This is a genomic window from Priestia sp. 40, assembly GCF_049368575.1.
GTDB lineage: Bacteria > Bacillota > Bacilli > Bacillales > Bacillaceae_H > Priestia > Priestia zanthoxyli.
In genome coordinates this window covers 57,425-115,095 of the sequence record NZ_JBMPZA010000012.1, presented here as the reverse complement: position 1 = coordinate 115,095, position 57,671 = coordinate 57,425, and the positions used below count along the sequence as shown (strand labels likewise).

The following is a 57,671-nucleotide window of genomic DNA, read 5'->3' as shown; positions in this document are numbered from 1 at the left end:
TAATGTTGAAGAGCCTGATATTGACCAAGCATTAAGTAAAGTTGAATCCCTAAGAAATGATATTCAATATAAATAAATCATAAAAAAAGAAGGTTACTGTAACCTTCTTTTTTTATGCTCAAAGCTGTGATGTATGAAGGAAACATGGAAAAGACATCGTAATATGATAAAAATGCAATAGGTGAAAATATTTATCGAAAGTCTGGGAGTGGGAGTATGTCAGCAATTAATGGGAAGCAATACGTAGAGAGAATTAACCAATTAAAAGCAAATGTATGGGTTGATGGCAAGCTCGTAACAGGCGATATATCAGAACATCCGGCTTTTAAAGGAGCCATTAACAGTCAAGCTAAGCTTTATGATCTTCAGCATGATAAAAAAATCAAAGATATCATGACATACCAATCTCCGGCTTCTAAGGAATTTGTCGGTACATCTTATTTACAGCCTAAAACAAAAGAGGAGTTAAAAAAGAGGCGAGAGATGACTCAGCAGTGGGCTCGCTTAACTCACGGTATGATGGGGAGAAGTCCAGATTATATGAATACCGTATTGATGGCTTTTGCATCCTCTGCAGAACTCCTGAGAGGAGCAGAAAATTGCTTTCCTGAAAACATCATTTCTTATTATGAATATGTGAGAGAGCACGACTTATCGCTCACTCATACATTCATCGATCCTCAAGTCAATCGAATCCAATTTTATTACGAGCAAAACGATGAACCGATAGCAGCAAGAATAGTTGATAAAAACAATGAGGGAATCGTTATCCAAGGCGCGAAACTGCTTGCTACACAGGGCGGAATGACAGATGAGCTGCTCGTACTGTCTTCAGCGGGCATTCAAGGAAAAGAAAAAGGGTTTGCTTTTTCAATTCCAAGTAATACAAAAGGAATTAAATTTATTTGTAGAGAATCATTTGCAGGAAAAGAGTCGACGTTTGATTATCCATTAAGTTCTAGATTCGAAGAAATGGATACAATTGTTGTCTTTGACCATGTATTAGTACCGTGGAACCGCGTGTTCTTCTATGAAAATGTAGACGTATCAAATACATTCCTTGCTTCTAGTTCCTTCTCAGCTTTTGCTCTGCATCAAGTAACTTCAAGGAGAATTGTCAAAACAGAATTTGTATTAGGAATTGTACAATCTCTGATTGAAACCATTAACATTACAGACTATCCGCATGTACGAGAAAAAGCAACAGAGCTTATTATTGCGTTAGAAACGATGAAAGCTCTCGTGATGAAAGCAGAAGAAGAAGCGGAGATTGATACATGGGGATACATGCGTCCGAATGAAACTACACTTCGTATTGCCGCAAATATATTTTCAAAAACATATCCTACCTTTACAGAAATTATCCAGCTTTTAGGTGCAAGCGGACTAATGGCAATACCAACAGAAAATACGTGCCGCTCATTGGTTAAGGAAGATATTACGCGTTATTTGCAAGCTAAATCGAGAGGAGCAGAAGATCGAATTAAGCTTTTTCGACTAGCGTGGGATTTAACGATGAGTCCGTTTGGCACAAGAGAAACGCTGTATGAACGTTTTTTCTTTGGTGAGCCTGTACAGTTAACTAGTTATCTGTACTTATCTTACGATAAAGAGGGCTATGTACAGCGAGTAACCGATTTTTTGAAAAGTTAATGGAGCAAAATGATCTCCGCTGGGTATGATAGTTTAGTTACAAAAACAGCGGAGATGCTTATTGAATAAATTTGAAAAATCTGCAATAATTTTCAGAGAATCATTTCTGTGAAAATACTAAGGAATACTATAAAGATAGGATGTTACAATGAAGCAATTAATCTATTTTGGTTTAGAACAAGCAAAATCCTGTGTTTTTCCTGTTATTATTTTTCTTACATTGGCTCTGACAAAAATAATTGAAGTACCGTTTATTTCTAGATATGACCTTATTTTATTAGTCTGTCTAGGAACTCAAGTTTTAATGGTGATGTTTAAACGCGAAACGCTTGATGAAGTAAAAGTCATTGCAGTATTTCATTTAATTGGACTAGCGTTAGAACTCTACAAAGTTCATATGGGCTCATGGAGCTATCCGGAAAAAGCTTTCACTAAAGTTTGGGGAGTTCCGCTGTACAGCGGATTTATGTATGCTAGTGTAGCCAGCTACATGTGCCAAGTGTGGAGAAGGCTTGAATTAAAGCTTGCGAATTGGCCTTCTACGTGGATTGTCAGTATACTAAGTATAACCATTTACCTTAACTTTTTCACGCATCATTTCATTTACGACTTCCGCTGGTTTTTAAAACTTTTTACTTTACTTATTTTTTATCGAACTTTTGTGTATTTTACGGTTAACAAACGTACATATCGCATGCCTTTAGTATTGTCTTTTGTACTGATTGGCTTTTTCATTTGGATCGCTGAAAATATCGCAACATTTTTCGGAGCATGGCAGTATCCAGATCAACAGCAGCAGTGGACAATGGTTCATATAAGTAAAATTAGCTCTTGGCTTCTTCTTGTGATTGTTAGTTTCTTGATTGTTGCTTTACTAAAGCATTTAAAAGAAAATCAAAGCCAATTTAAACAAAGGAAGAAATCCAAAGAAACAAACGAAATATATGAAAGATAGAAACATAACTATGTACACGCTTTTAATATAAGGTACAGAAGCTTTGGAGGCTTATATGCAAGAATATATTTTTTATTTTCCCTATTTTAAATCAGCGGGGAAGACCGTAGCAGTTACAAATGAAAATGGAGAAAATGTCGGACAGCTTAAGAGAGTGCATAAAAATATGTGGACTAAAAGTATTGATTTTTTAACTCGTGATGGACTTCCAGTTTTAGATTCTATTTCTTGGTTTCCTATCTTTTCCTGCGGCTTAAAGGTACATTTACAAGTTCAATGGGAAGGAAGAACGGTGTTTATTGATCACATAAAAAAACACCGGTGGGTGATAAAAGAAAGTGGAAAAACAGTGGGGTATCTATTAGGGAAAGGAATAATCAAAAACGAAGGAGCACAAGAAATTAGATGGGGAAATAACGTCTACATGTTAAACAGTCATGAAGCCGTAGAGGAAGCGTGTATTTTTAATGGAAAAAGAGAAAAAGTCGCAGAATTTAAATCAGATCTTTTTCATTTTAAAGAAGGCAAACACTCAATAAGAGTAACAGAAGAACTGCCCGCACCCATTTTTATCGCTTCTTACTATATAACTAATTTTATTATGCCATACATATAATCAGGCGCAGAATGATTCTGCGCCTGATTTTTATATCATAATTTTACAAATATCATTTGTGAATTCAACTGGATCACTAATAGATAAGCCTTCAATTAAAAGAGCTTGGTTATATAATAAATTTGTATAAAGGTCTAATTTCCCTTTATCATTCTCAAATGCATCTTTTAAAGAAGCGAATACATCATGATTTACGTTAATTTCTAACACTTTTTCTGCTTTTACATTCTGATTATCAGGCATAGCACTTAAAATTTTCTCCATTTCAATCGTTACTTCACCATCAGCTGATAAGCAAACGGGGTGTGTTTTTAAACGTTTAGACGCGCGCACATCTCCTACTTTTCCCGCCAAAGCTTTTTTCATATAGTCAAATAGCTCTTTATTCTCTTTTTCCTCAGACTCATTGAGCTGTTCTTCTTCTGCTTCAATCCCTAAGTCACTACTTGAAACAGACTTAAATTTTTTTTCTTTGTACGTCATTAACATTTTAATCGCAAATTCATCGATATCTTCTGTAAAATACAGAATTTCGTACCCTTTATCTGCAACTAATTCTGCTTGAGGAAGCTTTTCAATGCGGTTGTACGATTCGCCTGATGCATAATAGATATACTTTTGATCCTCAGGCATGCGTGATACATACTCGTCTAGTGTTACGAGCTTTTTCTCTGTAGAAGAATAGAATAAAAGCAGGTCTTTTAATACATCTTTGTTGCTGCCAAAGTCACTGTAAACGCCGTATTTTAGCTGGCGGCCAAATGATTCATAAAACTTCTCGTACTTTTCACGTTCGTTTTTAAGCAAACTTTTTAATTCATTTTTGATTTTCTTGCCGATGTTTTTGGCAATCAGCTGAAGCTGGCGATCTTGCTGTAAGATTTCACGCGAAATATTAAGAGATAAATCTTCAGAATCTACCATACCTTTCACGAAGCTAAAGTAGTCTGGAAGAAGATCTGCGCATTTATTCATAATTAATACGCCGTTTGAATACAGTTCAAGTCCTTTTTCAAATTCTTTTGAGTAGTAATCAAACGGACTATTTTCTGGAATAAATAAAATAGCATTGTAGCGAATCGCTCCATCCACATTAATGTGAAGGTGAGTGAGCGGTTTATCAAACCCGTAGCGCTTTTCTGAATAAAATTGCTCATAGTCTTCTGAAGTCAATTCATTTTTATTTTTCTTCCAGATCGGTACCATACTGTTGATAACTTGCTCTTCTGTATAATCTTCTAGCTCGTTATCAGAACCTTCTTTAGGACGTTTTTCCGTTATGTCCATTTTAATCGGGTAGCGGATAAAGTCTGAATATTTTTTAATGATCTCTTTTAAACGATACTCTTCTAGATACTCATCATATGTTTCATCTTCTGTATTTTCTTTGATTTTTAAAATGATTTGAGTTCCAACCGTTTCTTTTTCGCAAGGTTCGATTGAATAACCATCAGCACCAGTAGATTCCCATTTATAGGCTTCATTGCTGCCTAACGCTTTACTAATCACCGTTACGACATCTGCCACCATAAACGCTGCGTAAAACCCAACGCCGAATTGGCCAATAATCGTGTGTCCGTCCTTTGTTTCATTTTCATTTTTAAACGCAAGGGAACCGCTTCGCGCAATTGTGCCCAAGCTACTTTCAAGCTCTTCTTGCGTCATGCCAATCCCAGTATCCGTAATGGTTAAGGTACGGTTAGTTTTATCTGGTGTTACTTTTATGTAATAGCTTTCTTTGTTAAAACGCAAGGAGTCGTCTGTTAAGGCTTTGTAATAAATTTTATCGATTGCATCGCTTGAATTTGATAGAAGTTCTCTCAAAAATACTTCTTTTTGAGAATAGATGGAATTAATCATCATCTCTAATAATCGCTTTGATTCGGCTTTGAATTCTTTTTTTGACATAAGAAGTTCTCCTTTCCAAATAGGGCTTATAAAATAATTAGCACTTGAGTGGATAGAGTGCTAATCACTCTTTTTATTTAACATGTATTAGGATATTTGTCAATATATTAGGAGATTCACTAAAGAGATTAAAAATTAGACTGAAAAAAGCAAACTTTTAAAAAAAGGTTGAACGTTCTGAAAGAGTTTGCTAGAATATACTTAATTTCAAAGACTATATGTGACTGGCGAAACGCGGATAACCGTGAGGAAGCATATAGTGACGTAGCCGTTCGCCTGGGCAGAGGTAAGGGATTAATACATATCTCTTACCTCTTTCTGTTTAGGGGGAGAGGATATAGAAGTTATCAGACATGTAGGCTAAAAAACCAGACTTTTAAAAAAATTAAAAATGAAGTTCCTTTATCCAAAGGTAAAAACATGTAAAACTACGATGATAATCAGAGGAGAGTACAAAATGAGCACATTAACATTAGAAAAAGTACAAACAATCAAAACATTAAACAACATTGCACAAAAAGGTCTAAATGTTTTTAATCAAGAAGGTTATCAAATTGACAACGACAGCGAAAATCCAGATGCGATTGTCGTGCGTAGCTTTAACATGCACAGCATGGCATTTGACCAAAATTTAAAAGCTATTGCACGAGCTGGAGCAGGGGTTAATAATATACCGGTGGACGCTTGCACGGAGCAAGGTATCGTTGTATTTAATACGCCAGGAGCTAATGCAAACGCAGTAAAAGAAATGGTTTTAACTACAATTATGGCTTCTTCTCGTAACTTATTTGCTGGAGTTGAATGGACAAAAGGATTAGACGGCCAAGGTGATCAAATTCCTAAGTTAGTTGAAGCAGGTAAAAAACAGTTTGTTGGAAAAGAAATCAAAGGTAAAACATTAGGCGTTATTGGTTTAGGTGCAATTGGTGCTCTTGTAGCAAACGACGCGCTTGATTTAGATATGGACGTAATTGGTTTTGATCCATTCATTTCTGTTAATACAGCTTGGAATTTGTCTCGCAACGTACAGCGTGCAATGTCTCTAGAAGAACTATTTGCAGCATCTGACTATATTACGGTTCACGTTCCATTAACGGACGACACAAAAGGTGTTTTCAATAAAGAAACGTTTAGCATCATGAAACCTGATGTTCATATTTTGAACTTCTCACGCGGTGAGCTTGTAAACGAAGAAGATATGAAAGCTGCTCTTGAAAGTGGAAAAGTTGGTCGATATATTACAGATTTCCCAAATCAAAATGTCTTGAACATGAAAAATGTTGTGCCAATTCCTCATTTAGGGGCATCAACTCAAGAATCAGAAGAAAACTGTGCGGTAATGGCAGCACGTCAAGTGAAAAATTTCTTAGAAACAGGAAACGTTAAAAATTCAGTGAACTTCCCGAATGCATCTCTACCTTACACTGGGAAAAAACGCGTAGCTGCTTTCCATCACAACGTGCCGAATATGGTAGGACAGCTTACGCAAGTATTCTCAAACTACAATTTAAACATCGCAGATATGGTGAACAGAAGCCGCGGTGAATATGCGTATACAATGATCGATATTGACAATCAAGTAAGTGACGAGATTGTGCCTGAGCTAGAAGAAAAAATTGGTCAAATTGAAGGAATTATTACAAGTCGTATTATCTAATTTGGTTACCATCATATTTTAGTGTTTCAGCCCTAACTTTTCTAAGTTAGGGCTGTTTTTACATGGTATTTATCCTCATATCATTTCCTTCAGTCCCATAGCATATAGAAATATCTTTAAAGAGGTGAACGTTTTGTCAGAAGAAATGATAGGAATTTTGATAGGGTCGCTCATCGCGCTGGCAGGAACATTCATTACGTCTGTCGTAGCTATAGCGATGTCGAAAGAGCAATACAAGCAAGAGCTTCGCAAAGCATTTATCCAAAAGAAAGTTGATGCCTATACCCATGTGTGTCAAGTTATTCTAGCTATAAAAAATGATTTACTGACAATAACCGTTTCTTCAGCCGGCTTAAACTGGACGGCTCAATCTATTAACAAACTAGCAGATGTGTGTATTACGGAAGGACTATGGATCGATGAAGAAGACAGCAAAAAGCTGGAGGTTCTGCAAAAGCAGCTTTCAAAGTTTGTATTGGATGAAATAGAACTGTCTAGACATGATATCCTCACAACTTGTTATGATATCGTTGAATATTGCGAAAAAAAGATTAAAATTCTCCATTTTATGACCGTAAAAGAATAGATGATTACTATGTTAAGAATAAGTGATTGTGGGAATATTAAATAAACATTGGACGATAAAGTAACGAAACAATCCTTTATACACCAGGTATAGACAAGAGTATTAGGAAGAAAAGAAAAAAGTGAAATTTCATTTTGGAAAAGTGATAGAAAAAGGTAGGCACAAGAGGGTGTCTATCTTTTTTTCGTTTATATATACACTTGTCCAAGCGTTTATCGAAAAACTTCATAAAATATAGTACAAAAAAGGGGGTGATTGTATGTCAAGTTATGAGTTCGAACAAACAGTATATTAAAGCGGTTAATATACCTAATCCTTTATATCAATCGTTAAAAGGAGACTATTTTGTTGGACAAACTGAGCCTATTCGTTTTGGTGGAAACAGAAACGCTTGGGGCGGATTAGTGAACCCTTCCGGCTCCGGAGTAGATTTATTTGTGAATGCTTTTACTATCACTAACTATTCAAACGAACCTTTTACTGCTGAAATTTGGTTTAATTCTATCCCCCCTGGAAAAGGAACAACTTCAGATAATGTGAGTCCAGCAAATACTACAATACGTTCAAAGCCAAAAGGGAAAATTAAATTTGCAGAAATGGTAAAAGGCGTTCCTGCTAAAGGGGTAAACGTATTTAACCGTGTTGTTCCGCCGAAAAGTACATTAGTAAGTGATGAAGACGGCAAATTTATCTTTCCAAACAACGGTTCATACGTTATTTTCTTAGTTTCTCCAGGAAATAAAGAAATCGAAGCTGAAATTGCCTATGGATGGTTTGAAAAAAAGCGTAAGAAGGACTGTTAACTGAATAGCTTTTAACGATGGTACAAAAAAGAACTTTGCAGCAGCATGCAAAGTTCTTTTTTATAGTTTGCATTTTTTCTTTCGATTATGGATAGAACCAAAGAGAAGTAAACACGCTTAACATCTCACGTTAATATCTAACTTCAAATTATCTTAAGCCTCAATTCATACTGGCTTCATATAAATTAATCATACTGAATGTATGAATAATTTATATGAGGTGGAGCAATGTTAAACAAGTTTTTTAAACTATTTACACAAAAAAACGAGATATCTAAAGATCAAGAAATAGAATTACACGAAGAGAACGATTTTGATGAAGTTTGTGATGAGTATTTTATTATAGATGAGTATTAAAAAAACTATAAAGCGCTGCAAAACTTAAAGGATTGATTAAGTATATCCGTGTATCGAGTAAAGGTATACTTTTATGGACCATTAATGTGTATAAATTGCTTTTTAAATGAAACATTGTGTAAAAAATGGGCATCCTAAAAGCAAAAGGAGGGGATAGAATGGACAAAGAAACAAAAGATGAAACAAGTGAAGGGCTGAATCAGCTTTTTGAAATTATTAATGCAAAAGGCGACGAGGGCGAACTTAGAGAAATTGTAAGTAGAAGCAATGAAAAGAACAATTATAAAAATCATGAGGATCAATCATAAAAAAAGAAAATAAAAAACCTCTTCATGGAAATCATGAAGAGGTCAAATGAAACAGTATTGCGACCATTCCATCGTGCAGAGTTTTAAAGTGTTTTAAACCCTTGATACAACTGATTTTATGGAACTGATGGGATTCGAACCCACGACCCCTTGTCTGCCAGACAAGTATTCTCCCACTGAACTACAGTCCCGATTATGTAGAGTCTTTATCGTTTATTGACTCTACTATATTTTAATACGTATATGGCACGTTCGCAATAGTTATTTTCAGTGTTTTCTAATTTCTTTATATGAATATTAACTTCTAAAAAAATCATTTACTTCTTGTTCGTACGTATAAAAGAAGCTTGGAATCTGACTTGATTCTAATCCTTTTTCAGCGTATTTACTGATGGACTCGTAGTACCATTTCTGCTTTTCAAATCCTCTTTTAAAGCTATTCCAAATCGTATCTCCGTGCTGATCATAGCTTTCTTTTAAAGACCGTAAATTATCTAATTTATCTGCTACAATTAAGGCTTTCACTTCAAGAGAAGCTGTTTTAGCGGTTTGAATTGTATGCTGTTTACGTTCTTCCCAGCTTTTTGATTTGTCTTCTGTGTGTGCTTCAACAATCTCCGCTACCTCTAAACCAAATTTTTGTCCAATTTCTTCAAGTGTTACATTTGTATCTTCTACAGCATCATGCAGATAAGCTGCTGCAATTACTTCTTTACTAAAACCCGCTTTTTCTAAAATATCACCTACGTTAATAGGATGAACAATATAAGGTTTATCAGACAATTTGCGCATTTGACCGCCATGAGCGTCTTCAGCATATTTACGTGCTTCCTTTATTATAGACATCATATTCCTCCACTTTTTATACAATATTTTTATATTTAGTATAAACGACTATGGCTCTTATAACTTTATTAAATTAAATAAATTCCTTTATTTTAATAAGATAACCCTCAAAAAAGGTCCTAGTAGCTCAAATCACTCCTTATCAGGCAGCTTACTACAAAGCCTAAAATCTATCTATTAGGCCTGTATCAGTTGCCATTTTCTTTTTTATTCATAGTTTGTAGGAAGGAGTGATAGCAGTGCAAAACCGTAATAATCAAAATATTAAGGTCATTGATGTTTCTCATCACAACGGAACAATTGATTGGACAAAAGTGGCGTCAGATGGGGTAAAAGGCGCGTATATTAAATTAACAGAAGGCACAACCTTCTTAGATAAAAAATCATATGATAATTATATAGGAGCAAAAAACGCAGGCTTACGTGTGGGATTTTACCACTTTGCTCATGCTGATAATGATCCTATTGCAGAAGTTAATTTCTTTTTAAATAAATTGGGCAGCATGAAAGTTGATTTGCCTCATTGCTTAGATTTGGAAGAAAATAAAGGGAAAACAAAAGCGCAGGTCACAGCCTTTGCTGTTAGATGGATGGAGTATATTGAAAGGAAAACAAGCATCACGCCTATTCTTTATACGGGATATAGTTTTATTACATCCAATTTTACAAGCGCTGTAGCAAAATATCCGCTATGGGTAGCTCGTTACAGTGGGAGTAACCGTTCTAAGGGATTTATTAATCCAGGGAATACAGCAATCTGGGATAGATGGGCTATGTTCCAATATACAGATCAAGGAAAAGTAAAAGGAATTAACGGCAATGTTGATATCAATGAAATGGATCTGGACTTCTTTAATAGTATTAATACAGGCATTACGGTGGTGGATAATAATAATCCCTCAGCACAATTGCAGCAAGGTGATAGCGGACTAGCCGTAAAAGAACTGCAGCAAAACTTAATTAAATTAGGGTTTGATCTTTCTCAAAAAGGAAGCGATGGTCAATACGGAAATGAAACCGTTGCAGCTGTTAAAGCTTTTCAAGAGAAGTATGGATTAGCGTCAACTGGAAAAGCTGATGAAAAAACCTTAACTAAAATGATGGAATTGCTTAAAGGTGTAAGCAATCCTATAGAAGAAGCATTACCTAAGGTTACTTCACTGGGAGATAAATATTCTTTCCAAGTAAAAGCGAAGAAGGATATTGGGGTTTACAAGTATGCCAATGTAACAAAAAATTTTAGAACTATAAAAAAAGATACGGTATTTAGCGTATATGGCTATACGTATGCAGCATGGGCTGTTCCGGGTGGATTTGTGCAAATGAAAGACGTGGAACCTATTCACGTTACAATTAAAACAGGTGGATTAAGTAAAGACATGGAAACGGAGTTCCGTGCTTTCTTAAAGAATGAAGGAATTGACAGTGAATTAAATGTACATGCAATAGGTAATCCGTCAGCCGAACTCACAGTAGCTGGACTTGATTTCGTAAAAGTTAAGCAGTTTTTAGATAAAAAAGGTTGGTACTACAAGCAATAAAACCCTGCTCCGAAGAGCGGGGTTTTGGTTTGGGATTTTATAAAATAAGAATAGCAAACATCAATTAAGTAATTAAAATATGTTCTAAATAACAAAGTAGGTGGTAACAAAAAAGGTTCTATGTATAGTTTACCTCTAACAGTCATATTTTTAGTCAACAGTTCATGGAGGGTGAATGAATATGAAAAATACGCAGATTCGAATTGAAACACTGTCCTATCACTACGAAAACATTATGGTGAACGATGAAGTAGAGCGTGCGATAAAAAGTATTGAAGTGACGTATCGAGCATATAAACATAACCACGTTTTAAACGGACATGTAGTACTTTCAGGAGAAGAGATTTATGACCTTCAGCAGCTGACTCACGCAGTGGCTGGAAAAATAAAAGCAGAATTAGAAACTGCATAAAAAACCGCCTTTCTTTAAATCTCAAACCAAGATTAAAGAAAGGCGGTTTTTTATATTAATTAAACTGCAAAAAGAATAAATTAAAGTATGTTCTAAATAAAATATATAAATAAAAAACATAGCTTCTAAGAGAATTCCCTAAACCATACACATTATCTTTGTATTGTGAACCTCGTCTTTTTTACTACTGCTCGTCTTTTACTATGTGTAAGCAACACGCCGCATAACGTAATAATGCTCCCTACAATAGCTGCTACACTTGGGATATCTTTTAAAAGCAGCCACGCTAAGAAAAAGGACAGCGCAGGAGTTAAGTAAAGAGAAATGGCAGCTTCAGCAGAACCTACACGTGATGTCAGATAAGCGAGTATTATGTACGGAATAACGGTTGGAAATAACCCTAAATATATAACGCTTATCGCTGATCTGAACGAGATATTTAAAAAATCTGTTCCTAGTCCTGGCAAGAAAATCAGCATAGAAATTGTAGCTCCCCAAATACTGTACGTCACAAAAGAAAGAAAACCATACTTCTTTAATAAATCTTTTTGACATACGATATAAATGCTTTCTGCAAGGGCAGCTAGTAGAATCAGTAAAATTCCATTAGCTGAGTGTACAAAATTCTCTTTGCTAAAGGTTAAAAGTGCAACACCTGCAAAGCTTACTGCAGATCCAATCCATTTTCTTTTTCCGAACGTTTCATGAAAAAAGAAAATAGCTAAAAACGCGGAAAAAATAGGAGTCGTCGAGATCAGTAAACTCGCAATACCCGCACTTACCGTTTTTTCTCCAATGTTTAATGCTGTGTGATAGACGGTAAAACCTAAAAAACCGAGCGCTAAAAGAAGTGGAATATCTTTTATATCAGGCAAGCGCATGCGTGTGGCTATTGCAATAACTAATAGCACTACAGAAGCAATACTTAACCGAACAACTGCGAGATGCTGAGGAGAAAACGATTCCAGCCCTATTTGAATAACTGGAAATGCTGAAGCCCACAAGCTAATCATCAGTAAATGTAAAAACACAAGACTAAACGTTAATTTCATACCTATTCATCTCCATTGTTTGTTTTAAACCCAACCAGTATCTATTGTTGTTCCCATGTTAATAAACATTTGATAAAATGTCTTCAACCAGTTTAAAGGCAATTAACCCAACCACTTTTAAAATAGGAGTAAACGTATGACTCAAGAGGACAGTTCAAGTTATCCAAAATACAAGCAAATTATTGATTTTATGAAAGGGAAAATCGCTCGTGGCGAATGGCCGATCGGAAGTAAAATTCCTAGTCAGAGAAAGCTTGCGGCTATGTTTGAGGTTAACCGAAGTACGGTCATCACAGCATTAGATGAATTAACAGCGGACGGTTTAATTGAAGGTAAGATGGGAACGGGAACAATTGTTATAAATAATACGTGGACACTTTTAGCTACGAACCCGCCGGATTGGAACGTTCATGTGAAATCAGGTATGCATCGTCCTAGTCAAGCAATGGTACAAGATATTAATGAATCCGAATTTAACTCAAATCTTATTCAATTAAGCAAAGGAGAGCTTTCACCTGATATATTTCCTAAAAACAAAATGAAATACGCCGTAGAAAAAGTAGCAAAAAACATGGAGGTTCTGGGATACGAAGAACCAAAGGGGTATTTTCCTTTACGAAAAGAGTTAAGTGCGTATATGAAAACAATGGGGATTGAATCTTCTCCAGATTCTATTTTAATTGTTTCCGGCGCTCTTCAAGCTCTTCAGCTTATTTCAATTGGACTGCTGCAAAGGAACTCGTCGGTTTTGCTAGAAAAACCTTCTTATCTATACTCCTTACATGTATTCCAATCAGCCGGAATGAAACTTAAAGGTCTCCCTATGGATGAGGAAGGAATAAAAGTAGCAGCTTTAAAACAAGCCGATCCTCAAGAAGGGCAAGCTATTTTATATACAAATCCATGTTTCCATAACCCAACAGGAACATTAATGTCTCACAATCGGCGTTATGATTTATTAAAAGAGTGCGAGGGACATCAGCTTCCTGTTATTGAAGATGATTTATACCGCGAATTATGGCTAGACGAACGGCCTCCTTTGCCATTGAAGGCTTTAGATAAAAATGGACACGTATTATATGTTAGCAGTCTTTCTAAAACATTAAGCCCGGGATTACGTATCGGATGGATAGTCGGCCCAGAACCAGTCATTGAGCGTTTGGCGGATATTAAAATGCAAACAGATTATGGTTCTAGCTCATTATCTCAAAGAGTGGCAGCCGAATGGTTTAAAAATGGCTTATATCAACAGCATATGGAGACCGTACGAACCGAATTGCGAACAAGAAGAAAAGTGATGCTTAATGCTTTAGAAACATACGCAGGAGATTTAGCAACATGGACGAATCCTGAAGGAGGCTTTTTTATATGGGTGCATATTCAACCTTCTATTTCAATGAAATCTTTATACTCTCGTGCTTTAAAAAGAAGGATATTGCTTAATTCTGGAAGTATCTATGCACAAGAAACCGGCAGTTATCTTCGGCTTTCTTACGCCTATGCCTCTTTACCAGATATCGATAGAAGCATTAAAATTCTTGCTGAACTTATTCGAGAATTGCAGGTGTAGTAAAAAGGAACAGCGGATTAACCACTGTTCCTTTTTACTTGTATCAAATTCCTTTTAAATTGTCCCAGTCTGTCTTCTTCCTATAAGAAACTTCAAGTAATAACTGACTCTATATTACCATCTATAAACATGCGTTATTTTTTATGGCAAAAATAAGTTAAGAAGATTTTTAATTTACTTTCTGTACGTTTTACATGTAAATCATGAATGGTTTTAACTACGTAATCATTATCAAACATTTCCAACACCTCAATCATTGTTAAGTTTCCTGTTTGTTATAGTTTATGAAATAATCAAACGCATATCATCGGCCATCAGCTGTAAGTTTACGGTTCATTTTTTACAACTAAAGGCTGAAACGTACGCTTATAATTGAACGCACGAATAACAGAATATGTACAAAAAAGAAAAGTGTGCTTGTTTTGTTTTAAAAAAGGCTATATCTCTAAAAAAAGAAAATTGTCACACACGTTTGTGAATATGTATCTACTAAGTAAGGATACTTTTTTAGTTGGCAGGATTGAAGGTGAAAAAGATGGATAAATTATTTAAAGACCTTGATGTGTACAGAACGCAAGAAGAAATGAAGCAGTATTTTGAACACACGCAGCAAATGATTCATCAAAACAAAGAGTATATAAAATTAGCTCGACTCAAAAAAGGGCGTTTCAAAAAGTTTTTTGAAGAGTTTTATCCGCTTTATTGTTTCAGCCAATCTTCTTATTGTCCGAGAAATTCAAAATTGAAGCTTATTATTGGAAGTCAAGGATACGACGGATTAATTCTTCAGCCGGATGGTACTGAAAAACGAATTGAAATTACTTCTTACAAAGATGGGAAACTGGAATTTGAAGATGCACAGAGGGTCAATTCAGGAAATTTTGCTCTACCCCGTATCCAGACGGAAGGTTCTGTGGAAGAGTATATAGAAAAAGTGCTAGAAAACATCCAAAAAAAGAGCAAAAAAGATTACAGTGGAGCATCCATTCTATTTGTTGTACACACGTTTCATTATTTTGAAGCCTATGGAAAAAGTTCAGCTGCCTTTATTCGTACCTTAAAAAAAGAAATGAAGAATACTGATTTTCGAGCGGATGAAATTTATTTATTAGAATTAAATCAGCCAGAAAGTGAAAGTGTTAAGCAAAACATTCATTTCATTAAATAAGAAGACGCGCTGTAGATGTTGAGGCGTGTCTTCTTTTCTGATAATAGAACTTAATGCAGGTGGATAATTTTGAAAATTACAACAATTAAGTGCTATAATTCAAGTATGAATATGCATTCAGAGGAGGAAAACCAATGGATTTAGCTTATAGAGAGAAAGCGTACGAATATGCCAAAAGATTCGAATCTAGCTATGACGATTATGATGAACGCTATAAGGTGCACAATAATCCGACAGTGTGGCGATTTATGCCGCTGTCTGATTTTCAAGATTTACTAGAAACCAATGCGCTTTTTTTCGCAAAACCTGATGCATTTTCGGACCCACTTGAAGGATGCTCTTCGATGTGGAACATAGAAGAGTTAAGAAAAACAGGCGAACGTCATAACCGTACCTCTAGAACCTATATAAGAAAAATCCATGAATTTTCTGCTGTTTCATCCTGGCATATCAATGACTACGAAGCCGCTGGAATGTGGGATCTATATTTAAAGGGGAATGATGGCGTAGCTATTAAAACCACCTATGAAAATTTATTGTGCAGTATTAAAGATTTGCGCTATAAAATCTTCTCTGGCAAAGTGCAGTACATAGACTTCCAAAAAGAAATGATCAGTCACTCTGTATATGACACGTTATTTTACAAGCGCAAATCCTATCAGCATGAAAATGAATTGAGGCTTGTTATTGTAGCAAGTCGTATACACGCTTGGAAGCTGCAAAAGCTATTTGAAATTCAAGGTATTTCCGCAAATCAATGGCAAAAACGAATGGATATCCTTGAAAAAAGATCGTATGAGTTTTCTCACGAGCATGGCAACCTCCTTACATGTAATTTACATCAGCTTATCAATGAAATTTATGTATCACCAAGAAGCGCTCAAAGCTGTGTAGATGAGGTAAAAGCGCTTACTAAGAAACACGGTCTCGCTTATAAAAAGGTTATTCAGTCTGACTTGTATAAGGACTATATTTACTAAATGCTAGCGAAGTACACAAAGGCTTAATCAAAAAATGATTAAGCTTTTTGTGTTACACGTTTTATATTTCCATACATTTCCTCATATAAAATAAAACAAACCTCCAAAGCCTATATATACATATTAGATGAATCAGGAGTACAGTATGGTTAAAAGAATGCTGTTTATTTTAGTATGCGGGCTTTGTTTATGTTTGTTTTTTCAATGGGACGTAAAAAAAGGCTATAAGGCTTATGTTCGCGCACATCCGCTTATCGAAACGCCTGTTTACCAAGGCGAGATAGCGCTGTATGCACAAGGAAGTAGTTTATATCCTGCTTTATTTGAGGACATTAAAAAAGCAAAAAAGTACGTGTACATCCAATTTTTTATTATTCGAGCGGACAACATTAGCATGAAGCTATTTAAGCTATTGAAAGAGAAAGCAGCTGAAGGGGTAAAGGTTAAACTTTCTGTAGATCGTTTTGGAGGAAACGATCTCTCCCGAACACTCATAGATGATCTTAAGAAAAATGGAGTTGAGTTTACTTTTAGCCGAAAAGCAAGCAGGCAGCACTTTTTTTATAGCATTAATCATCGAAATCACCGAAAGTTTGTCGTAGTAGATGGTCAAGAAGCTTACCTAGGAGGTTTTAATATAGGAGAAGAATACTTAGGGAAGCATAAAAAATTGGGCTATTGGCGTGATTACCACTTGCGAATCAAAGGAGAAGGTATTTTTGAAATTGAAAAGCAATTTTTGAAAGATTGGGAAGAAGACACGGGACAACATATATCTCCTCAGCGAGTGCCTATCGCTCGCTCTAACGGAGCAAACTATCAGCTACTGTTTTCAACTGGAGAAGAACTTGAGCAAAAGATGATTGATCTAATCAACCGTGCCAAAGTAAAGCTTACCATTGCTACCCCTTATTTTATTCCAAGTGAACATTTAATGAATGCACTTATTTCAGCAAAAGAAAAAGGCGTTTTAATTGATATTATACTTCCAGACAATACCGATGCGTGGTTCACTAAACCGCCTAGTTACCCTAAAACAGAGAAACTATTAAACCAAGGTATTCGAATTTTCTTATATAAAAAGGGATTTTTTCACGGAAAAGTAATGGTCATCGATCATACGATTGCCAATATTAGCACAGCCAACTGGGATCCCAGAAGTTTTTATTTAAATGATGAAGCAAGCTGTATTATTTACGATCGCGAGATGATTGCACACATAGAACGAGAAATTAATGAAGATAAAACAAACAGTCGCAGATTAACCAAAACAGTAATAGATGAAATCCCTAAATGGGAACGTTCTCTTAAAAAAACACCGGAATGGATTTATTATTATTTTTGAAAAAATACCCAAATCAAGTTTTAATTATTTTTCCCCGGGTACACATTCTATGTAAGGCCAATACAAGAAAGGAGAGACTGTACAAATGCATTGTTCTACAGCGACTTCAAGAAACGTATTGAGCACCTTAGAAGGAAGATTTGCTTTAATTACAAAAGGCACATTGGTAAACAATCGTTATACTAAGTGCTAGGCTGTCTAATTCAGACAGAATACTCGACTATTCAAACATAACATTCAGTATAAAAAAGAAGATGCGTTCTAAGCGCATCTTCTTTTTTGTTGACTCTATTTTCCCTCTCTTTTGTACTTCGTCTTATTTTTACGCATAAAGTAATAAAAAGGAGGGGGTTATGCTGTTTGATTATGAACAGGAGTTAACGATTCACCGAAAAGATGCTACTCAAAAGACTGCAGCGACTAATGCTGAGACTTATAAAAACATAGACTGGGAACAAGTTAAATTAGAACAAAATCTTGCGGATTACCAAGCTCTTGTACGCGTACCTTTTCCTCTGATTTTCAAAAAAAATCAGCTGTATCCTGTATGGGATTTAAGAAAGTACGCTTTTTTATTTGAACAATCTACACCTGCTACTGTCCACCCTAAACTGTGGGAACAAGGAAAATTAAATGTACAAGCCGGCTTATATCAGGTAACTGAAAGTATCTTTCAAGTAAGAGGCTTTGATATGGCTAATATTACATTTGTTAAAGGTAAAACGGGATGGGTTGTTATTGATTGCTTGACGTCAAAAGAAACAGCGGAAGAAGGACTTAAACTAGTAAATGAGCACTGCGGGAAGCGTCCTGTTAGAGCCGTTATCTTCTCTCATTCGCATATAGATCATTACGGTGGAGTTCTAGGGATATTACCTGACTCAATACAAAATAAAACTAGTAAAGTTTATGCTCCTGCTGGATTTATGGATGCGGTTATCGATGAAAACGTCACGGCGGCAACAGCAATGACACGAAGAAGTCAATATATGTACGGTATTCGACTGCGACGCGATGAAAAAGGCTTAATTGACAACGGCATCGGAAAAGAAATTTCATTTGGAACGATCACGCTTATTACAGGAATAGAAGAAATTCTTCCTTCCGAATATCATTCTTATGTAAGTAAGAAAATTGACGGCGTCTCATTTCAGTTTCAGCTTACGCCAGGGACGGAAGCGCCTGCTGAAATGAACATCTATATTCCTAGTGAAAAGTCTCTGTGTATTGCAGAAAACTGCACGGCTACTCAGCACAACCTCTATACGCTCAGAGGAGCAAAAGTAAGAGACGCAGCAGCATGGGCAAGGTACTTGCAGCAAGCAATCAATTTATTTGGCCAAGAACTAACAACTGTATTTGGGGTACATAATTGGCCAAGGTTCGGAAACGAGTCGTGTATTACCTATATCGAAAATCAACGAGATGTTTATCAATATATTCATGACCAAACATTAAGGCTGATGAATCAAGGTTATACCATCGACCACGTCGGCCGAATGATGAAGCTTCCGGAAACTCTATCTCACGAGTGGTATACAAACGGCTTTTATGGAACGGTTAACCATAACGCAAAAGCGGTTTATCAGCGCTATATGGGCTGGTATAACAGCAATCCTGTAGATTTAAATAAACTGTTTCCTGAAGAGTCAGCTAAGAAATATGTAGAGTATATGGGCGGAGCGGACAACATTGTCAAAAAAGCACAGCGCTGTTTTCAGCAAGGCGACTATCAATGGGTAGCTGAAGTGACCAAACAAGTAATTTACGCTAATCCTCACCATGTGAAGGCAAAACTTTTATGCGCAGACGCGCTTGAACAATTAGGGTATATAGCTGAATCTGGTCCTTGGCGAAATGAATATTTAACAGGAGCCAAAGAACTTCGTTTAGGTAATATACCGCTGCCAGTCAACATTATTACAAAAGAAGTATGGGACACACTTCCTTTGAAAAATATTTTAGAACTATTTAGCATTCGCGTAGATGGATTAAAGGCAGGCGCATGTAACTATCGTATATTGTTTGTGATACCCGATCGCAATGAAGTAGCTCTCACAGAACTTAAGCATGGAATCTTTAGATACCTCGGAGATACGCGAAAGAAAGCTGAGGTGACGGTAACGATGTGGCAAGATACCTTATATCGGCTAACAACTACAAATGATCACTCTTATAGCTCGGTCATATTTGTTCAAGGAGATAAATCAAAATGGGATTTCTTTTTGTCTTGTCAGGATTCTATCGATCCAAACTTTAATATTGTGACACCTGTTTCTAAAAAATAGAGTACCTGATTACAGCTCAGAAAGCACATCGTTGACTTTTTGTTCAAAGCAGCTGTCGCATGTGAAAATTTCTTTTTCTTGAAAAGATGTTAGCCTTTCTCCGCAGATGGAACAACATTCTATATAGTGATTGCTTCGCTCTTGTTCTTTTCTTTCATTTAACATAGTATTTTCCTCCTTTTCAGTATAAATAGTTTGTCTTATTTCTTTAAGTATATACTAATATCAGCCTATGCAGGGAATATAAGGCTTGCTAATGCGGATTATGTATAATATAAGAACCGTTGTAAAGCAGCAGAAATTGGCACAGGAATTGCATGTTAAATCGTTGAGAAAATTCAATGATTAATATGGGGTGAACAGAATGTCCATTACAAAAACAGCTAGTGAATTAAAAAAAGAACAGCAGCAAGAACAGGAGTCACTTAATTTGTTTTTATCTACTCAAACCGTTATTCAAGAAGCGCTTCAAAAACTAGGGTATGGTGAAGAAATGTATCATTTGCTGAAAGAACCGCTGCGCATGATGACGGTTCGTATTCCAGTTAAAATGGATAATGGAGCGGTAAAAGTATTTACTGGCTACCGCTCTCAGCATAATGATGCTGTCGGGCCTACTAAAGGAGGCGTGCGCTTTCATCCTGAAGTAAATGAAGAAGAAGTGAAAGCATTATCCATTTGGATGAGTTTAAAATGCGGGATTGTCGACCTTCCGTACGGCGGCGGTAAAGGCGGAATCGTATGTGACCCAAGAAACATGTCGTTTGGTGAACTAGAGCGACTGAGCCGCGGCTATGTAAGAGCCATCAGTCAAATAGTTGGGCCTACTAAAGATATTCCTGCACCGGATGTCTATACAAACTCTCAAATTATGGCGTGGATGATGGATGAATATAGTCGACTCCGCGAGTTCGATTCTCCTGGTTTTATTACTGGAAAACCTATCGTGCTTGGAGGATCTCAAGGACGTGAAACTGCAACGGCTAAAGGCGTAACCATTTGTATTGAAGAAGCCGTTAAAAAGAAAAACCTTAACTTGCAAGAAGCGCGAATTATCGTTCAAGGCTTCGGAAACGCCGGCAGTTTTCTTGCTAAGTTCATGCATGATGCAGGTGCAAAAGTAATTGGCATTTCAGACGCGTATGGAGCTCTTTATGATCCGCTTGGTCTTGATATTGATTACCTCCTTGATCGACGCGACAGTTTTGGTACCGTAACGAATTTATTTACAAATGTGATAACAAACGAAGAACTATTAGAAAAAGAATGTGATATTTTAGTACCCGCAGCCATTTCGAATCAAATTACGGTTCGTAACGCTCATCACATTAAAGCCTCTATTGTAGTCGAAGCGGCGAACGGACCGACTACGCTTGAAGCCACGCGCATTTTAGATGAAAAAGGCGTGCTTTTAGTGCCAGATATTTTAGCAAGTGCTGGAGGCGTAACGGTTTCATACTTCGAATGGGTGCAAAATAATCAAGGCTACTACTGGTCTGAAGAGGAAGTAGCTTACAAATTACGCAAGGTAATGGTGGATTCATTTGAAACGATCTATCAAATCGCTCAAGAAAATGACGTAGACATGAGACTCGCTGCTTACATGGCAGGAATCAAAAAATCAGCTGAAGCTTCTCGTTTCCGCGGCTGGGTATAAGATAAAAAAACGATTTGGATTACATGTTCCAAATCGTTTTTTATTTGCCGGAACTGCCAAATAATTAAAAGAAAAACTGCTAAAAAAACAAACACGCTTAAAAAATTGGCATATTCATCGTTACCTAACCTAATTGATAATCAAAACATTTGACAGTGAGAATGATTTTCAATTATTCTATATTCAAGACAAATACATAACTATAATAAATTGAATGTGAAAAAGGAGACGAAAAGCATGAGCGTATTAGATATTATTAAAGCCAGAAGAACGATTGGAGCTATGCAAGACAAAGATGTATCAGAAGATGCTATCAATCTTATGTTAGAAGCAGGCACTTGGGCTCCTAACCATAAAAAGACAGAGCCTTGGAAATTCCGAGTGTTTACAGGGGATTCACGCGTTCGTTTAGGAGACGAAATGGAACGTATTATGAAGCAAAAAACTGCTCACTTAAGTGAAGAAGAAGCGTTGAAAAAAACAACAAAAGCTAAAAAAGGCCCGCTTCGTGCTCCTGTCATTATTGCTGTAGCGGTAAGTCCTTCAGGAAAAGTGCCTGAAATTGAAGAAATCTCTGCCGTAGCGGCAAGCATACAAAATATGCTATTAGTAGCGGAAGAACAAGGTTTGGCTACAATTTGGAGAACGGGTGATATTGTCTATCAGTCAGAACTGAATGACTTTTTATCTCTAGAAGAAGACGATAAGCTCTTAGGCTTAATTTACGTCGGACACCCTAATAAAGAAGCTTCATCAAAACGTATTCCATATCAAGATAAAACGATTTGGTATCGTTAGAAGGTTATTTCTGTGTTTCTATAAATAAAAGGCAGGAGCTCATAAGTTGAGCTGCTGCCTTTTATTGTTTTTAAGAAGTGGCAGAAGGAAACTTAAAGTGAACATCAAATGATTATTTTATAATAAAATCCATAATCTAAACATAGCCCCTGCCTAGACTTAGGTAGGGGCTATGTTTTATGGGGTGAAAAGGGGAGGCTGCTTTTTTTCTTCAACATTATAGTATAACTCCTTAATATATGGAACGGAATCATAGTCCAATTCTATCTCAATGTGTGCAGGTGAATAACCTCTCTCTAGAAATGAACTTACCGTCCTTCTCCTAACTTTTTCACCTTCTTAAAGTTCTTCTAGATAACCTTCACGCCTAGCTGTATAATGTGTGTTTGCTTGATTCTGTATAAACCTGCCCTTTACTGGCTGTATGCTTTGCGTTGACTGCTTTTTCAAATATAATGTATAGTAAAAATATACTATATATTCCAAGGTGATTCCAATGAGATTTTTGATTGAGTATAAGGATTTTAAAACGAAAGAAGAAACTAACTTTTCTTTGCAATTATTAGATACTTTTTTAAATGAACATTTAATAGGAGAGTTTCACGGAAGCACATTTGAGTGCATTTTGATCCGTTTTATAAATAATCCTAGCTCTAAGAAGAAGTACAAATTACGTGTTCTCTATGAAGATATAGCCGAAATTGAGCTGCCCGGAAATTTTATCAATAACAAAACTCTTAATGTAGAGGATTTCTTAACAGGTCTACATAGAGTTGAAGAGGCTATTATGTTGGTTAAAACTATAGAACTAAAGTCAGAACTCGACTTTAGTGAAGACAAACTTCTATTAAAGTTTCAACAGTCGATAAAAAATGCACCACGTACACTCGAAGAACTAAAGGCATACTTCAAGAAGCAAAAGCAAACAGTTCAAAGTAACTGGGCAAAACTAGCTGACCTTTCAATGAAAAGATCTTTGTCTAATCCAAAACCTCTAACAAAGCCATTAATAACAATTAGTATTTCTGCTCCTATCGAAGAAACAGAACCAAACCACTCTTTTATCTACACCGAAGTTTTCAGCAACCTTCTAAGAAAAGCAGAAGTGATGCTGCCGGGTTATAGTCACATCTTTATACATTTAGCGGACACACTAGTGGAAGCAAAACAAGAATTTGCTCCAAATCACCGGATAAAAGATGCATTTTCGATAATAGATACTAAAAAATATATGGCGAGTGACAACGAAACTAAATCAAATATGATGTTTAATAGTATAGTTTCAGCATTAAGAAGCATTACAAAGTTTGATCACTTAGAAGAGCATAAAATAGAATCTGTTATTGGAAAAATAAAAGAAGAAGGCACCGACATTGAGCTCACATACTTCTCGAAACAAAATGATAAGTATTTAGCCGAGGTCATTTATACAGTGCCCAAATCTCATCTTACAAATGCTCCATTTAAACTGCGTGTTACGGACCTTAATTCTAACGCTGTTAAAACTACAAAAATAGATGATGTTAATTTATTTTGGTGCCCGTATAGCTTCGGAAGCATAAATATAAAAAAAGATTCAGTTGTTATTAAAGGGAGAAAGAGCCACAGAGCAGAGATTTCAAGGAGAGCTGACAAATTACCGGATGAATACATTTTTAAGATTAAAGATATATTTATTTAGCTTTTTATAATGGTTAGAAATAAATTTACAATCAAGAACACAATAGTAGTAAGGATGACTGTTCTTATCCCCAATTTTTTTATAAATATCTTACACCCTAAAAAACAAAACAAGCTGCGCATTTAAAATGCCAGCTTGTTTTGTCTGTTTTTTTAAGTAAAAAAAATACTTGTGGGAGAAAAAACCAGATAACAATATTCAGTATGAAGATTGCTCTTTGCAAGCAGCAATTCTACAGACCACAAGTTAGGGTTTCATTATTGTTATAAGACCAATAAGGCTAGTATCCCAGCTTAATCCCCTCATTTTAGGCGTATGTGAGGTAAAATATCTTTTGCATCTAGTGTTTAGAAGCTTTAATAGTGTTATTTAAAACCCTTAATTTAATGAGTTGCATTACAAAATAACCCATAATATGCTATTTTTTGTGCTATAATGATAAATTAATAGGTGTTATAGAGGATATAAAGCCTATAATCTTATAATGAAACGGAGAAATGATATGAAAAGAGTAACGCGAGTAGCATTAGCCGGAGTAATTACATTAGGTGGTTTAGGATTAGGATCTGTAGCAAGTCTCCCATTGGTTCCAAATGGGCATATTCAAGAAGCTGATGCCGCTTCATCATACGGTGTATCGGTTAACTCAACTAAGACAAATTGGACAAAAGAAGAATCAATTATTATGAAGTTTATTAATCATAATTCATTTGAAGTACGACTTGTCGGTCAATTGCAGCATTTAGAGAATGGTAAATGGGTAAACGTGCAATCTGCATCCCAATGGTATGCAGTCCCTGGAGAGAAATTTGGAACGAGTTTTAAAGTTGATACTAATGGCACATACCGTTATAAGCTTGCTGTATATCATATAACCAAACCGCTAACCAATTATGATGGAACTTTCGCTGGAAACCTTTATAGCAGCAACTTTTACGTGAAATGATCAAGTTTTTTAATACAGTTATAATAAAAAAGGACTTGATTAGACATCAAGTCCTTTTTTGCTTATGTGCTTATTTAGTAGCATTAATAGTCTGTCTTAAAGTATCGGCGCTATAATATTCTTTGCCATTGAACCTATGTAAAGTTAACTGTTTCTCAAACTGTCAAGAGAGTCCTGAACATCCTTTTTTCTATTGCCCATAACACTTCTTAATTAATCTTTAAAGACGAATAGACTACATTTATACATTTTAGGATTGATTCTATTGCCAGACTTAACTTTTATATTTTCTAATACATATTGGCTTACTGTCCCTAAGGATGCTACAACAATAAGACCGAGCGTGAACAAATCTATATAAATTTACTTTTTTTATAAGTGACGCAACGAAAATTCTGGAGTGAAAATCTTATAAGAAAGAGGGAAGTAATGGACGTTCAAAAGGTAGCAAACTTATTTTTGATTTTTGTCTTAATTGCAGCAGGCATTTCCTTGGTAATTGGCTTTGTTATTGCTGTGAGAAGTACCAACTATAAGAAGGGATATATAAGTACTTTTATATCCAGCGTGGTCTTTTTACTACTGATTGTGAGCTGGTATGATAAAGCATCTTCAAATGTTTTTATGGGGACAATACCTTGGGTTTTAAATGTTATTGCCGTCATTCTTGTGTTACCACTGTACTTGTTGTGTGCTCGCTTTATATTTAAAAAGGTTACAAAAGGACAAAAAGGAACAAATGAAAAGATTAGCGGTTAACTTACTTTTTTTATCGTTTTTTCTAATCTTCATGATTTTAACTAAATGAAGATACACAAAATATTTTTTTATCAATATCCTGTTAGAGAAGGTGATTGATATCATTTTCTGTAAAGGAGAGAACGTCTATGATTAAAGTTAATCAACAAATTGTGAAAATAAGCGATTTAAATAATAGTTCGTTAACAAAAGAAAAAGCAGACATTTTAAAACAAATGGATGCCTATAGGGAAGTGTATGAGTATGCTACATTTGACCAGCTTGATTTTGATGTATCTGTTAAATTGCAAATCATTGAATCATCTGTATTATTGCGTAAAAGCGGCGCCAGGTTTGCTACATTTGCACGTTCTAGATGTAACGAAAAGTATTGGAAACGAACCGATGATGGAGGATTTCAGCTACTTCCTACCGTTTCTCCTCATCAGGCCATCGATGATATTTTCTACAACGGACACGAATATGCATTTGAATGCGCGACGGCTGTTATCATCATCTTTTATAAAGCCGTATTAAATAATATTGGAAAAGCAAACTTTAACCCGCTTTTTGCTGACCTTTACTTACACGATTGGCAATACGATGAAGATCTTGAGCTCCATGGTTATAAAGGATCTGACTACTTGCCCGGAGACTGTGCATACTTTAAAAACCCTGACTATAATCCTGATACTCCTCAGTGGAAAGGTGAAAATACCATTGTATTAGATGAGACTTTATATTTTGGTCATGGAATTGGGATTACGACGCGTGAAAGAATTATTGAAGTGTTAAATTTAAAGCGAAAAGACGATCCAAAACGCTCGGCTTACCTGTCAGATGAAATTGTGAGGCTTCAGACCGCTCACCTCAGTTATTTTGCGGTTAGATACGAACCTGTTGTTTGGTACGACAGAAACAGCGCTATTATTTCCACTATTGGATCGATTACGTATGTAGCTTGAATGATCAAAGTATTATTACTTTGGTCTTTTTTTATAAAAAGGAAAGAATTACATGAAGGTAAATTTGAGAATTCAAAAGGATTTTATGTATAAAAGCAGAATCCATTTAATACGCAGGTCTTAAAACTAAAAGGAAAGGAGGAGATTACTATTAAAAATCGTGATAAAAGACGCAAGAGAAAACGCGGCGCATTAAAAGATTATCTGAAAAATAAGCTTGGTCAACTAAAACCGAAGCCAAACAAAGGACCTGTCTCAAATTTAAAGTCTTCTGCTTAAAACATCCCCCTAGTTTTTATATAGGGGGATTTTCTTTTGAATTTTCTTTTATTTTAAGGTTTAAATGTTATGAGTGGCATTTAAAGATTAATTTGTGCACAATAGACATTGAATAGTTTATCTAATACGACAACGTAAGGAGAGATTAGACGATGGAAAACATGATTTTAAAACATATGGACGTTGTAAGAGGGATTACGATTAGTATCCTCGAAAAAACAACAGAAGAGGTAGCGGACATCACACCAAAAGGATTCAATAACAATATCCGCTGGAATCTCGGACACATTGCCTTTATTCAAGAAAAACTTGTGTTTGGCTTAGCTGGTGAACCGATGCAAACGCCAGAGAGTTATGAAAGCTTTTTCGGCGCAGGAACAAAACCTGCCGATTGGACGGAGGCTGCTCCTTCTCTTGAAGAAATTGCGAATGTGTTGAAAGATCAAGCACATCGTATTAAAGAGTTCATGCCCGGGCAGTTTGATAAGCAGTTAATCACACCTTTTACAAATAAAGCGGGTATCAACTTTACAACAGTTGGCGAAACGTTTTTATTCAGCTTCTATCATGAAGCGATGCATGTAGAAACGATTAAGCAAATTGGGAAAGCTGCAGCTGCACAATAATAAGGAAATAAAAAAGAATAAATCACATATTCTTTATAACTATTTTACATAGCGCCTATGCATATACTGATCTACACAGCGCATAAGATGTAACATGAGCTGCTTTTCCTAATGCAGTTCGCAAGGAGGTGACAACGTGAAATTTCTTTCAGGTTTAACGACTCTTCTTGTGATTTTAGGCGGTTTAAATTGGTTAGCTGTAGCATTAGGCGTGAATGTAGTAGAAGAGCTATTTGGCTCTTGGGATTGGTTAGTAACAACGATTTATTGGTTAGTTGGTCTGTCTGCTCTTTATCAAATTTTTGATAAGTTCTTCGGAACAGGAGCAAGTGTCAAAAGCAAAGCGCTATAATAAATATTATTTTTTATTATCTCTTTAGGGAGTTTGAATGTATATTCAAACTCCCTTTTTCATGGATAAAAGACGTGACATCCTTACAAAATACGGTAAAATAAGGTAATAACCAAAAAAAAGGAGGGATGAGATGGAGCTTTGGGGTGTAGTACCTATCTTAGTGTTTGGAGTTCTTTATATAGGAATCATTGCTGGTATTATAGCTGTTATCGTTATAGTGTTAAAGCGAATGAAAGAGAGAAATCAATATTTACGTGAAATACGGGATGAGCTGAGAAATCAAAACAGAGCAACTATAGCAGAAAATAAAGAATAGAAGAGGGTTTAATAGATGAAGAAAAGTGTACTTCCTATATTTTTTATCGTAAATCTTTTTTTTATTTACTGTTTATTATTTAATCAAGGATACATCTTTCAGCTACAGAATCTACCGTACATATGGGCTATTTATTTACTTCTTGGCACCTGTTTAGCTTTTTATTATATGCTGCGATACAAACAAAAAAAAGACGGACAGGTGTTGCTTTCAATCGGCATTTTAACTACAAGCATTAGTTCACTTGGCTGTTTAGGTTTTTTTTACTTCTTTTATCACGCGATGGGCGGATAAAAGAGAGCACCACAAGCAGGGACTTCAGTGAAAGTCTCTGCTTTTTATATTTGGATCTATTGTATAATAGAAAAAAAGAAATGAATGCAGGAGGGAAACTATGCGAATTGTTTCGCTTTGTCCAAGCAATACAGAACTAATAGCGTATTTAAAATGTGAGCATTTGCTCGTAGCAATAGATGATTATTCCGATTGGCCGCAGTCTATTGGAGGTCTGCCGCGTTTAGGTCCCGATTTATCTATTAATATGGATGCGGTGGAAGAAGCTAAACCAGATTTAGTCCTAGCATCACTAAGCGTTCCTGGAATGGAGCGAAATATTGAAGAACTAAAAAAACGAAAGCTTCCTTACGTCGTATATAATCCTAATTCGCTAGAAGATATCCGTCAAAATCTACAGGATTTAGGTCAGCGATTAAACATTGAAACAAAAGCAGCTGAACTGTTAAAGCGTTATGATCAGTTTCTTTCTACATATAAAGGGATTGCAAATCAAATTGACGAAAAAGCCACTGTATACTGGGAATGGTGGCCAAAACCTGTCTTTACTCCTGGCAAAGCAAATTGGCTGACTGAAATTAGTGAGTTAGCGGGAGGAGAAAATATATTTGCTGATCATAAAGAAGCAAATGTACAGAGTGATTGGGAAGAAGTGCTCAAACGAAATCCACTTCATGTGTGTTTGGCTTGGGTGGGCGTACAGACAAACAAAGTGAATCCAACGATTTTACACAAGAGACCGAACTGGTCTGACATGTCTGCCATAACAGAACATCGTGTATATGTACTAGAAGAATGGCTGTATTGTCGTCCTTCACCTAGGTTGCTGTTAGGATTAAAAAAACTCGCGCCTCTTCTTCATCCAGATACGTTTCCTGCATTTGACGGCAAGGACCCCTTATTATAAGAAAAAGGAGCGATACATATGAAAGATATAAAACAAATAAAACATACCATTCAGCACCGCTATCCTTTTTTACTTGTTGATCGCATCTTAGAGCAAGAAGAAGGAAAGCTTGCTGTAGGAATTAAACAAGTAACAGCAAATGAACCTTTTTTCCAAGGTCACTTTCCGGACTATATGGTGATGCCAGGGGTACTTATTGTCGAGGCTCTTGCTCAGCTTGGTGGATTTGCTATGGCTGCGGATGACCAACAAAAAGGAAGACTTGCTTTGTTGGCAGGGATAGATGAATGCCGCTTTAAGCGTCAAGTAAGGCCAGGAGATACACTTCGCTTAGAATTTGAGATTCTTAAGCAGCGCGGAAAGATTGTAAAAGGAAAAGGAAAAGCATTTGTAGGCAGGGAATTAGCTTGTGAAGCGGTCATTACCTTTGCTCTTGATGTATAGTACAAACGCCTTTGTAAAAAAACAGCTGATGTTAGCAACAGGAAAACGACCAATATAAAAAAGCAAATAATTCAAGATAAAGCGTATCGAGAAAACCGCCTTATGTCGTAAGAGCGGTTTTTTATGAATACCTTTTTACCTTTTGATAAAAGAAGAAACGGGGTATAGAAGAAAAAAGGGAGAGGGGAGAATGCAGTGAGAACATTAACGGAAGTTGTTGTATTACTCACACTTTTAGGTACGTATATAGGTATCTCACTACTTGTCTACAAACGGAAAAGAACGAATCCGTTTTTCTACAGCATTTACTTTTATTTAGCTACCAGCGTCATTTTGATTTGCTTGGTTATCTTTTGGCTTCAGCTTCGTTTTGGACTCACTGATAAGCAAGTAGGAGGATTGCTTATCAGTGTGGTTGCATTCTTTCTACTTATTTATGGTTTGTTAAAAACAAGACAAAAAGACAGGTAGCCGGTGCTATCTGTTTTTATTTATATTCCTGTTATATATTTTTATCAATTGTAGTGTCAATTCGATACATCTCTTCATATAATAAAGATAACAGCTTTCTTTTGCAGGTTAGTTGACATCGCAGCTTATAACTCGCTATTCTTTTGATAATTCATTTTGTGAAAGGAAGTGGACGTATGGATGCATCCCGCATTATAGCTAAGTTAGAAAAACGGATGCCGACAATCCTTGGGATGGAGCAGTTCTCCCGCTTCGGCATTCTTGTTCCGCTTATTGAAAAACAAGGAGAACTACATGTTTTATTTGAGGTAAGAGCGCTCGATTTACGAAGACAGCCCGGAGAAATTTGTTTTCCAGGAGGGCGTGTTGAGAAGACGGATGCAGACGAAAAAGAAACGGCTATTCGTGAAACATCTGAGGAGTTAGGGATTACCTCTGAATCTATTCAGCAAGTACAAGCTTTAGATTATATTGTTTCTCAATTCGGAACAATCATTTATCCTTATGTAGGTTTCATTGATGAGTCGCTTGAACTTCGACCGAATCCTTCGGAAGTAGCAGAAGTATTTACCGTGCCTCTTTCTTTTTTTCAGCGCACCGAACCTGATATACACAATATTCATTTCAGAGTAGAACCCGAACATAATTTTCCTTATGACGCGATTATTGGCGGTGAAAATTATAATTGGCAAACAAGAGAGATGGAAGAACATTTTTATTACTATGAAGATAGAGTTATATGGGGACTGACAGCAAAAGTGATTTATCATTTAATACATGTATTAAATGATAAATAAAAAGCAGCGAATACGCATTCGCTGCTTTTTATTATATTAAATAGATTGAATAGCTTCTGTGATGGGCGTATCACCTGAAACTAAATCAAAAGAACGTCCGAATGTATGATCTTCACTTAACGTTTCCACTACAACACGCGCGACATCTTCACGAGGAATGGACCCACGCTCTTTGTTCTCCCCAGCATCTACACGTCCTGTTCCTGGTTCGTTTAACAATCCGCCTGGTCGAACAATTGTATATGTTAATCCGCTTGCTTCTAAGATTTTATCTGCATAATGTTTGGCTACATAGTAAGGAATTAGTGAAGTATTCCAGTTTTCACGGTGATGTGCTTGAAGTGCGCTTACCATCACAAATCGTTTAATCCCTAAATCTTCTGCAGCTTCCATCGCTTTTACCGCACCGTCTAAATCAATTAAAAGTGTCTTATCATGGCCTGTATTTCCGCCTGATCCTGCGCTAAAGATAACGGCGTCACAGCCTTTCATCACTTCCTTAATTTCATGCACAGTGCCTTCTAAGCTTGCAAAAGCCGTTTCGATACCTCTTGCCTCAAGTTCTTTTGCTTGTTCTTCTTTACGAACCATCGCACGTACAGTGTGCACATCACTTTCATTCAAAATGTTTACAATATGTTTGCCTACTTGACCATTCGCACCAATTACAAGAACTTTCATGTCTAAATTTGCTCCTTTCAAATCCAAATACTTATATATTATTGTTTCATATTCACCGTTTTCATTCAATAAATGAGCTCAAAATCCGGTGAATAAGGGGAAAGTAAGAAAATATATTAAAAAAATGAAAAACAAGAAATAAAAACTAATTTACAAACAAAAAAAGGAAAAAAATAGTTCGTTAAACCCAGTGTCTGAACTATTTAAATTTTGTAAAATTTTATCAAACCCTTGGTAATACAACATTTCTTAAAAACAGTATCTCTTTTAACATTTCCCGATACAACCTATATAAACGCATTTTGATAATTTTAAACTTTTACTTCGGAAAAATTTTTTGTTATTATGTTTTAGTCATTAAAATATTCACGAACGAAATATTTAGTCCGAGCGGACAAAGGAGAGGATAAAATGAACACATTACAATACTTAGTCGCAGAACGTGCAGAGATTTCTCCTCAACATGAAGCACTAGTTGAACATAATGAACGTTATACATTTAATGAATTTCATGAAAAAGTAAATCAATTGTCTCATTACTTCTTAGAGAAAGGAATTCAAAAAGGAGATCGTATTGGTATTTTAGCTCATACAAGTATTGCTTACCCAGTCGTTACAATGGGGATTTTACAAGTGGGAGCAGTCGTTGTTCCATTAAGTAAGAGCATGACACCTTATGAGCTTGATAGCATTATTACAAGCGGACAGTTAAAAGCGATTATCCACCATAATGAATTTACGTCTGTATTAGAAAAAGCGGAACAAACGGCTGGACTTAGCTTTACGTTAAAAATTGAGGATGCAAAAGAATTTACAACTCAATTCTCAGCGTATAACATAAACACACCAGAAGCACTTCCTGAAGTACTTCCTGAAGATTTAGCATTAATGATGTTTACATCAGGTACAACAGGTAAATCAAAAGGATGTATGATTGCACACGGATCGGTAAGTGCCTTTTTAAACTCTGGTGGACAGGAAGAACGTGCAAATATTGATAAAAGCATGCGCTATTTATTTGTTCATCCATTCTTCCACATGAGTTCGATGAGCATTTTATTTATGTGCATTAACACAGGAAACACAATGGTATGTTCTGAAGAAACAGATCCAGCTAAAGTAATTGAGGTAATCGAAAAAGAAAACATTAAAATGCTGTTTGCACTACCACCAGCATTAAAATACATCGTAGAAGAGCTTGAAAAAGGAGATCACTATGATTTCCCTCTAAAACTTGCTGTGTCAGGCGGAACAAAAGTATCAGAGTCTTTAATTGAACAATATGACCGTAACGGTATGATTTTAGCTCAAGGATACGGAAGCACAGAAGCTTGGATTATCAGTTCATGGCATCCTCAAATGGGATGGAAGAAAGTAAGCTCTGCTGGAAAACCTGCTCCACATGTGGAAGTTAAAATTGTAAATCCCGAAACACGTCAAGAAGTTCCAACTGGAGAAAAAGGTGAAGTACTTGTACGAAGCCCTTATCTATTTAAAGGCTACTGGCAAAACGAAGAAGCAACAAACGCTGTCTTACAAGATGGCTGGTTAGCGATGGGCGATGCAGGTCGATTAGATGAAGACGGATTTCTTTACATTGAAGGACGCTATAAAGATGTAATTGTATATGGAGGAGACAATATCTACCCAGATCAAGTAGAAGAAGTTGTCCTAGCAGCAGATGGTGTGTTAGAAGCGACAGTTGTCGGCATGCCTGATGATGTGTACGGCGAAGTTCCATATGCATTTGTTGTTAAACAAGAAGTATCTGCTTTAACTGAAGAAGATGTAGTGAACTTCTGTAAAGAACGATTAGCACCATATAAAGTGCCAACTGTTGTATTTGTTTCATCACTTCCTAAAAACAGCGTAGGAAAAGTTTTGAAAAACGAAGTGAAAAAACAAGCCTTAGCACACGCATAATAAAAAAAGCGGCCTTTATAGCCGCTTTTTTTATATTTATTGCTGTAATTTTTGAGATATTTTTTTCATAATGTGAAAGTATTGATCTCTTTCTTCTTCTGATAAGTGTGAAAGTAAATCTGACCAAAAATCGACACGAGTAGCTTGCAATATTTCGACAACTTTTTCGCCTTTTTCCGTCAACTCTACCCACACACTTCGGCGGTTTTGCTTTTTATATATACGATTCACAAGCTCATCATCTTCTAATTGATTTAATACAATGGTGATAGCACCAGGTGAGAGCCCAAGTACTTTTGTGATATCGCTAACAATACAGCTTTTTTTATCGTGAATCGTCTTTAAGATTGCCTCTTTTGTTGAAGTTAAATGGTAGGGAAGCAAATCATATTTCTCACCGATTACGGTGTTTTTATATTTTAAAAGAGCTTCTTTTACATGATCTATACTTTCTAGCTGATGACTAATCTCTTCTTTGCTATAACGTTCAGTCAAGCGTAAATCCTCCTCATAAAACAAATTCCATTTTTACCATTATACCATGTATAATGCCCATAGAAAAATGAACAACACCGCGAAAATTGTCAGAAAAATTTTAAAATAATTACCATAATTCGTTAAAAAATCCTTGTTTTCGTGCTATTATATATAAGAATAGTAATAATAGGAAACGCATACAGCATTTGTTTTCTATTGAGTTCATAAGAAAAAATGGGGTCTATGAACATCATTCCGCTTTACCTCATGTGTTGAACAAAGAAAAAAATATAAAAAATGGTGATTATTCACTTTGACATATCGTCTTTTATAAGATGTTTGTATAAAATGAATGTATACATATTTTTATAGAAAAAACATATTGAGGTAAAGCCGAGATATGGGGGGATTCAATTACATGAAGAAAGTCTTAGGGGCGCTTTTGCTTGGCGCGACAATTGTTAGTGCGTTTATTGCGTACAGCATGTATACCAATCATTCTGCAAAGCAAACAGCCGCGATAGAACAAAAACAAGCAGCGAAAAAAGCAGAAAAAAAGACTGAGAAAAAGAAAAAACCAGTCCTTAAAATCGAAGACCTGACGTATCAGTTGAAAGATTCCCGCACAGGACAAGTAATGAAAGAATTCAAGCCGGTTCATTACAAGGATAAAGACGTATACGACCAAGAAATTAAGCAATTAGCGTCTGAGCTGGCAAAAGGGATCGATACGCCTATGCAAAACATAAAAATGGATGCAAATGGATCGTTAACCGGCGGGTCCAAACAAATCATTTTAAAAGAAGCAGAGCTTGTTGAAAATCTGCAGAACTTAAATACGAAACAATTGGATGTGAAGGTTCCGGTTTACGAAACCGCTCCAAATGTAACGGCAGCGTCTGCTCAAGGGATCGCTGATGTATCGCTAGCTTCGTATTCTACACGTTTTCGTCCAAGTGATACAAGTCGAAACAGAAATGTTCAGCTATCAGCAGAAGCAATTAATAACGTTGTATTAGGTCCAGGAGATTCATTTTCTTATAATCAAACAGTTGGGGAGCGCACAGCAGAAAGAGGCTATCAGCCTGCTCCTGAAATTATCAACAAACAGCTGGTGATGGGAATTGGCGGAGGAATCTGCCAAACATCTTCTACGCTATTTAATGCGATTGACGGTGCTGGTCTTCAAGTGACAGCTAGGTCTCACCATTCAAAACATGTAGGTTATGTACCTGCAGGAAAAGATGCAACCGTATCGTGGGGAGGACCTGATTTTAAGTTCACAAACAACAAAGATTACCCTGTCATCATTAAAGCATATGCAAACGTAAATACCGGTATTTTAACGGTAGATGTTCGTACTTCACAGCGTGCTATCTAATAAAAAAAGACGTATCCTAACAGATACGTCTTTTTTTCATTTATTATGCTTTTTGTTGCTCGCGTTCACGAAGTTCCACACGTCGAATTTTACCTGAATTAGTTTTTGGCAATTCATCAATAAATTCAATTACGCGAGGATATTTGTAAGGTGCAGTTAAAGTCTTTACGTGATTTTGCAGCTCTTTAATAAACCCTGCATCTGTTGTTTTTGCATGATCGACAAGAACCACATACGCTTTTACAACATGGCCGCGATCAGCATCTGGGCTAGCTATAACGGCACATTCTTTCACCGCTGGATGCTTAATTAATGCATCTTCAACTTCAAATGGCCCAATTGTATAGCCGGAACTGATAATGATATCATCTCCGCGTCCTTGGAACCAGTAATAGTTATCTTCATCTTTAGAAGCGCGGTCGCCTGTTAAATAGTAGTTTCCTTTATACGTTTTCTCAGTGCGCTCCATGTCTTTATAGTAGTGCTTGAAAAGAGAAGGGAGGTCTCTACGAACGGCAATGTCTCCAACTTCTCCAGGCTTACAAGGCTCGCCGTCTTCATTAATGATTTCTACAAACCCTTCAAGCATCGGTTTACCCATTGAACCAATCTTCGTTTTTACACCTTTTAAGGTACCGATTAAAAGAGTATTCTCCGTTTGGCCGTATCCATCACGAACTTGGATATTAAAATATTTTTTAAACACATTAATCACTTCTTCGTTTAGCGGTTCTCCGGCAGAGACAGCGCTATGAAGGTGAGACAAGTCAAAACGTTCAAGCTCATCAATTTTAGCCATAAAGCGATACTCTGTTGGCGTGCAGCACAGTACGTTTACTTTTTCATCCTGTAAAATTTCTAAAAACTTTTTAGGTTCAAAACGTCCGTTATAGATAATGCCCGTTGCACCTTGTCCAAGTACAGATAAAAACGGAGTCCAAATCCATTTTTGCCAACCAGGACCTGCTGTTGCCCAGACCGTATCGCCTTTTTTAATATCTAACCATTCAGCAGCAGCGATACGAAGGTGAGCATAAGCCCATCCATGAGTATGAACAACGCCTTTTGGCTGTCCTGTTGTACCAGATGTATAAGGAAGGAATGCCGTATCATCCTTAGTTGTTTTAGCTGCTTGGAACTGTTCTGATGCATCCGCTGTAAGTGACTCTAAGCGCGTCCACGACGTAACATCAGCACCAAATGTAATTTTATGTTGTAGAGAAGTAGGGAAGTTTTCAATCTTATCGATCTCATTGCAGAAAGGATGGTAAGAAATAATCGCTTTTGCTTCAGCGTGATGTAAACGATATTGGATATCTTTTGCGCGTAATAGTTCTGAAGAAGGAATTACAATAATACCTGCTTTTAAGCATGCTAAGTAAATAGCATACGATTCAATAAGGCGAGGTGCGATAACCAACACGTGATCACCTTTTGTTAAGCCTAGATCCGTTAGCCCGTTTGCTACTTTGTTTGCTTTTGCTAACAGCTGGTTATATGTAATTTCTTCACGCACACCGTCATCGTCCTGCCACTTTAGCGCAAGCTGATCGGATGCATGTTTTTCAATTTCCTCTGTTAAGTTGTAATGTTCACTTGGAACTAAATCTTTTAGTTGAATCATAAAAACGACTCCTTATATTATAGATATCAATGATTTTTTATCATTACTATTATTATATTACTAACTATTAGTACTTGCTACTAATTTGTTTTGGGTTTTAGTAAAAAAGCAAAAAAAGACCCGCTTGTCTTATTACGACAGCGGGTATAACGTATGTTATTTAAATAAGCTCCATTTTGTATGAATAGGTACTAGCTCTTCTTCAGACTCGTCCTCTTCGTATAAACCACGTTCTTTTAAATACTCCACAAAATATAAGTCTGCTTCCTTACGTTCATCATAAGGCTTAATCGATAAAACAAACCCTACTTTATGCTGATCTTCATTTTCAACGCCTGAGAGATACGCTTTTACATTATGCTGCAAGAATAGCTCTTTAGCGGGAATAATTAAGTCCTTGACGAACTTTGACAGTAATTCTAACTCAAAGTCGAAGGTGAACTTAGCAATTTTTTCTAGATCTGCAAATACCACGCCGATAAAACTCGTATTATGTATTTCGTAGTCTTTCGTTTTTTCATCCCATTCAATATGTCCGATTTCCTTTAAGTAATTAATAAAATACCCAATGCCTTCATCGCGGCCAAAAGGCTGTTTAGAAAGAACCAAACCGATCTTTTTGTACTTAGGCAGATACACGCATGAGATAGCGGCTTCAACTTTATGCTGTTGAAATAAGTGCGTTGCCCCTTGAAGCAAGGCATCTAAGACATGATGGGTAATTTTCATTTGTTTACGAGGAAAGTGATATTCGTTGCGTGCTAATTCATCTGTATCAGCAAACGTTGCTCCAATAAAGCCTGTATTGGATAGGGTAGGAGGGAGCTTCTTTCTTTTTCTTTTTCGTACCGTCATTCAAAAACACTCCTTGTGATCATCAATACGATAAAAAATAAATCGAACATATGTTCTTATCTAATGATACAAAAAATGTGTCGAAAAGTAAAGAGAAGTTAACGGAGAATTTGAAATTTTATAATAAAAGTAGCTAATGATCTTAAAACGTAGCGGTCATTAAAAGATGGAAAAGAAGAGGGTGAGCAAAAAAATAAAAGGCTGCAGATGAAAAGCATCCACAGCCTTTTATATATTCATTAACGAGCTTCTGTTAAAGCTACCATATCTTCATCATCTAAATCGATATCTACGTGACAATCCATTGTATGAATTGTTTTATCTTCATGATTTCCATAATAAATTGTAATGTTCATGAGTATCGCTCCTTTAAAACTGGATAATGACATCCAATTTATACCGTCATCTATTTGTTTAATATTATACCCGATGAAAAAGGAAACTACAACTAAAATCACTAAAAAGCTGATAGGAAAGGGGTTTGTTGTGATTTTAACATAGAATCTTATAGAATAAAAATACTAATCAGTGTATTTTATTACAGAAAATACGAGGTTTTTACTTTTATAAATGAATAAAAATCCATTTAATGCAAACATATGTACTAAATGAAAAATATACGTTCAGTAGCAAATAAATCCTTAAGATATCAAACACAAACAGATTTCATCGTTTTGTAAAGGGTTCATTGAGAATACGATGAGAAAAAATGAATGAGTGTAAAACTTAATTTCTATAAGTAAACTCATTCATTTTTCAAACTCTCTAAATATAATCTAAACATCAATCGAACTGATCAATCCTGAAAATAAACTGGTGAAATTCATATGTATTTCTATAAAATCATATCTACAATTGTTCAATTAGAACAAATCTTGTTGATAATTAGTTTAGTGAGTCGATTGATATAAATATAAACCTTATCTCATTTTTTAAATTCTGTCTCACTATCATAAGTATACTTTAGAAATGAGACAGAATTTGTGTTTTATCTATTGGTTCCTAGAATATATATTATGTAAACTAGAAAAAGAAATAAAATCATTGAGGTCTCCCTTACTCTTAAATCCTTAGAATACCTATCATCTTTTACTTTTTCCTTAAAGTGTGTAAGTTCTCTTTCAAGTCAGCTAGTTTTTGCTTTTATAAGTTTAATTTGCTGGCTGTAAACAGAACTCTTAAAAATCGCCTAAATGACGAACTTTAAGTCAAATGAATTAAATTATGTACAAGCTATGGATTATATCTTAGAAATGGTTAAAATGGCCGCTCACTTAATCGCAATTGCCTGAATACGCCAGTACGTATCATTTTATATGTAATTAAGTAATTTCCTTATGGTTTATCCTAGAACTTTACAATTTTGCATCACAAGTTTACAGTAGCTATGAATCAGTGTGATAGTAGTTGATTTAATGTAGAAGCGCAAAAAAAAAGGAAAAAGAATAACTTCTTCCCCCCCACCCGCTTGTCATACAAACTTTTCAAGTTACTAGTTTCAAGGCTTCACTCACTAAGGTATGTTTCCCAATCGTAGTCATGAATTTTATCAAATTGCCCAAACTCATTTCTTTCGTAAGCACATAGCGGTGATTCATTTATAAAAGCTAAAATTGAGTCATCAACATTTAAAACGACTCCTAGAGCTACAATTTGAAAATTATCTGGATTACTGTTGAACTCATCTTCTTCGTGTCCGCTAAAGATAACCCATCCTGAATCATTTGGTTCGTTTGGTTTATCTTTTAACAAAAAATTAAACTCGTTTCTTTCTAAAACATCATTGCTAACTGTTACGAGGGTATCAAAGTAATAGTCCATCTTTGCAGCATCATCGTCTTCATATTCAGTATCACAAATATGTTCAGTATCGAAATGCAGGGTTTGACCAAGTTTTAAGCTCTTTAAATGATAAGGTTCATTATCAAGCTTTCCAAAAAAGTTCTCTTTGTTTCTATCCGTAATTTCCACCCACATTCTTTCTCCTTTGTAACCAGCTTGATCTGAATCACTAAAGAAAATTAACTTCACTAGGTCTCCCGCTTTTAATTTATCCGTCACCGCTTTGCTTGGCTTGTAAAATGTATAAGGAGATTCTTTATTTCTTTTGTAAACATTATCTAATTGCCAAGGTGTATTATCCTCATTTTTTTTATTGTTAGAATATTTTTTGAACCAATTTTTCATACAATACATTACCTCTTTGATTTATATAATTTAAATTTCTTTAATTGGATTCTAACCCTTGAATAAACGAATCTATATAAGTCAAATCTGTTTCAAATTCAAACTTTAGTTCGGTTCCCCAGCCGGCAAGATACTGTATAAACCCATCTACACTAACGTTTTTTCTTCTATTAAGACAACTCTGCAAATAGATAGTTAGAAAAATAATTTTGTCCCATAAAAGCTCCTTCGTTTTTTCTCTTTGCTCCCTAGTTAAGGGAATCTAAATTTACGTTTTAATACTCTTTAGGATTCATGATGGTGTAAACTTTTATGTTCTTTTCCTTACCCCCTATAAAGTGAGCTTTTTGTCTTGTATCTAGCCCTCTAAGGGTTCCGCTTAACTTACCTATTTTTTTAACACTGCTCTCTCCTGGTTTCCAACTGTATAAAGTTCCCCCCCTTGTTGTATGGGCTGTAAAAATAACTATATTTTCCTCTAATACTTATCGCTTGTGATCCATGTAACGTTCCAGGAGTTTGATGTGAAATGAAGGAATTTTTCTCGGGATTTACTTGAATTAACTCAAAATCTGTATATGGATATAACCAAAGTGTTGTATTTTCACCTCTGCAAATTGCATAACAATCTTCAATGGACGGAGCATCTGGTAAATGAGAGTGATATTGAAAAGTTGGTAAACCTGTATGATCAAATAATACTAACCCTTCTGTTGATATCCCTTCACCAAAAAACGCCTTCGTCAAAATAGCTGCACCATATTCCTTCTTTACTAACAGCTATGTCTTGTACAGCATTTCCACAATAGAATGACCGCATGACTTCTCCCTCAATATTCATAATAAACAAATTGTGCTTTTCTCCCTTGGTTCTGGGATTCATTATCAAAAAATGCTTATGATCAATCCATCTGACAAAAGGATAGTTTATTTTTAAACGTGGATAAAGTGTAGTACCGTTTACAGACAGTTCGAATTTATTATGGCGTTTTTGAACTAAGACCAGTCCATATTCATCTTTGTAATCTGCATTAATGATATTTAAACAAGTTTGACGAAGTCAATGCTAAGTCATTACATATTGTCCTAATCTAACCTGCACAGTTAGAATAATCGTAGCTACTATTGATAATGTATTTCACAAGCAAAACTCCCAGGTATACGTAACTACCGGGAGTTTTGCTTTTTTTATTTAATTCTCCGCTGTTCCCTGTACTCTATAATCATCACCATAATCAATGATAACTGCTAGTTCTTTCTTCTTCCCCTTTTCATGTCCATTAACAGCTACAGTTGTTACCCCTTGACCATCGAAAAAATCTACACTAGTAACAATAAAATCCATCTTCTCTTCTACTTTCATGTATTCCGAAGCTACATGTGAAGCAGTTTCCTCTATCTCTTTCATATCTTTGTCGTCCTCCCTGCCACATCCTGCTATTAATAAAGTTCCAATTATAAAAATAATGCCAAACAATTTCTTTTTAATCATCCATATCTCTCCAAATTCTTGGAAATTCTTATATAATAGAATTATACACTAATAGGGAAAGAGGCTTCAATTATGATTACAGATATAAGGGATAGAACCTATAGGGAACTAAGCGGCTTTGCCTATGATATTAAGCCAAGGAAATCCTATACTATTAACTATGAAGATGGTAAGGAAAAATGGACGGTAATTCATAATAAAAAATTCAAAATACATGATGTGGATACTGGTTTTGATGCATTAGTTGTCAAAAACGAAAAGAATATTGTTATTGCCTATCGTGGCACTGAAGCAAACTCAATAGAGAATGTTAAACAAGGACGCGCATGGCCAGACGTTAAAACAGATTATACATATATTGTTCGGGGTAAGACAGTTGATCGTCTGGGGTTAAATATTGAATATGACAATGGTGAATTGTCTGTTGATTTCCACGAGAAGAATCAATTCCGACAAGGAGATAAACTTGTTCAAGATGTAAAGAAAGAATATCCTGATCACAATATTAAGTTAACAGGACACTCTTTGGCTGGTTCCGTTGCATCTTATGCAGCTGCTAAAAATAATGTAGAAGCTGTTACGTTTAACGGGCCAAGTGTTATCAACCTGCTTCCTAAAGATTTAAAGGAGAAAGCAGTTAAGGGAGAATTTGATAAACAAATCGTAAATTACATTCACCCTAAGGACTCTATAAGTTCTGGAGCTGTTAACCCTTATAAAAGATACATTGGTTCCGCATATTACATCGGTTCTTCTTTTGATCTTGCGAACTCAAAAAACAGATACAATCCTGTTTCAAGAGCATGGGGTTCACTAGCTGGAGAAGGTTATCATGCTATGAAGCACTTCAAATTTGATAGTGTAGGCAATTTAGACAACCCTATTCTTACCAACGTTCTAACTGGTCAGTCTTTAGCACAGTCCCCTAGATATACTTCTGGAGAAATGGCAACAATCAATGTTATGCCGGAACACTTAATTAATTTAGCGAGTGAGCTCGAAGGATATGTGTCACGTGTTGAAGAGCTTTGTTCTTCCTTTAAACGGGATGCAACAATGTTAGATGGTATTCAAATATCTGAAGGTGTCGTGAACGAAGTAATTGGACAAGCACATAATCTTAGTAGTTGGTTTGCTGAGGATACCTCTCGAATGACAAATAACTTGAATGCTGCAGCGGCATCATTTGTGGAGGCTGATGTTTTAAAATGATAGACGAAAAGAAATTAGAAAAATATAAAAGAGAATTAGAGGATTTGGATACGTTAAGTACAAAGTTAGACTCTTTCATTTCCAACCTACGCGCCGAACAACTACTAGTAAAAAACAAAGTAGAAGAACTAACTACTTGGAAATCCGGTAATGCAAAAGATGCCTTTCAACAGGAGATGGAGTCCTATTTTGATACATTTACTAAAAAAATTGACGCTCTGGAAAAGGCTGAAAAAAAAGTTAAACATGCTAAGACAAAAGTAAAGCATATGATGATGCTTGAAGAAATACCTACTGGACCAAAGTGGTAACTGGTTGTAAATGCAGAGCTTAACTCAATTTGCAGCCCTTTATACATGAACCTGTTGTAATATTTTTATGGAAAACCCCTAGAAGTCATATTCCCATATTATAAGAAAATTATATTTCTTAGCACCTTGAATATAAGCTTTAAGCTTCGCATCCCCTGTTCTACGACTCTTGAAAGTGAAATGAACTATAAAATGAAGCGTGGAACTGATAAGCTACTTGATAAATTTGATAAACACGGCATCAGCCAAATATATGACATTCATCGTAAAAATACGTGTAAAAAAATGTGGTTCTAAAAGAGCCTACTTAGTTAAGTAGGCTTTTACCATGCAACCCCCTTTTAGGAACGCTTCTTTTAATAAAGACTTTTTATTTAGTAACCATCTAGCGTAACATCAGTAATGGACCCATCACTAGGACTTACTTGATACCAACCTTGTGTAGCTGTATGTTCTTCTCCTGTTTCTTCATTATCCACAACATTTTCATAAACATGGATAATATAGTTTCCTGAGTCGTCAAGGTGATCATATGCTACAAAGAAAGGTGAATCTTCAGATATGCCTTGTTGGTCACGAACTAGCTGGATAGCTTGCTCTTGGGAAACTGTTTGTTCGGCTGGTTCCTCTTCCTCAAGGGCTTCTGTATCTTCTTCTTGCTCTGATTCCGATTCTGTTTGCACCTCATCTTCTAAAGAAGCTTCAGCATCAGCTTCTTCCTCATCCGCTTTTGCCTGAGCTTCCTCTTCCTCCTGCTGTTTCTTCTCTTCTTCTGCTAAACGTTCTTCTTCCGCTTTGCGATCTGCTTCTGCCTGAGCTTCAGCTTCTGCATCAGCCTTGGCCTGCGCCTCTTCTTCTTTTTGTCGGTCATCTTCTAGCTGCGCGTAGTAATCATCTAATTCTTTTTCCATTTGTTGCTGTTCAAGGTCTGATAATTGCTTTTGTTGTTCTTGGATTTGGTTTTGAAGCAAAGCAATTTGTTCTTCTGAAGCATTATCAACAAAATTGATGTTTTCTACATAATCACCACTGGCGTCAAAATTAACTTCCATCATACAAAAAACATTTTGCTCTTGATTAATCCCGTAGTAAATATACTGATTGTCACCTACTTGGATATACTGATAACCATTCATTACGTTTAATAAGTAATCGCGATCAGCTTCTTTAGAATTAACTGCTTTTTTAATGGTTGATGCTTTTGTTTGTAATGTATTCGGCGATGATTCTTTTACAGCCGTTTTATTGCCATTTTCTTTCGTATGAACCGCTGTTGATTTCTCTGTAGGCTCTTCTTTTTGCGATACAGTCTCACTGGACTCCTCGCTACAGGCTGCTAGCAATATAGCTAACAGTGGAATACCAAAAGCAAGTTTCAACATTTTCATAGACTATTATCCCCTTTTTTTATCTTTTTTTAGGTTTTATATAATTCTAAAGGACTATAAAACCTTAGGGGTTATTATACCAAAATTAAGAAAATATAAGAATATTTTCTTGTTTAATTTATGGTATTTTTTTGAAAAGATTATCTTTTTATGCATAAAAAACACAAAGCCATGTATTTTTCATAACACGGCTTTGTGTTTTTGTAATCGATGTTAATGATGAAATCCATTGTCGTATTTCGTGTCTTTAAGAACAGGTCTATCCAATGAGTTAAGAAATTCAACGGCTTGTTTGAAATTAACCATAAATAAATGAGCAAGGTCTCTTGAAAATCCATTTCTAACAACAATGCGCATGATTGTGATTTCTTCCATGTCTGCTGGGAGTGGATAACCAGGCACTTGCCATCCATACGTGCGTAATTGTCTAGACAAGTCATAAAGAGTCCAGTTTGGCGTGTATCCTTCTTTTAGTTTCCAAGCAAGAACCGGGATATCTGAACCATCGGCGATAATTTCGAATGCTTCCATTTCTCCAATTTCTTTGCTGAGAAACAGCGCGTTTTCTTGGGAGGTTTTTTGCACGGCATAATAGCCCTCTTTACCTAAACGTAAGAAATTGTAGTACTGTAAAAGGACTTGTGCTCCTGGTCTAGAGAAGTTAAGCGCAAATGTTGGCATGTTGCCCCCTAAATAAGAAACGCGGAAAATAAGATCTTCAGGCAAGTCCTCTTTTTCTCTCCAAATCACCCACCCTAAACCAGGATAGACTAAACCGTACTTGTGTCCCGATACGTTAATGGACTTTACTCGCGGCAAGCGGAAATCCCAGATAAGGTCTGGTTGAAGAAACGGAGCGATAAAACCTCCAGAAGCAGCGTCTACGTGGATAGGAATATCTAATCCTGTCTTTTCCTGCAACTCATCCAATGCTTTTGCAATAGCAGCAATTGGTTCGTAAACTCCTGTATACGTCACTCCAAGAATCGGTACGACACCAATTGTATTTTCGTCAACCGCATTAATGACGCCTTCTGGATCTAAATAAGGATGATCTGCATTAATGTTCACATAACGAGGCTCTACGTCCCAATAGTTTGCGAACTTCTCCCACACCACTTGAACGGATGAACTAAATACAATGTTCGGCCGGTCTGTTGATAGCCCTTTACTTTTACGCAGTTTCTGCCACCGTCTTTTTAACGCCAGTCCACCAAGCATACAAGCTTCAGATGAACCTGTAGTAGAAACACCCATCGTTGTATCAGGATTAGGTGAATTCCACAAATCCGCTAAAATACGTACACATCTCTCTTCAATAGCCGCTGTCTGCGGATACTCGTCTTTATCAATCATATTTTTATCAAAAGACTCTCCATACAAACGCTTTGCATCAGGTTCCATCCAAGTAGTAACAAACGTAGCTAAATTTAAGCGGGCATTTCCGTCTAAAGCAATTTCGTCATGAATGATTTGATAAGCTGTTTCTGGAAGCATACCTTGATCACCGATACGCAGCCTTGGAATCGTCACTTCTCCTTGTCGAGAAAAAAGCGGATTAACAGGAAATTCATCAGGTAGGTTTTTTTGTTCACGATGCGGGTGCCATTGAGGCATAAAGTATCATCTCCTTATGTATGGTGCACTTTGAATATCTAAAAATTACTTTACGTTTACCTGGTGCTATAACAAGCAGGTCTCCTTTACACATTATGAGCTTTGAAACCTATTTTCATTCTTTTCATTATCCGTAGCACGTAAGGACGAACTTTATTTAATAATACCCATGAAAATGGTCTTACCAAACTCAAAAGGTGTAAAATATGGTAATATATTGTAAAAGGAGGTTTTTTAAATGGAGAAACAAGGGATTATCTTGCAAGATAAGTTTTTCGAGTTAGGCGAATCTCCTATTTATAATGAATCACAAGACGTTATCGGAAATGTCGCATATAAGTTATCTATTGCTAATAAATTTGAGATTTTAAAGGACGAAGAGATTGTATTTACAGGTAAATCTAAAATGTTTGCCCTTATGCCAAAGCTGATCATTTCAGATCACCACGGAAATGAAGTTGGCGTGATTCAGCGGAAATTCACTTTTTTTAAAAAGAAGTATCTTTATATCAGAAACGATGGCGATACATACGAAATTACGGGGAATATAACAGATCGCAAATTCGACGTTTTGTGTTCCGGTGTCCCTGTCATTCAAGTCCGCACACTTTCTTCGTTTCTGTCATTACGTCCTCACACGTTTGCTTTAGAATTTCTTGAACCTGATCTTGATAAATGGGAAGGAATTGCGGTTGTACAAGGCGTAAGGATGATGGTGAAAGACGAAAACAGCAGTACAGCTACTGCTCCGGCTCAATAGTGGTTATGTGATATAAAAAAACGAACAAACTTTATATTGAAGTTTGTTCGTTTTTTGATTAAGGACCGAATACTAACGTACCGATGACATGGTAGCCAATTGGTACAAGAAACAAGATGATATTTAAAATAATCGCCCATAGACAGAGCTTGTCTTTTTTTATAAAGAAACCAATAATTGCAGGAACAATCATGAGCGGAACTAAAAAGATAGGAGCTACAATAGGCAGTCCTTGAAGTTTTTCAGCCGCAATAAGTCCTGTAAAAAAGTTAAGGATCAATAAAGTATTAATAATGACATATAAAAGTGAAATTCCTCCGAGAATTCCACCTATTATCCCGCTTTTAGTTGTTTTAACAGTAGTATCCATGCTTCTATCACCTCATTTATAGAAATATAAGTAAACTATACTATAATGTGGTTTTTATTGTAAAGGTATGGAGAAAACAGCTGAAGAAAGCACTGTAGCGATTGCTACAGTGCTTGTTATAAACAGTGCATTTTTTCCTCTGCTTCTTTCCAAGAAACCGTATAGCCTTGTCCTTTTGCGCAAAAGACGGACGATGAGCTGTATTCTGAATCCGCATCTTTATTGTAGCGGATTCGTTCAATAACTTCTTCTTCATTATGACAGTGTTCATACCCTCCGAATAATAGAGACATCGACCCTTTTCCGTGCGTAAAAGATGCTAACGTCGAACCGTAGTTCATAAAAGTAGCAACAGGAACTTTTCCTGTAATAATCGCTTTGTTTTCGGTTGTTTGAGGAGAATCAAAACGGCCGTGTGCGCTTTGAACATCAGCTAATACCCGCCCCATTTGATCAATATCTACTTTAATTTTGAAATCATAATACGGTTCTAGCACAATATTTTTGGCTTTTTCTAATCCTTGTCGCAGTGCACGGTACGTTGCTTCTCTAAAATCACCTCCGCTTGTATGCTTGTTGTGAGCTCGTCCAGTACATAACGTTACTTTTAGATCAGTAATAGGCGAACCTGTCAGCAAACCGTGATGAGGCTTTTCAAATATATGCTGACGGACTAGATTTTGATACCCAACAGATAAATCATCGGTGTGACAAGCATTTTCAAAGGTAATTCCGCTGTTTCGTTCCGCTGCTTCTATTTTCAAATGAACTTCTGCATAGTGTTTCAACGGTTCAAAATGTCCGTAGCCCATCACTGTATTTTCAATGGATTCTTTGTACAAAATTTCTGGTTCTTCAAACTGTACGTTTATATTAAAACGTTCCTTTATCAGTTTTTCGAGAACTTCAAGCTGAATAGCTCCCATCACATGAATATGAAGCTCTTGAGTCCTTTCTTCCCACGTCATATGTAAAGAAGGATCTTCGGCATCTAATAGTTGAAAAAGTTTAATTCCTTCTTTTGGATGAACAGAAGGCTCAAAAACAACTTTTGATTTTAACGTAGGCAAAAGTTCATAGGAGCGGATTTCTTTTAACGTTCCAAGACCGTCTCCAACGGATGCGGAAGTCAATCCTGTAACTGCAAAAAGTTCGCCGGCTGAACCTTCATTTACGTTTTTGAATGTGCTTCCGTTATAAGCACGAATTTGAGTGATTTTTTCTTCGTATAGCTCTCCGTTTTTTTCATAAGCCACTTCATCACGCACTTGCAGTGTCCCGCTTAGAGCTTTGATAAACGTGATGCGCATGCCGTTTTCATCGTGCCGAATTTTATATACACGCCCTGAAAATGCTTCTTCCTGCGAGTAGTGAGTTTCTGTTAGCAAATCGAGCTTTTCTAAAAAACTTTCAATACCGATGTCTTGCAAAGCTGAGCCACAAGCACACGGGAAAATCTGATTGGCTTGAATAAGCTTTTGCATAGCCGCTTTCCAATAAGCTTGATCATTCTTGCCTTCCATAAATGCATTTAGAAGTTCTTCATCTTTTTCAGCTGTAAATTCAATAAGTTCCTCACTTAACGAGCCGTCTATAAGCTCTGAAGTTATGTCAAAAACATCAGGGGTTAAGTTATGTTTAATATCATTTATAACACGTTCAGGATCTGCTCCTACACGATCGATTTTATTGATGAAAAAGAATACGGGCACACGATGTTTTTGAAGCAGCTGCCAAACCGTTTCTGTATGCCCTTCCACTCCCTCGACTGCGCTTAAGATAACAATCGCATAGTCCATCACTTGAATAGAACGTTCCATTTCAGGTGAAAAATCGACGTGGCCAGGTGTATCAATTAAATAATAAGTAGAACCGTTATATGAAAAAGTTCCTTGGTCAGCAAATACCGTAATGCCCCGTTCTTTCTCAATCGTATGAGTATCAAGAAACGAATCTTTGTGGTCAACTCTTCCTCGCTGTTTAATACTTTTTGTGTGATAAAGAAGCTGCTCGGAAAACGTAGTCTTCCCTGCATCCACATGCGCTGCAATACCGATTGTTTTGTTGAATTGTTTCATTGTTAAATACCACCTTACTGCTGTATGTATAGCTGTTACTTTCTATTTTATAATAATCGTAAGAAAAAGTGGATGACAAAGGCCTAAAACTGCTCACATCAAAAAAGAATGCGTGATTAAACATCGCATTCCTTTTTTTTACGGTGTTTAATATCTTTTCTGCCTTTTGCTATAAAAATAGCTGCTATAAGGCACCCAATTCCAGCTAAATGCATGATGTTATTACCTGTCGCCCCTAGACTGTTACTAGTCAAACCAACTAAAATACTACCAAGTATAATCAATAAAACAGCAAGCATGAACTTCATTTTTTCACTCTCCGTTAGCGTTAGTAAGTTATTAAATATGATTTGCATATGAATCATATAAAACAGTAAGTAGTACTAGATATTCAATTGCGAATGTATTAATCAACATCTAGTTAACCATAATATTATTATGAAAATAATAGTGTGGATTCAAACGCTCATGGTACCATATTCTAATCGATTTATATGTTATCATACATAAATTGTTAAAAGTACATTTTTTCACCTTTCACTATCAAAAAAGCAGCCTCTTTACTAAGAGACTGCTTTTTTAATGACAACTGATAAATCCTGATTAAGAAGCTTTTTTTAATCGTTCTTTTTGTTTCTGTTGATAAGAAGAAAAATAAATAAGGCCTACAAATACAGCTCCACCTATCATATTTCCAATAAAGGTAGGGATAATATTTGTCATAAAATCAATCCATGTAAAATGACCTGCAAAAATAGCGGCGGGAATAATAAACATATTGGCTACAACGTGCTGAAAGCCAATCGCAACAAATGCCATAATCGGAAACCAAATACCAAGAATTTTCCCCGTAACGTCGTCAGCGCCGTATGAAAGCCAAATAGCTAAACATACAAGCCAGTTGCAGCCCACGGCAGAAATAAGCGTTTTAAAAAATGAGTCGTCAATTTTAGCTTGAGCAATTGCTACCGTTTTATCTAAAAAAGGCCCCGTTTCTGTTAACCCGACAATATGTCCAAAGAAATACGCAATAAATACGGCACCTAAAAAGTTAGCAAGCGTGACCCAAAACCAGTTATGAAGCAAGTGACGAAGCGAAATTTTTCTTGCATACAGGGCAATGGAGACAGACATCATATTCCCCGTAATGAGCTCTGCTCCCCCAAGTACTACCAGCATAAGACCTACAGGAAAGACGGCCCCTCCTAAAAGATTTGATAAACTTCCCCATTCAGCTGGTAAATTACCAATGACGCGCACATCTAGTAAAAAACCAAGCGCAATAAATGCGCCTCCTAGAAACCCAAGCATAAGAATAGAAGAAAGGGATAACTTCGTCTTTGAAACCCCCGCTTCTAAAGCGATGTTTAACATTTTATCCGGCTTGTGAAATGCCATAAAACTCCTCCTTAATTAAAAAAGGCAGCACTCAAAAACACCTTTTACACAAGGTTTTTGAATGCTGCCTAATAATCCTGCACTTTCTTTACAATATATCAGTCATCATTATTTATAATAAAACTAAATAAAAAACAAGCAGATCCTACTTCTCTTTCATTTAATTAAATTATGTATTTTGCGTTGTTCTTCTACTGAATATTAGTTTCAAACACAAACACAGAAACAGCAATATCTTCTTCCACTTTGATATCAGAAAATAAGTACTCCAGCTTAGCTTCTAACAAGTCTTCAAGCCCCTCTGGAGGAGATGAAGCATAAAGGTTTTGAATAAGCTTTGTTCTTGCCATATGTACCGTCTCTTTACCTTCGGTTGTTCTCGCGATAAATTTTTCAGCTGGCGTTAAGTTGCCGTACAAAGTTGAAATAGCCATATTTTGAACAAATACAGTATGAATTCGTTCTGGACCTTTTCCAAAAAGTTTTTTGCGCAGCTTTCGGATAATATCATTAAAATCATGTATTTTCTTAGACACTGGTGTATGCCTCCGCTTATCTCGACTATGTCTATCCTGCTCATTCAAGTTTTCAACTAAGAATAAGTTACATTATACATGACGACGTTTACATTGTATACAATGTATCTGTTTTATCCCCGCTAATCCAAACAATCGCAAAATCATTACGAAATGATAAAAAAAATCCTCCACTTATTAAAGTGAAGGATTACCTTTATATCTCTACTCAAAGGTTACAAATGAATTCTCAGTTATCAAAGAAATAACTAAGAACTTTGACAAAATAGCATGTCAAAATAGTCAAGTGGTATGTTTGTACCAGTAGTTAATGCTATCACGTTAAAGTCATGGAATCCACTTAGTTTACTTTCATAATACTTTATTTAATTTAAATAGTCTTTTTTGATAGGTAACCCTTAATCTTCATCACGATCTGCTCTAAATTCATCATCAGATAATGAATTTAGTTGATGGCTAAGCTTTTCGTAGTTATCTTGTTTTTGGTTTTGTTGTACATCACTAGATATAGGAGCTTCACTAGAAACAGTAGATTTTTTTCTAGTCTCTTCGCCTCCGCTAACTCCAAACCCAACGTTGTTATCGGTCATCGGATTCACCTCTTTAACTGTTATTATGGAGAATTGCTCTAAAAAAATAACAGGAAACAAAAGGCATTACCACTTAGCTAATAGTGGTCCAAGCTTCCTTACTTACACCAATTCGTATTTAAATAAGGAAATGACCTGCTTTAACCCCATAGGCAATACCAACAAAAAAACTTGCTATACCTAGTGTTTGACTTTTACATACATACTTTATAGTCAAGCCTGGAATCAGACCCCATATAATGATGAAAATAGCGAACGATACTATAATAGAAGACCATGCATCTTGCCCTGATATACTTATACCTTGCATAAACGTTTCTCCTTTCAGTACTTATATCGGGAGAACATAAATTTTTTATAGTATCTTACTGTACGAACTAAAAAATTCAGGTGACCTGTCCATATATGCTTTACAGCGAATGGTGGCGTTCAAGCTCGATTGTTTTTGGTTTTTGCCATATTAATACCCCTGCTGCTACGTACATAAACGAAGTGATGTAAAAAAGGCTTCCGATTGTCAGAAAATCAATGATATACCCTGTTGCAATAACGGCCAAGGCTGCCCATATAGAGGTCCATAAATGATAGTGTCCTACTTGTTTTCCTGTGTGAGCACGATCTGTCTGCCTAGATAACGCTATTTTTTCTGCTGTTTTTTGAAGAGCTCCAAGCAGACCCATTATAATTTGAATGATATACACCTGCGTGATCGTTGTTAAAACGGGAATCACAAGCATAACAACGGCCATCCCAAACGTATATAAAAGAAGCAAGCGCTTTTCTCCTACTCTGTCACTCCATGAACCGATCAACGGATGACTCAAAGCTGCGGTTAAAGCAAAAATTCCGTAAGCTAAGCCAAATTGTGAATAGCTATCGCCAAGATTCCGAAGCAATAAAAGGTAAAAAGGAAACACAATACTGCTTGCGGTAATCATAAGGCTTTGTGAATGTAAGAGTTGTTTGTACGTCATTTTCCATACTCCTTATAAAATAAATTAACAAACGTTTCGTTCCGATCATATTTTCTTTTCAAATTAAAAAAGGCGGTTGTATGAGGGTAAGCCTCTTCTAACTGCTTCTTGCTTGGGTAGCCGTAGTAAGGCAAATAATAGCTTCCCTGATGCTGCAGCGTCACATCCACCATTTTCCGGACAACTCTTTGTGTATCAGAGATGCCTTGGTGATCCTTTTTTTGGTTAATAAGTAAAACGAGAGCAAACATATCGTCTTTTGCATAGGACATGACTGCTTTATTGTCTTTTTCTACATAGCGAACAGTAATGTTCAGTAAATTTAATTTCTCTGTTGCTAACACTTGACGTAAATCATCGATGTAAGGAGCAAATTCATCAACTGGAACAAAGTATTCTTGTAAAATTTCCGTCCGGCTAGCACTTTCGTATTCCATAAAATCACTTTCAGAACGCATAACATTATTTCTTGTTTCAAGCCGTCCATTTTGTTTTAAGAAATAAGCCTTTTGTGTTTCCCACAGCATATCTTTGCCCCAGTCACTGTACCGAGACAGCCCTAGCATAAATTTAGGAAGCGCCACTATTTTTTCTGTTTTGAGCGGTTCTTTTACAGTAGAAGTGTTCTGAGAAGATAAGCGATAGTTTGTAACGTACATATCTGTTAGCAATTGATTAGGAGAAACAGAAATACGCGCCATATGCATACGAACGTCAGGGTTATGCTGTACGTAGTTTTTAAAATACGCTGTATACTGTCTATAATCTAAGCGAATAATTTCATCTTCGTACCATTCATCATCCGTCAAACGAAGCGTCACATCTAAAATGACCCCAAATAACCCGTAGCCTCCGTTTACTAAAGAAAACAGCTCAGGGTGTTTTGTCCGGCTAATCTCGATAATAGATCCGTCCGCCTGCAGGAGACGCATAGATTTGACCGTATCCATTAAAGAGCCGTATCGAATATCTCTGCCGTGTACGTTCACGCTAATAGAACCTCCAACGGTAAAAATATTTTGTGATTGCATAACCTGAAGAGCAAGACCGTCTTTATGTATATATTGCTGAATGTCATTCCATGTTGTCCCGCTTTGAACTGTAATTTCTTTTTGGCGAGGCTTGTAATCTATAATTTTATTGTACTGCTTCATATCAAGTAAAATAGCATTAGGATAGTACGTCTGCCCTCCTTGGCTGTGCTGCATCCCTGAAATCGCTATTTTTTCATGATACTGTGAAGCAGTTTTCACCCAATTTTTAAGCTGTTTTTCAGTGGTCCCATGCTTTATTTCTTTAACTTTTGTAGGAAGAAGCTGTGCAACATCCTCCGTTACAGGACGGGTTTGCTGCTGTTTATAAATATGATAGGAGGCATATGAACCTACTAGATAAAAAGATAAAAAAGTTCCTAACAACACGTTTTTCCTCATTCTAAACTGTAAGCTCCTTTCTTTACTTCTGTGAAATTATACCATATAAAAAGTGAAATAACACTAATATAGTGTAATTTTACACTATATTAGTGTTATTTTGAGAAAGCATATGAAAAAAACTTGTAATTTAATGTATGTTAACCTTATTGAAATAAAAAAAAAGAAAAGACACCAGGTCTTTTCTTTTTTTGTTTCTTTATTTTTCAGCTTCGTATGCAACTAAAGCCACTCTTTTTCCTAACGTTTGTTGAAACTGCTCTTCTAACTGTTTAAGCTTCGCATACATATCGTCGTTAATTGAAGCTGGCTCAAAGGTCATTTTTGTTTGCTCCATCAGATACTGTCACCTCTTTCATGTGTGTATGTTCTACTTTTTCCAATATAAAAGAGGTCTATGACGATTTGACGAAAGTTTACAAATTAAATTTGCTGATGAGCGCTGTTAATTGTTCTGCCATTTGAGACAAAGATTGTGCAGAAACAGCGATTTCTTCCATTGAAGCGAGCTGTTCTTCAGTAGATGCAGCCACTTCTTCAGATGTAGCTGCATTTCCTTTAGCAAGGATCGCCATTTCACCCGCTGTGCGCGCTACTTCTTCAACGGCTGCTGAAATTTGCTGAGCAGTCGCAGCAACTTCTTCTACTTGCGGAGCCGTTTCATTCATACTGCTTAGAATTTGTTCAAACTTTTGAATAGCCGTTTGTGAAATTGTTCGTCCTTCTTCCACTTTATTTGTTACTTGCTCCATTGTATGTACAGACTCCTGAGTATCTTGTTGAATAGCTTGAATAAGCTCAGAAATTTGAGATGCGGACACTTGTGATTGTTCTGCCAGCTTTCTCACTTCCGCTGCTACAACAGAAAACCCTTTTCCATGTTCCCCAGCTCGTGCCGCTTCGATTGCAGCATTTAAGGCTAGTAAATTTGTTTGAGCAGCAATGCCGCTGATTACTTCTAAAATAGTTCCAACTTCTTTTGAACGTTGAAACAAAGTACGAATTGTTGTATTAGACAGCTCGACGGATTGAGAAATGGATTCCATTTGTTCGACCGTTTCTCTCACGGCTTTTCCGCCTTCTATGGCTTCAGACGTTGTGTGATTTGATAGCTGAGAAACAGTTTCTGTACGCTTGGCAATTGTATAAACTCCTTGTACAATCTCATCTAAAGAAGCTGCATTTTGGTCAATAACAGCCGTTTGTTTTTCCGCGCTAGAAGCCACTTCTTGAACCGCAACTGATACTTGTTCAGTCGCAGCGCTCGTTTGCTGTGAGCTGGCCGTTAGCTCTTCTGAAGAAGCAGCCACTTGTTCTGCACTCATTTCAACATTTTGAATTAATGTGCGAAGATTGTTTTGCATATGACTAAAAGCATACCCTAACTCGCCGATTTCATCCTTTGAATTGACGGTAATCGCTGTTGTTAGATCTCCTTCACTAACGCTCAGAGCCTGATTCTTAAGCTGTTTGAGCGGTTTAATAATCGATTGCAGCACCACTAAAATAGTAAGACTCCCGATTATCAGACAAGCTACGATAATAAAGAGCGTTTTGTAAAAGATAGGCTGTGCTGCTTCACTTACTTCTGATGAGTACATCGTACCTGCAACTTTCCAATTCGTTGTTTTATTTGTCGTAAAGACCATCTTTTTTTCATCCCCGTTAAAGGTATATTCAAAAGATCCGGAGCTCTTTGCATAAAGCTTGTCAAAAAGAGAATCTGTCGCTTTTGTACCTGCTTTTTCCGTAGGATGAACAATATATTTTCTTTCTCCATCTAAAAGAAATGGATATCCTTTTTCTCCGATTTTCACTTTGCTGACAGCTTTATTGATGCGGCTTATATCTAAATTTAAAGCAATAACCCCTGTGCCATCCGCCGTTGTTTTTGCTACAGTAATAACGGTTTGACCTGTAGAGGCTGAGGGATAAGGTTCAGTGACAACTGTTTTCCCTTTGTTTTGCATGGCTAGCTTGTACCAATCTCGTTTTCTAGGATCATAGCCTGCTTGCATCACTTTTTTAGGCGATTGAATAAACTTTCCCTGCTGATTTCCTGTAAAAATGCTAATGGCTTCTGGATGAAGCGAAGCATATAAGTTAAAATCTTTGCTTAAAGTAGCCATATCTTTTTCATTGTAGCGCTCGTTGCTTACCACTGATGCAAAAAACTCTACATCATGAATTTTTGGTCCAATGGTATCGTCAATTACTGAATTAATGGACTGTACATTTTGCTGTGCTGTGTTAATAATTTGGTTTTCAATTTCATGTTTCGCTGTTATGTAAGCTGATACACCTATCGTAACAGATGGCACTAATAAGATCGCTGCAAATGCTAGCACCAGCTTTGTCTTAAAGTTATTAAGGGACCTTTTTTTTCTTACTCTCTCCATGCTATGTAGCCTCTCTCTCTGTAGTTAAAAGTGATCGTGCACTTCCTTTCTATCGGCAAGACTTCATATTCCTTTAGTCATCGAATGTATACATAATTAACAATGGGAGTGAAAAGATAAGAGTACGATAAAAAAAGTAGGTGAATTTAATGGAAGAAAGTAAAAACAGCAAGTCTTTTTCAATGTTTGAAACAGAAAAGGTTCAGCGCGGAGAAGAAAAAGATATTTTTAATATCTATAAAGAAGGAGTAAAAATTGCAGAAGTAAGAGGAACGGATCCTCAAACTCAGCAGGTTATTCCAATGCACGACTTGAACGATTACGAAGAAAATAAGCTTCACGAATATATTGCTCATTTAGACCACACGACGTAAACGGACTAAAACAAGAGTTCCCCTCTTGTTTTAGTCTTTAGAATCATAAAAAACATGTTCAAAATGAAGCGTGTTTTTTTGTATGTACAGCAGTCCAAACGAAAATTGTTTCTGACGCCGCTTGTCAGTAGCGGAACCTGGATTAAACATTGTAATATCACCAATTTGTTTATGAACAGGAATATGAGAATGACCGAAAATTACTGCGTCCACTTGTTGATGTTCAAATGCCAAAAGTGCACGTTTTTCAGTCGTCTTTTCTTTTCCATGACCGTGTGTTACGCCAATCGTA

At 36.2% G+C, this 57,671-nt stretch carries 61 protein-coding genes, 1 tRNA gene and 1 riboswitch (2 of these 63 running past the window's edge); of the genes, 35 read left to right on the top strand and 27 right to left on the bottom strand.

The window, feature by feature from the left end:
* From ACO1DI_RS13420 to ACO1DI_RS13405, 4 genes are all read left to right on the top strand, one after another.
* A protein-coding gene (locus ACO1DI_RS13420) for a group I truncated hemoglobin (protein WP_025751868.1) crosses the window boundary here: on the top strand, positions 1-76 show its end. The gene continues 287 nt to the left of window position 1, outside the view; only the last 76 of its 363 coding nucleotides appear in the window; the start codon falls outside the window, past its left edge; it ends in the stop codon at positions 74-76.
* 140 nt (positions 77-216) lie between these two features.
* The gene (gene hpaB, locus ACO1DI_RS13415) at positions 217-1,653 is read left to right on the top strand and encodes a 4-hydroxyphenylacetate 3-monooxygenase, oxygenase component (protein ID WP_014460042.1); all 1,437 of its coding nucleotides are present in this window, start codon (positions 217-219) and stop codon (positions 1,651-1,653) included.
* 148 nt (positions 1,654-1,801) lie between these two features.
* Positions 1,802-2,608, top strand: a complete 807-nt coding sequence (locus ACO1DI_RS13410; RefSeq protein ID WP_014460041.1) for a DUF817 domain-containing protein — start codon at positions 1,802-1,804, stop codon at positions 2,606-2,608.
* A 55-nt stretch (positions 2,609-2,663) separates the two neighbouring features.
* Positions 2,664-3,224 (top strand): tubby C-terminal domain-like protein, encoded by a 561-nt coding sequence (locus tag ACO1DI_RS13405; RefSeq protein WP_209369230.1) that lies wholly within the window; start codon positions 2,664-2,666, stop codon positions 3,222-3,224.
* A 30-nt stretch (positions 3,225-3,254) separates the two neighbouring features.
* On the opposite strand, the gene htpG is transcribed toward ACO1DI_RS13405, so the two are convergent.
* On the bottom strand, positions 3,255-5,132 hold the full coding sequence (gene htpG, locus ACO1DI_RS13400; RefSeq protein WP_423145371.1) for a molecular chaperone HtpG: 1,878 nt from the start codon (positions 5,130-5,132) through the stop codon (positions 3,255-3,257).
* 210 nt (positions 5,133-5,342) lie between these two features.
* Positions 5,343-5,421, top strand: a riboswitch (ZMP/ZTP riboswitch).
* Positions 5,422-5,589: 168 nt separating this feature from the next.
* On the opposite strand from htpG, the gene ACO1DI_RS13395 reads away from it, so the two are divergent.
* The 4 genes from ACO1DI_RS13395 (at position 5,590) to ACO1DI_RS13380 (ending at position 8,843) form a co-directional block, all read left to right on the top strand.
* The gene (locus tag ACO1DI_RS13395; protein ID WP_013057119.1) at positions 5,590-6,789 is read left to right on the top strand and encodes a phosphoglycerate dehydrogenase; all 1,200 of its coding nucleotides are present in this window, start codon (positions 5,590-5,592) and stop codon (positions 6,787-6,789) included.
* Between the two features lie 133 nt (positions 6,790-6,922).
* Positions 6,923-7,375: a hypothetical protein gene (locus ACO1DI_RS13390; protein WP_014460038.1), complete on the top strand. Its 453-nt coding sequence runs from the start codon at positions 6,923-6,925 to the stop codon at positions 7,373-7,375.
* Positions 7,376-7,644: 269 nt separating this feature from the next.
* On the top strand, positions 7,645-8,178 hold the full coding sequence (locus tag ACO1DI_RS13385; RefSeq protein WP_423145370.1) for a DUF6143 family protein: 534 nt from the start codon (positions 7,645-7,647) through the stop codon (positions 8,176-8,178).
* 515 nt (positions 8,179-8,693) lie between these two features.
* Positions 8,694-8,843, top strand: coding sequence for a hypothetical protein (locus ACO1DI_RS13380; protein ID WP_014460035.1), 150 nt, complete (start codon positions 8,694-8,696; stop codon positions 8,841-8,843).
* Positions 8,844-8,962: 119 nt separating this feature from the next.
* Here ACO1DI_RS13380 and ACO1DI_RS13375 read toward each other — a convergent pair.
* Together ACO1DI_RS13375 and ACO1DI_RS13370 are read right to left on the bottom strand one after the other, a co-directional pair.
* Positions 8,963-9,034: transfer RNA gene (locus ACO1DI_RS13375), tRNA-Ala, on the bottom strand.
* A 106-nt stretch (positions 9,035-9,140) separates the two neighbouring features.
* Positions 9,141-9,689 (bottom strand): HD domain-containing protein, encoded by a 549-nt coding sequence (locus ACO1DI_RS13370; RefSeq protein WP_423145369.1) that lies wholly within the window; start codon positions 9,687-9,689, stop codon positions 9,141-9,143.
* A 239-nt stretch (positions 9,690-9,928) separates the two neighbouring features.
* Here ACO1DI_RS13370 and ACO1DI_RS13365 point away from each other — a divergent pair, with 239 nt between their 5' ends.
* Positions 9,929-11,230 carry a GH25 family lysozyme gene (locus ACO1DI_RS13365; RefSeq protein WP_371905632.1) on the top strand — a complete coding sequence of 434 codons (1,302 nt, stop codon included), beginning with the start codon at positions 9,929-9,931 and terminating at the stop codon, positions 11,228-11,230.
* Between the two features lie 181 nt (positions 11,231-11,411).
* Entirely contained in the window at positions 11,412-11,642 is a 231-nt protein-coding gene (locus ACO1DI_RS13360; RefSeq protein WP_230624629.1) for a hypothetical protein, read from the top strand.
* Positions 11,643-11,794: 152 nt separating this feature from the next.
* On the opposite strand, the gene ACO1DI_RS13355 is transcribed toward ACO1DI_RS13360, so the two are convergent.
* Positions 11,795-12,694: a DMT family transporter gene (locus tag ACO1DI_RS13355; protein ID WP_243556791.1), complete on the bottom strand. Its 900-nt coding sequence runs from the start codon at positions 12,692-12,694 to the stop codon at positions 11,795-11,797.
* A gap of 136 nt (positions 12,695-12,830) precedes the next feature.
* On the opposite strand from ACO1DI_RS13355, the gene ACO1DI_RS13350 reads away from it, so the two are divergent.
* Positions 12,831-14,264, top strand: coding sequence for a PLP-dependent aminotransferase family protein (locus tag ACO1DI_RS13350; protein WP_243556789.1), 1,434 nt, complete (start codon positions 12,831-12,833; stop codon positions 14,262-14,264).
* A 134-nt stretch (positions 14,265-14,398) separates the two neighbouring features.
* Here ACO1DI_RS13350 and ACO1DI_RS13345 read toward each other — a convergent pair whose 3' ends face one another.
* Positions 14,399-14,521 carry a hypothetical protein gene (locus tag ACO1DI_RS13345; RefSeq protein ID WP_014460012.1) on the bottom strand — a complete coding sequence of 41 codons (123 nt, stop codon included), beginning with the start codon at positions 14,519-14,521 and terminating at the stop codon, positions 14,399-14,401.
* 278 nt (positions 14,522-14,799) lie between these two features.
* Between ACO1DI_RS13345 and ACO1DI_RS13340 the strand changes: the two genes are divergently transcribed.
* From ACO1DI_RS13340 to ACO1DI_RS13325, 4 genes are all read left to right on the top strand, one after another.
* Positions 14,800-15,432, top strand: coding sequence for a hypothetical protein (locus ACO1DI_RS13340; protein ID WP_208732290.1), 633 nt, complete (start codon positions 14,800-14,802; stop codon positions 15,430-15,432).
* Between the two features lie 134 nt (positions 15,433-15,566).
* The gene (locus tag ACO1DI_RS13335; protein ID WP_243549357.1) at positions 15,567-16,412 is read left to right on the top strand and encodes a DUF2971 domain-containing protein; all 846 of its coding nucleotides are present in this window, start codon (positions 15,567-15,569) and stop codon (positions 16,410-16,412) included.
* A 145-nt stretch (positions 16,413-16,557) separates the two neighbouring features.
* Entirely contained in the window at positions 16,558-17,757 is a 1,200-nt protein-coding gene (locus ACO1DI_RS13330) for a phospholipase D-like domain-containing protein (protein WP_423145368.1), read from the top strand.
* Between the two features lie 353 nt (positions 17,758-18,110).
* Positions 18,111-20,045, top strand: a complete 1,935-nt coding sequence (locus ACO1DI_RS13325; protein ID WP_423145367.1) for an alkyl/aryl-sulfatase — start codon at positions 18,111-18,113, stop codon at positions 20,043-20,045.
* Positions 20,046-20,054: 9 nt separating this feature from the next.
* Here the strand turns inward: ACO1DI_RS13325 and ACO1DI_RS13320 are convergent, their stop codons facing one another.
* Entirely contained in the window at positions 20,055-20,210 is a 156-nt protein-coding gene (locus ACO1DI_RS13320; RefSeq protein WP_014460007.1) for a hypothetical protein, read from the bottom strand.
* Positions 20,211-20,409: 199 nt separating this feature from the next.
* On the opposite strand from ACO1DI_RS13320, the gene ACO1DI_RS13315 reads away from it, so the two are divergent.
* The 14 genes from ACO1DI_RS13315 (at position 20,410) to ACO1DI_RS13250 (ending at position 31,319) form a co-directional block, all read left to right on the top strand.
* On the top strand, positions 20,410-21,702 hold the full coding sequence (locus tag ACO1DI_RS13315) for a Glu/Leu/Phe/Val family dehydrogenase (RefSeq protein ID WP_221780017.1): 1,293 nt from the start codon (positions 20,410-20,412) through the stop codon (positions 21,700-21,702).
* A gap of 237 nt (positions 21,703-21,939) precedes the next feature.
* Complete coding sequence (locus tag ACO1DI_RS13310; RefSeq protein ID WP_014460005.1) at positions 21,940-22,500, top strand: nitroreductase family protein; 561 nt, start codon at positions 21,940-21,942, stop codon at positions 22,498-22,500.
* 496 nt (positions 22,501-22,996) lie between these two features.
* A complete protein-coding gene (locus ACO1DI_RS13305) occupies positions 22,997-24,181 on the top strand; it encodes a hypothetical protein (protein WP_423145366.1) in 1,185 nt (394 codons plus the stop codon).
* A 502-nt stretch (positions 24,182-24,683) separates the two neighbouring features.
* Positions 24,684-25,127: a hypothetical protein gene (locus ACO1DI_RS13300; RefSeq protein ID WP_049164640.1), complete on the top strand. Its 444-nt coding sequence runs from the start codon at positions 24,684-24,686 to the stop codon at positions 25,125-25,127.
* A gap of 378 nt (positions 25,128-25,505) precedes the next feature.
* Positions 25,506-25,886 (top strand): hypothetical protein, encoded by a 381-nt coding sequence (locus tag ACO1DI_RS13295; RefSeq protein ID WP_423145365.1) that lies wholly within the window; start codon positions 25,506-25,508, stop codon positions 25,884-25,886.
* A 128-nt stretch (positions 25,887-26,014) separates the two neighbouring features.
* Complete coding sequence (locus ACO1DI_RS13290; RefSeq protein ID WP_423145364.1) at positions 26,015-26,830, top strand: protein-glutamine gamma-glutamyltransferase; 816 nt, start codon at positions 26,015-26,017, stop codon at positions 26,828-26,830.
* Between the two features lie 431 nt (positions 26,831-27,261).
* Positions 27,262-27,735, top strand: a complete 474-nt coding sequence (locus tag ACO1DI_RS13285; RefSeq protein WP_014459993.1) for a DinB family protein — start codon at positions 27,262-27,264, stop codon at positions 27,733-27,735.
* Between the two features lie 136 nt (positions 27,736-27,871).
* Positions 27,872-28,087 (top strand): DUF378 domain-containing protein, encoded by a 216-nt coding sequence (locus ACO1DI_RS13280; protein ID WP_013057146.1) that lies wholly within the window; start codon positions 27,872-27,874, stop codon positions 28,085-28,087.
* Between the two features lie 133 nt (positions 28,088-28,220).
* A complete protein-coding gene (locus tag ACO1DI_RS13275) occupies positions 28,221-28,406 on the top strand; it encodes a hypothetical protein (RefSeq protein WP_013083262.1) in 186 nt (61 codons plus the stop codon).
* A 15-nt stretch (positions 28,407-28,421) separates the two neighbouring features.
* On the top strand, positions 28,422-28,700 hold the full coding sequence (locus ACO1DI_RS13270; RefSeq protein WP_153252673.1) for a hypothetical protein: 279 nt from the start codon (positions 28,422-28,424) through the stop codon (positions 28,698-28,700).
* Between the two features lie 100 nt (positions 28,701-28,800).
* Positions 28,801-29,607, top strand: a complete 807-nt coding sequence (locus ACO1DI_RS13265; RefSeq protein ID WP_217027830.1) for a cobalamin-binding protein — start codon at positions 28,801-28,803, stop codon at positions 29,605-29,607.
* A gap of 18 nt (positions 29,608-29,625) precedes the next feature.
* Positions 29,626-30,051 (top strand): 3-hydroxyacyl-ACP dehydratase FabZ, encoded by a 426-nt coding sequence (gene fabZ, locus ACO1DI_RS13260; protein ID WP_217027829.1) that lies wholly within the window; start codon positions 29,626-29,628, stop codon positions 30,049-30,051.
* A 195-nt stretch (positions 30,052-30,246) separates the two neighbouring features.
* Positions 30,247-30,522, top strand: coding sequence for a hypothetical protein (locus ACO1DI_RS13255; protein ID WP_014459988.1), 276 nt, complete (start codon positions 30,247-30,249; stop codon positions 30,520-30,522).
* Between the two features lie 176 nt (positions 30,523-30,698).
* A complete protein-coding gene (locus tag ACO1DI_RS13250) occupies positions 30,699-31,319 on the top strand; it encodes an NUDIX hydrolase (RefSeq protein WP_217027827.1) in 621 nt (206 codons plus the stop codon).
* A gap of 36 nt (positions 31,320-31,355) precedes the next feature.
* Here ACO1DI_RS13250 and ACO1DI_RS13245 read toward each other — a convergent pair whose 3' ends face one another.
* Positions 31,356-32,000: an SDR family oxidoreductase gene (locus ACO1DI_RS13245; RefSeq protein WP_014459986.1), complete on the bottom strand. Its 645-nt coding sequence runs from the start codon at positions 31,998-32,000 to the stop codon at positions 31,356-31,358.
* 411 nt (positions 32,001-32,411) lie between these two features.
* Between ACO1DI_RS13245 and ACO1DI_RS13240 the strand changes: the two genes are divergently transcribed.
* Complete coding sequence (locus tag ACO1DI_RS13240) at positions 32,412-33,923, top strand: class I adenylate-forming enzyme family protein (protein ID WP_014459985.1); 1,512 nt, start codon at positions 32,412-32,414, stop codon at positions 33,921-33,923.
* Positions 33,924-33,959: 36 nt separating this feature from the next.
* On the opposite strand, the gene ACO1DI_RS13235 is transcribed toward ACO1DI_RS13240, so the two are convergent.
* Entirely contained in the window at positions 33,960-34,418 is a 459-nt protein-coding gene (locus ACO1DI_RS13235; protein WP_013057155.1) for a MarR family winged helix-turn-helix transcriptional regulator, read from the bottom strand.
* A 400-nt stretch (positions 34,419-34,818) separates the two neighbouring features.
* Here ACO1DI_RS13235 and ACO1DI_RS13230 point away from each other — a divergent pair, with 400 nt between their 5' ends.
* The gene (locus ACO1DI_RS13230; RefSeq protein WP_423145362.1) at positions 34,819-35,781 is read left to right on the top strand and encodes a VanW family protein; all 963 of its coding nucleotides are present in this window, start codon (positions 34,819-34,821) and stop codon (positions 35,779-35,781) included.
* 43 nt (positions 35,782-35,824) lie between these two features.
* On the opposite strand, the gene mbcS is transcribed toward ACO1DI_RS13230, so the two are convergent.
* The 5 genes from mbcS to ACO1DI_RS13205 all read right to left on the bottom strand — a co-directional run bounded on the left by mbcS (position 35,825) and on the right by ACO1DI_RS13205 (position 41,939).
* Positions 35,825-37,405, bottom strand: a complete 1,581-nt coding sequence (gene mbcS / locus ACO1DI_RS13225; protein WP_208732280.1) for an acyl-CoA synthetase MbcS — start codon at positions 37,403-37,405, stop codon at positions 35,825-35,827.
* Between the two features lie 156 nt (positions 37,406-37,561).
* A complete protein-coding gene (locus tag ACO1DI_RS13220; RefSeq protein WP_014459981.1) occupies positions 37,562-38,260 on the bottom strand; it encodes a hypothetical protein in 699 nt (232 codons plus the stop codon).
* Between the two features lie 1,506 nt (positions 38,261-39,766).
* On the bottom strand, positions 39,767-40,447 hold the full coding sequence (locus ACO1DI_RS13215; protein WP_423145361.1) for an immunity protein Imm33 domain-containing protein: 681 nt from the start codon (positions 40,445-40,447) through the stop codon (positions 39,767-39,769).
* Positions 40,448-40,843: 396 nt separating this feature from the next.
* Complete coding sequence (locus ACO1DI_RS13210) at positions 40,844-41,194, bottom strand: hypothetical protein (protein ID WP_423145360.1); 351 nt, start codon at positions 41,192-41,194, stop codon at positions 40,844-40,846.
* Positions 41,195-41,639: 445 nt separating this feature from the next.
* Entirely contained in the window at positions 41,640-41,939 is a 300-nt protein-coding gene (locus ACO1DI_RS13205; RefSeq protein WP_074897354.1) for a hypothetical protein, read from the bottom strand.
* A gap of 72 nt (positions 41,940-42,011) precedes the next feature.
* Between ACO1DI_RS13205 and ACO1DI_RS13200 the strand changes: the two genes are divergently transcribed.
* Together ACO1DI_RS13200 and ACO1DI_RS13195 are read left to right on the top strand one after the other, a co-directional pair.
* Positions 42,012-43,151, top strand: coding sequence for a lipase family protein (locus ACO1DI_RS13200; protein ID WP_423145359.1), 1,140 nt, complete (start codon positions 42,012-42,014; stop codon positions 43,149-43,151).
* Positions 43,148-43,462 (top strand): WXG100 family type VII secretion target, encoded by a 315-nt coding sequence (locus ACO1DI_RS13195; RefSeq protein ID WP_423145358.1) that lies wholly within the window; start codon positions 43,148-43,150, stop codon positions 43,460-43,462. The genes ACO1DI_RS13200 and ACO1DI_RS13195 overlap by 4 nt, the downstream gene beginning before the upstream one ends.
* 374 nt (positions 43,463-43,836) lie before the next feature.
* Here ACO1DI_RS13195 and ACO1DI_RS13190 read toward each other — a convergent pair whose 3' ends face one another.
* Both ACO1DI_RS13190 and ACO1DI_RS13185 read right to left on the bottom strand, forming a co-directional pair.
* Positions 43,837-44,850, bottom strand: a complete 1,014-nt coding sequence (locus tag ACO1DI_RS13190; protein WP_226556318.1) for a hypothetical protein — start codon at positions 44,848-44,850, stop codon at positions 43,837-43,839.
* 213 nt (positions 44,851-45,063) lie between these two features.
* Positions 45,064-46,467 (bottom strand): glutamate decarboxylase, encoded by a 1,404-nt coding sequence (locus tag ACO1DI_RS13185; RefSeq protein WP_243549366.1) that lies wholly within the window; start codon positions 46,465-46,467, stop codon positions 45,064-45,066.
* Between the two features lie 238 nt (positions 46,468-46,705).
* Between ACO1DI_RS13185 and ACO1DI_RS13180 the strand changes: the two genes are divergently transcribed.
* Complete coding sequence (locus ACO1DI_RS13180) at positions 46,706-47,227, top strand: hypothetical protein (protein ID WP_014459972.1); 522 nt, start codon at positions 46,706-46,708, stop codon at positions 47,225-47,227.
* 58 nt (positions 47,228-47,285) lie between these two features.
* On the opposite strand, the gene ACO1DI_RS13175 is transcribed toward ACO1DI_RS13180, so the two are convergent.
* From ACO1DI_RS13175 to ACO1DI_RS13125, 11 genes are all read right to left on the bottom strand, one after another.
* The gene (locus ACO1DI_RS13175) at positions 47,286-47,597 is read right to left on the bottom strand and encodes a hypothetical protein (protein ID WP_115654000.1); all 312 of its coding nucleotides are present in this window, start codon (positions 47,595-47,597) and stop codon (positions 47,286-47,288) included.
* Between the two features lie 116 nt (positions 47,598-47,713).
* The gene (locus ACO1DI_RS13170; RefSeq protein ID WP_243556772.1) at positions 47,714-49,675 is read right to left on the bottom strand and encodes a GTP-binding protein; all 1,962 of its coding nucleotides are present in this window, start codon (positions 49,673-49,675) and stop codon (positions 47,714-47,716) included.
* Positions 49,676-49,791: 116 nt separating this feature from the next.
* Entirely contained in the window at positions 49,792-50,040 is a 249-nt protein-coding gene (locus ACO1DI_RS13165; protein ID WP_423145357.1) for a hypothetical protein, read from the bottom strand.
* Positions 50,041-50,278: 238 nt separating this feature from the next.
* Complete coding sequence (locus ACO1DI_RS13160) at positions 50,279-51,073, bottom strand: formate/nitrite transporter family protein (protein WP_048020790.1); 795 nt, start codon at positions 51,071-51,073, stop codon at positions 50,279-50,281.
* A 191-nt stretch (positions 51,074-51,264) separates the two neighbouring features.
* Complete coding sequence (locus ACO1DI_RS13155) at positions 51,265-51,609, bottom strand: DUF2294 domain-containing protein (RefSeq protein WP_243556770.1); 345 nt, start codon at positions 51,607-51,609, stop codon at positions 51,265-51,267.
* Positions 51,610-52,007: 398 nt separating this feature from the next.
* Complete coding sequence (locus tag ACO1DI_RS13150) at positions 52,008-52,199, bottom strand: hypothetical protein (RefSeq protein ID WP_014459966.1); 192 nt, start codon at positions 52,197-52,199, stop codon at positions 52,008-52,010.
* A gap of 118 nt (positions 52,200-52,317) precedes the next feature.
* On the bottom strand, positions 52,318-52,509 hold the full coding sequence (locus ACO1DI_RS13145; RefSeq protein ID WP_025751820.1) for a hypothetical protein: 192 nt from the start codon (positions 52,507-52,509) through the stop codon (positions 52,318-52,320).
* A gap of 100 nt (positions 52,510-52,609) precedes the next feature.
* Positions 52,610-53,173, bottom strand: a complete 564-nt coding sequence (locus ACO1DI_RS13140; protein WP_014459965.1) for an MFS transporter — start codon at positions 53,171-53,173, stop codon at positions 52,610-52,612.
* Positions 53,170-54,606, bottom strand: a complete 1,437-nt coding sequence (locus tag ACO1DI_RS13135; RefSeq protein WP_423145356.1) for an FAD-binding oxidoreductase — start codon at positions 54,604-54,606, stop codon at positions 53,170-53,172. The genes ACO1DI_RS13140 and ACO1DI_RS13135 overlap by 4 nt, the downstream gene beginning before the upstream one ends.
* Before the next feature lie 199 nt (positions 54,607-54,805).
* Positions 54,806-54,943, bottom strand: a complete 138-nt coding sequence (locus tag ACO1DI_RS13130) for a hypothetical protein (protein WP_208732275.1) — start codon at positions 54,941-54,943, stop codon at positions 54,806-54,808.
* A gap of 79 nt (positions 54,944-55,022) precedes the next feature.
* Entirely contained in the window at positions 55,023-57,005 is a 1,983-nt protein-coding gene (locus ACO1DI_RS13125; protein WP_243556765.1) for a methyl-accepting chemotaxis protein, read from the bottom strand.
* Positions 57,006-57,154: 149 nt separating this feature from the next.
* On the opposite strand from ACO1DI_RS13125, the gene ACO1DI_RS13120 reads away from it, so the two are divergent.
* Positions 57,155-57,379 carry a hypothetical protein gene (locus ACO1DI_RS13120; RefSeq protein WP_014459961.1) on the top strand — a complete coding sequence of 75 codons (225 nt, stop codon included), beginning with the start codon at positions 57,155-57,157 and terminating at the stop codon, positions 57,377-57,379.
* 30 nt (positions 57,380-57,409) lie between these two features.
* Here the strand turns inward: ACO1DI_RS13120 and ACO1DI_RS13115 are convergent, their stop codons facing one another.
* Positions 57,410-57,671 carry the 3' portion of a metallophosphoesterase family protein gene (locus ACO1DI_RS13115; RefSeq protein ID WP_115654008.1) on the bottom strand. 239 nt of this gene lie beyond the right edge of the window, so 262 of the gene's 501 nt are visible here — the last part of the coding sequence; its start codon lies off the right edge, out of view; its stop codon occupies positions 57,410-57,412.

Excerpts from the sequence above, each read along its gene's own strand:
- hpaB (WP_014460042.1), top strand. The coding sequence starts at position 217 with ATGTCAGCAATTAATGGGAAGCAATACGTAGAGAGAATTAACCAATTA.
- ACO1DI_RS13410 (WP_014460041.1), top strand. The coding sequence starts at position 1,802 with ATGAAGCAATTAATCTATTTTGGTTTAGAACAAGCAAAATCCTGTGTT.
- ACO1DI_RS13405 (WP_209369230.1), top strand. The coding sequence starts at position 2,664 with ATGCAAGAATATATTTTTTATTTTCCCTATTTTAAATCAGCGGGGAAG.
- htpG (WP_423145371.1), bottom strand. The coding sequence starts at position 5,132 with ATGTCAAAAAAAGAATTCAAAGCCGAATCAAAGCGATTATTAGAGATG.
- ACO1DI_RS13395 (WP_013057119.1), top strand. The coding sequence starts at position 5,590 with ATGAGCACATTAACATTAGAAAAAGTACAAACAATCAAAACATTAAAC.
- ACO1DI_RS13385 (WP_423145370.1), top strand. The coding sequence starts at position 7,645 with ATGAGTTCGAACAAACAGTATATTAAAGCGGTTAATATACCTAATCCT.
- ACO1DI_RS13380 (WP_014460035.1), top strand. The coding sequence starts at position 8,694 with ATGGACAAAGAAACAAAAGATGAAACAAGTGAAGGGCTGAATCAGCTT.
- ACO1DI_RS13370 (WP_423145369.1), bottom strand. The coding sequence starts at position 9,689 with ATGTCTATAATAAAGGAAGCACGTAAATATGCTGAAGACGCTCATGGC.
- ACO1DI_RS13360 (WP_230624629.1), top strand. The coding sequence starts at position 11,412 with ATGAAAAATACGCAGATTCGAATTGAAACACTGTCCTATCACTACGAA.
- ACO1DI_RS13355 (WP_243556791.1), bottom strand. The coding sequence starts at position 12,694 with ATGAAATTAACGTTTAGTCTTGTGTTTTTACATTTACTGATGATTAGC.
- ACO1DI_RS13350 (WP_243556789.1), top strand. The coding sequence starts at position 12,831 with ATGACTCAAGAGGACAGTTCAAGTTATCCAAAATACAAGCAAATTATT.
- ACO1DI_RS13345 (WP_014460012.1), bottom strand. The coding sequence starts at position 14,521 with ATGATTGAGGTGTTGGAAATGTTTGATAATGATTACGTAGTTAAAACC.
- ACO1DI_RS13340 (WP_208732290.1), top strand. The coding sequence starts at position 14,800 with ATGGATAAATTATTTAAAGACCTTGATGTGTACAGAACGCAAGAAGAA.
- ACO1DI_RS13335 (WP_243549357.1), top strand. The coding sequence starts at position 15,567 with ATGGATTTAGCTTATAGAGAGAAAGCGTACGAATATGCCAAAAGATTC.
- ACO1DI_RS13330 (WP_423145368.1), top strand. The coding sequence starts at position 16,558 with ATGGTTAAAAGAATGCTGTTTATTTTAGTATGCGGGCTTTGTTTATGT.
- ACO1DI_RS13325 (WP_423145367.1), top strand. The coding sequence starts at position 18,111 with ATGCTGTTTGATTATGAACAGGAGTTAACGATTCACCGAAAAGATGCT.
- ACO1DI_RS13320 (WP_014460007.1), bottom strand. The coding sequence starts at position 20,210 with ATGTTAAATGAAAGAAAAGAACAAGAGCGAAGCAATCACTATATAGAA.
- ACO1DI_RS13315 (WP_221780017.1), top strand. The coding sequence starts at position 20,410 with ATGTCCATTACAAAAACAGCTAGTGAATTAAAAAAAGAACAGCAGCAA.
- ACO1DI_RS13310 (WP_014460005.1), top strand. The coding sequence starts at position 21,940 with ATGAGCGTATTAGATATTATTAAAGCCAGAAGAACGATTGGAGCTATG.
- ACO1DI_RS13305 (WP_423145366.1), top strand. The coding sequence starts at position 22,997 with ATGAGATTTTTGATTGAGTATAAGGATTTTAAAACGAAAGAAGAAACT.
- ACO1DI_RS13300 (WP_049164640.1), top strand. The coding sequence starts at position 24,684 with ATGAAAAGAGTAACGCGAGTAGCATTAGCCGGAGTAATTACATTAGGT.
- ACO1DI_RS13290 (WP_423145364.1), top strand. The coding sequence starts at position 26,015 with ATGATTAAAGTTAATCAACAAATTGTGAAAATAAGCGATTTAAATAAT.
- ACO1DI_RS13285 (WP_014459993.1), top strand. The coding sequence starts at position 27,262 with ATGGAAAACATGATTTTAAAACATATGGACGTTGTAAGAGGGATTACG.
- ACO1DI_RS13275 (WP_013083262.1), top strand. The coding sequence starts at position 28,221 with ATGGAGCTTTGGGGTGTAGTACCTATCTTAGTGTTTGGAGTTCTTTAT.
- ACO1DI_RS13270 (WP_153252673.1), top strand. The coding sequence starts at position 28,422 with ATGAAGAAAAGTGTACTTCCTATATTTTTTATCGTAAATCTTTTTTTT.
- ACO1DI_RS13265 (WP_217027830.1), top strand. The coding sequence starts at position 28,801 with ATGCGAATTGTTTCGCTTTGTCCAAGCAATACAGAACTAATAGCGTAT.
- fabZ (WP_217027829.1), top strand. The coding sequence starts at position 29,626 with ATGAAAGATATAAAACAAATAAAACATACCATTCAGCACCGCTATCCT.
- ACO1DI_RS13250 (WP_217027827.1), top strand. The coding sequence starts at position 30,699 with ATGGATGCATCCCGCATTATAGCTAAGTTAGAAAAACGGATGCCGACA.
- ACO1DI_RS13245 (WP_014459986.1), bottom strand. The coding sequence starts at position 32,000 with ATGAAAGTTCTTGTAATTGGTGCGAATGGTCAAGTAGGCAAACATATT.
- ACO1DI_RS13240 (WP_014459985.1), top strand. The coding sequence starts at position 32,412 with ATGAACACATTACAATACTTAGTCGCAGAACGTGCAGAGATTTCTCCT.
- ACO1DI_RS13230 (WP_423145362.1), top strand. The coding sequence starts at position 34,819 with ATGAAGAAAGTCTTAGGGGCGCTTTTGCTTGGCGCGACAATTGTTAGT.
- mbcS (WP_208732280.1), bottom strand. The coding sequence starts at position 37,405 with ATGATTCAACTAAAAGATTTAGTTCCAAGTGAACATTACAACTTAACA.
- ACO1DI_RS13220 (WP_014459981.1), bottom strand. The coding sequence starts at position 38,260 with ATGACGGTACGAAAAAGAAAAAGAAAGAAGCTCCCTCCTACCCTATCC.
- ACO1DI_RS13215 (WP_423145361.1), bottom strand. The coding sequence starts at position 40,447 with ATGAAAAATTGGTTCAAAAAATATTCTAACAATAAAAAAAATGAGGAT.
- ACO1DI_RS13205 (WP_074897354.1), bottom strand. The coding sequence starts at position 41,939 with ATGATTAAAAAGAAATTGTTTGGCATTATTTTTATAATTGGAACTTTA.
- ACO1DI_RS13200 (WP_423145359.1), top strand. The coding sequence starts at position 42,012 with ATGATTACAGATATAAGGGATAGAACCTATAGGGAACTAAGCGGCTTT.
- ACO1DI_RS13195 (WP_423145358.1), top strand. The coding sequence starts at position 43,148 with ATGATAGACGAAAAGAAATTAGAAAAATATAAAAGAGAATTAGAGGAT.
- ACO1DI_RS13190 (WP_226556318.1), bottom strand. The coding sequence starts at position 44,850 with ATGAAAATGTTGAAACTTGCTTTTGGTATTCCACTGTTAGCTATATTG.
- ACO1DI_RS13185 (WP_243549366.1), bottom strand. The coding sequence starts at position 46,467 with ATGCCTCAATGGCACCCGCATCGTGAACAAAAAAACCTACCTGATGAA.
- ACO1DI_RS13180 (WP_014459972.1), top strand. The coding sequence starts at position 46,706 with ATGGAGAAACAAGGGATTATCTTGCAAGATAAGTTTTTCGAGTTAGGC.
- ACO1DI_RS13175 (WP_115654000.1), bottom strand. The coding sequence starts at position 47,597 with ATGGATACTACTGTTAAAACAACTAAAAGCGGGATAATAGGTGGAATT.
- ACO1DI_RS13170 (WP_243556772.1), bottom strand. The coding sequence starts at position 49,675 with ATGAAACAATTCAACAAAACAATCGGTATTGCAGCGCATGTGGATGCA.
- ACO1DI_RS13165 (WP_423145357.1), bottom strand. The coding sequence starts at position 50,040 with ATGATTCATATGCAAATCATATTTAATAACTTACTAACGCTAACGGAG.
- ACO1DI_RS13160 (WP_048020790.1), bottom strand. The coding sequence starts at position 51,073 with ATGGCATTTCACAAGCCGGATAAAATGTTAAACATCGCTTTAGAAGCG.
- ACO1DI_RS13150 (WP_014459966.1), bottom strand. The coding sequence starts at position 52,199 with ATGACCGATAACAACGTTGGGTTTGGAGTTAGCGGAGGCGAAGAGACT.
- ACO1DI_RS13145 (WP_025751820.1), bottom strand. The coding sequence starts at position 52,509 with ATGCAAGGTATAAGTATATCAGGGCAAGATGCATGGTCTTCTATTATA.
- ACO1DI_RS13140 (WP_014459965.1), bottom strand. The coding sequence starts at position 53,173 with ATGACGTACAAACAACTCTTACATTCACAAAGCCTTATGATTACCGCA.
- ACO1DI_RS13135 (WP_423145356.1), bottom strand. The coding sequence starts at position 54,606 with ATGAGGAAAAACGTGTTGTTAGGAACTTTTTTATCTTTTTATCTAGTA.
- ACO1DI_RS13130 (WP_208732275.1), bottom strand. The coding sequence starts at position 54,943 with ATGGAGCAAACAAAAATGACCTTTGAGCCAGCTTCAATTAACGACGAT.
- ACO1DI_RS13125 (WP_243556765.1), bottom strand. The coding sequence starts at position 57,005 with ATGGAGAGAGTAAGAAAAAAAAGGTCCCTTAATAACTTTAAGACAAAG.
- ACO1DI_RS13120 (WP_014459961.1), top strand. The coding sequence starts at position 57,155 with ATGGAAGAAAGTAAAAACAGCAAGTCTTTTTCAATGTTTGAAACAGAA.